49 protein-coding genes and 1 tRNA gene (2 of these 50 running past the window's edge) are annotated in these 57671 nt (G+C 64.9%); 28 read left to right on the top strand and 22 right to left on the bottom strand.

Annotated elements, in window-relative coordinates; translation table 11 throughout:
- Positions 1-386: the 5' portion of a lipoprotein-releasing ABC transporter permease subunit gene (locus ACI6S0_RS04590; RefSeq protein ID WP_287430018.1), read on the bottom strand. The gene continues 865 nt to the left of window position 1, outside the view; 386 of the gene's 1251 nt are visible here — the first part of the coding sequence; the start codon lies at positions 384-386; its stop codon lies off the left edge, out of view.
- A gap of 619 nt (positions 387-1005) precedes the next feature.
- Between ACI6S0_RS04590 and ACI6S0_RS04585 the strand changes: the two genes are divergently transcribed.
- Positions 1006-1473 (top strand): Hsp20 family protein, encoded by a 468-nt coding sequence (locus tag ACI6S0_RS04585; protein ID WP_010337347.1) that lies wholly within the window; start codon positions 1006-1008, stop codon positions 1471-1473.
- A 64-nt stretch (positions 1474-1537) separates the two neighbouring features.
- Here ACI6S0_RS04585 and ACI6S0_RS04580 read toward each other — a convergent pair whose 3' ends face one another.
- Positions 1538-1723, bottom strand: a complete 186-nt coding sequence (locus ACI6S0_RS04580) for a hypothetical protein (protein ID WP_026109318.1) — start codon at positions 1721-1723, stop codon at positions 1538-1540.
- A gap of 102 nt (positions 1724-1825) precedes the next feature.
- Here ACI6S0_RS04580 and rpiB point away from each other — a divergent pair, with 102 nt between their 5' ends.
- From rpiB to ACI6S0_RS04560, 4 genes are all read left to right on the top strand, one after another.
- Positions 1826-2263 (top strand): ribose 5-phosphate isomerase B, encoded by a 438-nt coding sequence (gene rpiB / locus ACI6S0_RS04575; protein WP_434405119.1) that lies wholly within the window; start codon positions 1826-1828, stop codon positions 2261-2263.
- 11 nt (positions 2264-2274) lie between these two features.
- On the top strand, positions 2275-3594 hold the full coding sequence (gene glyA / locus ACI6S0_RS04570; protein ID WP_099230358.1) for a serine hydroxymethyltransferase: 1320 nt from the start codon (positions 2275-2277) through the stop codon (positions 3592-3594).
- A gap of 6 nt (positions 3595-3600) precedes the next feature.
- On the top strand, positions 3601-4062 hold the full coding sequence (gene nrdR / locus ACI6S0_RS04565) for a transcriptional regulator NrdR (protein WP_010337343.1): 462 nt from the start codon (positions 3601-3603) through the stop codon (positions 4060-4062).
- Between the two features lie 99 nt (positions 4063-4161).
- Entirely contained in the window at positions 4162-5220 is a 1059-nt protein-coding gene (locus tag ACI6S0_RS04560) for a TrmJ/YjtD family RNA methyltransferase (RefSeq protein WP_434405117.1), read from the top strand.
- Here the strand turns inward: ACI6S0_RS04560 and ACI6S0_RS04555 are convergent.
- Positions 5217-5513: a chorismate mutase gene (locus ACI6S0_RS04555; RefSeq protein ID WP_037516695.1), complete on the bottom strand. Its 297-nt coding sequence runs from the start codon at positions 5511-5513 to the stop codon at positions 5217-5219. The two genes, ACI6S0_RS04560 and ACI6S0_RS04555, sit on opposite strands and share 4 nt — an antisense overlap.
- A 254-nt stretch (positions 5514-5767) precedes the next feature.
- On the opposite strand from ACI6S0_RS04555, the gene rpsD reads away from it, so the two are divergent.
- Entirely contained in the window at positions 5768-6382 is a 615-nt protein-coding gene (gene rpsD, locus ACI6S0_RS04550) for a 30S ribosomal protein S4 (RefSeq protein WP_004211980.1), read from the top strand.
- A gap of 138 nt (positions 6383-6520) precedes the next feature.
- Here the strand turns inward: rpsD and ACI6S0_RS04545 are convergent, their stop codons facing one another.
- Positions 6521-8500: an alpha/beta hydrolase family protein gene (locus ACI6S0_RS04545; RefSeq protein WP_434405116.1), complete on the bottom strand. Its 1980-nt coding sequence runs from the start codon at positions 8498-8500 to the stop codon at positions 6521-6523.
- Positions 8501-8634: 134 nt separating this feature from the next.
- Between ACI6S0_RS04545 and ACI6S0_RS04540 the strand changes: the two genes are divergently transcribed.
- The 4 genes from ACI6S0_RS04540 (at position 8635) to ACI6S0_RS04525 (ending at position 12302) form a co-directional block, all read left to right on the top strand.
- The gene (locus ACI6S0_RS04540; RefSeq protein ID WP_434405114.1) at positions 8635-10308 is read left to right on the top strand and encodes a M28 family peptidase; all 1674 of its coding nucleotides are present in this window, start codon (positions 8635-8637) and stop codon (positions 10306-10308) included.
- Positions 10309-10380: 72 nt separating this feature from the next.
- The gene (locus ACI6S0_RS04535; protein WP_434405113.1) at positions 10381-10725 is read left to right on the top strand and encodes a hypothetical protein; all 345 of its coding nucleotides are present in this window, start codon (positions 10381-10383) and stop codon (positions 10723-10725) included.
- On the top strand, positions 10725-11861 hold the full coding sequence (locus ACI6S0_RS04530; RefSeq protein ID WP_434405111.1) for a glutathionylspermidine synthase family protein: 1137 nt from the start codon (positions 10725-10727) through the stop codon (positions 11859-11861). The genes ACI6S0_RS04535 and ACI6S0_RS04530 overlap by 1 nt, the downstream gene beginning before the upstream one ends.
- 60 nt (positions 11862-11921) lie before the next feature.
- Positions 11922-12302 (top strand): hypothetical protein, encoded by a 381-nt coding sequence (locus ACI6S0_RS04525; RefSeq protein ID WP_434405110.1) that lies wholly within the window; start codon positions 11922-11924, stop codon positions 12300-12302.
- 208 nt (positions 12303-12510) lie between these two features.
- Here ACI6S0_RS04525 and ACI6S0_RS04520 read toward each other — a convergent pair whose 3' ends face one another.
- Entirely contained in the window at positions 12511-12963 is a 453-nt protein-coding gene (locus ACI6S0_RS04520) for a DUF6265 family protein (protein WP_434405109.1), read from the bottom strand.
- 101 nt (positions 12964-13064) lie between these two features.
- On the opposite strand from ACI6S0_RS04520, the gene ACI6S0_RS04515 reads away from it, so the two are divergent.
- The 4 genes from ACI6S0_RS04515 (at position 13065) to ACI6S0_RS04500 (ending at position 15754) form a co-directional block, all read left to right on the top strand.
- A complete protein-coding gene (locus ACI6S0_RS04515) occupies positions 13065-14057 on the top strand; it encodes an agmatine deiminase family protein (protein WP_434405107.1) in 993 nt (330 codons plus the stop codon).
- 89 nt (positions 14058-14146) lie between these two features.
- The gene (locus tag ACI6S0_RS04510; RefSeq protein ID WP_434405105.1) at positions 14147-14479 is read left to right on the top strand and encodes a DUF2501 domain-containing protein; all 333 of its coding nucleotides are present in this window, start codon (positions 14147-14149) and stop codon (positions 14477-14479) included.
- A gap of 68 nt (positions 14480-14547) precedes the next feature.
- The gene (gene aguB / locus ACI6S0_RS04505) at positions 14548-15396 is read left to right on the top strand and encodes an N-carbamoylputrescine amidase (protein ID WP_434405104.1); all 849 of its coding nucleotides are present in this window, start codon (positions 14548-14550) and stop codon (positions 15394-15396) included.
- A 31-nt stretch (positions 15397-15427) separates the two neighbouring features.
- A complete protein-coding gene (locus ACI6S0_RS04500; protein ID WP_037516667.1) occupies positions 15428-15754 on the top strand; it encodes a YnfA family protein in 327 nt (108 codons plus the stop codon).
- Positions 15755-15854: 100 nt separating this feature from the next.
- Here ACI6S0_RS04500 and ACI6S0_RS04495 read toward each other — a convergent pair whose 3' ends face one another.
- Positions 15855-16520 (bottom strand): uracil-DNA glycosylase, encoded by a 666-nt coding sequence (locus tag ACI6S0_RS04495; protein ID WP_434405103.1) that lies wholly within the window; start codon positions 16518-16520, stop codon positions 15855-15857.
- A gap of 23 nt (positions 16521-16543) precedes the next feature.
- Between ACI6S0_RS04495 and folK the strand changes: the two genes are divergently transcribed.
- Positions 16544-17053, top strand: coding sequence for a 2-amino-4-hydroxy-6-hydroxymethyldihydropteridine diphosphokinase (folK, locus tag ACI6S0_RS04490; RefSeq protein WP_434405101.1), 510 nt, complete (start codon positions 16544-16546; stop codon positions 17051-17053).
- 41 nt (positions 17054-17094) lie between these two features.
- Positions 17095-17170: transfer RNA gene (locus ACI6S0_RS04485), tRNA-Lys, on the top strand.
- A 307-nt stretch (positions 17171-17477) separates the two neighbouring features.
- Here ACI6S0_RS04485 and ACI6S0_RS04480 read toward each other — a convergent pair.
- The gene (locus tag ACI6S0_RS04480; protein WP_010335369.1) at positions 17478-20606 is read right to left on the bottom strand and encodes a TonB-dependent receptor; all 3129 of its coding nucleotides are present in this window, start codon (positions 20604-20606) and stop codon (positions 17478-17480) included.
- Between the two features lie 146 nt (positions 20607-20752).
- Here ACI6S0_RS04480 and ACI6S0_RS04475 point away from each other — a divergent pair, with 146 nt between their 5' ends.
- Together ACI6S0_RS04475 and ACI6S0_RS04470 are read left to right on the top strand one after the other, a co-directional pair.
- On the top strand, positions 20753-22672 hold the full coding sequence (locus ACI6S0_RS04475; RefSeq protein ID WP_434405100.1) for a rhamnogalacturonan lyase: 1920 nt from the start codon (positions 20753-20755) through the stop codon (positions 22670-22672).
- Positions 22673-22816: 144 nt separating this feature from the next.
- Positions 22817-25927, top strand: coding sequence for a DUF4982 domain-containing protein (locus tag ACI6S0_RS04470; RefSeq protein WP_434405099.1), 3111 nt, complete (start codon positions 22817-22819; stop codon positions 25925-25927).
- 338 nt (positions 25928-26265) lie between these two features.
- On the opposite strand, the gene ACI6S0_RS04465 is transcribed toward ACI6S0_RS04470, so the two are convergent.
- The 4 genes from ACI6S0_RS04465 to ACI6S0_RS04450 all read right to left on the bottom strand — a co-directional run bounded on the left by ACI6S0_RS04465 (position 26266) and on the right by ACI6S0_RS04450 (position 30281).
- On the bottom strand, positions 26266-27891 hold the full coding sequence (locus tag ACI6S0_RS04465; RefSeq protein ID WP_434405097.1) for an FAD-dependent oxidoreductase: 1626 nt from the start codon (positions 27889-27891) through the stop codon (positions 26266-26268).
- Complete coding sequence (locus ACI6S0_RS04460) at positions 27892-28656, bottom strand: anti-sigma factor family protein (RefSeq protein WP_434405095.1); 765 nt, start codon at positions 28654-28656, stop codon at positions 27892-27894.
- Positions 28657-28659: 3 nt separating this feature from the next.
- Positions 28660-29181 carry a sigma-70 family RNA polymerase sigma factor gene (locus ACI6S0_RS04455; RefSeq protein WP_434405093.1) on the bottom strand — a complete coding sequence of 174 codons (522 nt, stop codon included), beginning with the start codon at positions 29179-29181 and terminating at the stop codon, positions 28660-28662.
- Positions 29182-29255: 74 nt separating this feature from the next.
- Positions 29256-30281: an oxidoreductase gene (locus ACI6S0_RS04450; protein WP_434405092.1), complete on the bottom strand. Its 1026-nt coding sequence runs from the start codon at positions 30279-30281 to the stop codon at positions 29256-29258.
- 113 nt (positions 30282-30394) lie between these two features.
- Between ACI6S0_RS04450 and ACI6S0_RS04445 the strand changes: the two genes are divergently transcribed.
- A complete protein-coding gene (locus ACI6S0_RS04445; RefSeq protein ID WP_434405090.1) occupies positions 30395-30904 on the top strand; it encodes a hypothetical protein in 510 nt (169 codons plus the stop codon).
- 31 nt (positions 30905-30935) lie between these two features.
- Positions 30936-32000: a Gfo/Idh/MocA family protein gene (locus ACI6S0_RS04440; protein ID WP_434405088.1), complete on the top strand. Its 1065-nt coding sequence runs from the start codon at positions 30936-30938 to the stop codon at positions 31998-32000.
- A 121-nt stretch (positions 32001-32121) separates the two neighbouring features.
- On the opposite strand, the gene ACI6S0_RS04435 is transcribed toward ACI6S0_RS04440, so the two are convergent.
- The 7 genes from ACI6S0_RS04435 to ACI6S0_RS04405 form a co-directional block, all read right to left on the bottom strand.
- Positions 32122-32754, bottom strand: a complete 633-nt coding sequence (locus ACI6S0_RS04435) for a PaaI family thioesterase (protein ID WP_037507444.1) — start codon at positions 32752-32754, stop codon at positions 32122-32124.
- Positions 32755-32850: 96 nt separating this feature from the next.
- Positions 32851-34755, bottom strand: a complete 1905-nt coding sequence (glgX, locus tag ACI6S0_RS04430) for a glycogen debranching protein GlgX (protein ID WP_434405086.1) — start codon at positions 34753-34755, stop codon at positions 32851-32853.
- Entirely contained in the window at positions 34752-36203 is a 1452-nt protein-coding gene (glgA, locus tag ACI6S0_RS04425) for a glycogen synthase GlgA (RefSeq protein ID WP_434405085.1), read from the bottom strand. The genes glgX and glgA overlap by 4 nt, the downstream gene beginning before the upstream one ends.
- An 8-nt stretch (positions 36204-36211) precedes the next feature.
- Positions 36212-37471: a glucose-1-phosphate adenylyltransferase gene (gene glgC / locus ACI6S0_RS04420; RefSeq protein ID WP_374551795.1), complete on the bottom strand. Its 1260-nt coding sequence runs from the start codon at positions 37469-37471 to the stop codon at positions 36212-36214.
- A gap of 48 nt (positions 37472-37519) precedes the next feature.
- Complete coding sequence (glgB, locus tag ACI6S0_RS04415; protein WP_434405083.1) at positions 37520-39694, bottom strand: 1,4-alpha-glucan branching protein GlgB; 2175 nt, start codon at positions 39692-39694, stop codon at positions 37520-37522.
- 39 nt (positions 39695-39733) lie between these two features.
- Positions 39734-42199 (bottom strand): glycogen/starch/alpha-glucan phosphorylase, encoded by a 2466-nt coding sequence (locus ACI6S0_RS04410; RefSeq protein ID WP_434405081.1) that lies wholly within the window; start codon positions 42197-42199, stop codon positions 39734-39736.
- Between the two features lie 119 nt (positions 42200-42318).
- A complete protein-coding gene (locus ACI6S0_RS04405) occupies positions 42319-43524 on the bottom strand; it encodes a serine hydrolase domain-containing protein (protein ID WP_434405080.1) in 1206 nt (401 codons plus the stop codon).
- Positions 43525-43682: 158 nt separating this feature from the next.
- On the opposite strand from ACI6S0_RS04405, the gene ACI6S0_RS04400 reads away from it, so the two are divergent.
- The 4 genes from ACI6S0_RS04400 (at position 43683) to ACI6S0_RS04385 (ending at position 50926) form a co-directional block, all read left to right on the top strand.
- Positions 43683-44195 carry an RNA polymerase sigma factor gene (locus ACI6S0_RS04400; RefSeq protein WP_029547652.1) on the top strand — a complete coding sequence of 171 codons (513 nt, stop codon included), beginning with the start codon at positions 43683-43685 and terminating at the stop codon, positions 44193-44195.
- A 55-nt stretch (positions 44196-44250) separates the two neighbouring features.
- Complete coding sequence (locus ACI6S0_RS04395) at positions 44251-45180, top strand: FecR family protein (protein ID WP_037507458.1); 930 nt, start codon at positions 44251-44253, stop codon at positions 45178-45180.
- The gene (locus tag ACI6S0_RS04390; protein WP_434405079.1) at positions 45164-47608 is read left to right on the top strand and encodes a TonB-dependent receptor domain-containing protein; all 2445 of its coding nucleotides are present in this window, start codon (positions 45164-45166) and stop codon (positions 47606-47608) included. Before ACI6S0_RS04395 ends, ACI6S0_RS04390 begins: the two co-directional genes overlap by 17 nt.
- A gap of 102 nt (positions 47609-47710) precedes the next feature.
- A complete protein-coding gene (locus ACI6S0_RS04385; protein ID WP_434405077.1) occupies positions 47711-50926 on the top strand; it encodes an autotransporter domain-containing protein in 3216 nt (1071 codons plus the stop codon).
- A gap of 273 nt (positions 50927-51199) precedes the next feature.
- On the opposite strand, the gene gatB is transcribed toward ACI6S0_RS04385, so the two are convergent.
- The 3 genes from gatB to gatC form a co-directional block, all read right to left on the bottom strand.
- Positions 51200-52705: an Asp-tRNA(Asn)/Glu-tRNA(Gln) amidotransferase subunit GatB gene (gene gatB / locus ACI6S0_RS04380; protein ID WP_010337156.1), complete on the bottom strand. Its 1506-nt coding sequence runs from the start codon at positions 52703-52705 to the stop codon at positions 51200-51202.
- A gap of 228 nt (positions 52706-52933) precedes the next feature.
- Positions 52934-54418: an Asp-tRNA(Asn)/Glu-tRNA(Gln) amidotransferase subunit GatA gene (gene gatA, locus ACI6S0_RS04375; protein ID WP_434405075.1), complete on the bottom strand. Its 1485-nt coding sequence runs from the start codon at positions 54416-54418 to the stop codon at positions 52934-52936.
- Positions 54418-54705, bottom strand: a complete 288-nt coding sequence (gene gatC / locus ACI6S0_RS04370; protein ID WP_004211845.1) for an Asp-tRNA(Asn)/Glu-tRNA(Gln) amidotransferase subunit GatC — start codon at positions 54703-54705, stop codon at positions 54418-54420. The genes gatA and gatC overlap by 1 nt, the downstream gene beginning before the upstream one ends.
- A 156-nt stretch (positions 54706-54861) precedes the next feature.
- Here gatC and ACI6S0_RS04365 point away from each other — a divergent pair, with 156 nt between their 5' ends.
- The 3 genes from ACI6S0_RS04365 to ACI6S0_RS04355 all read left to right on the top strand — a co-directional run bounded on the left by ACI6S0_RS04365 (position 54862) and on the right by ACI6S0_RS04355 (position 56930).
- Positions 54862-55986: a DUF3089 domain-containing protein gene (locus ACI6S0_RS04365; protein ID WP_434405074.1), complete on the top strand. Its 1125-nt coding sequence runs from the start codon at positions 54862-54864 to the stop codon at positions 55984-55986.
- Positions 55987-55992: 6 nt separating this feature from the next.
- Positions 55993-56466, top strand: a complete 474-nt coding sequence (ruvX, locus tag ACI6S0_RS04360; RefSeq protein WP_161730360.1) for a Holliday junction resolvase RuvX — start codon at positions 55993-55995, stop codon at positions 56464-56466.
- A gap of 299 nt (positions 56467-56765) precedes the next feature.
- Complete coding sequence (locus ACI6S0_RS04355) at positions 56766-56930, top strand: hypothetical protein (RefSeq protein ID WP_004211842.1); 165 nt, start codon at positions 56766-56768, stop codon at positions 56928-56930.
- Here the strand turns inward: ACI6S0_RS04355 and ACI6S0_RS04350 are convergent.
- Entirely contained in the window at positions 56912-57319 is a 408-nt protein-coding gene (locus tag ACI6S0_RS04350; RefSeq protein ID WP_048937298.1) for a MerR family transcriptional regulator, read from the bottom strand. The two genes, ACI6S0_RS04355 and ACI6S0_RS04350, sit on opposite strands and share 19 nt — an antisense overlap.
- Before the next feature lie 78 nt (positions 57320-57397).
- Between ACI6S0_RS04350 and ACI6S0_RS04345 the strand changes: the two genes are divergently transcribed.
- On the top strand, positions 57398-57671 hold the beginning of the coding sequence (locus tag ACI6S0_RS04345) for a MauE/DoxX family redox-associated membrane protein (RefSeq protein ID WP_434405072.1). The gene runs 482 nt beyond the window's last position; only the first 274 of its 756 coding nucleotides appear in the window; its start codon is at positions 57398-57400; its stop codon lies off the right edge, out of view.

The raw sequence follows: 57671 nt of genomic DNA, 5'->3' as shown, positions 1-57671 counted from the left end.
GTCGTGTTGCTGCGAATGTCGGGCACGGTCATGCCACGCACCAGCACGCCCTCGACCCGCCCCTGATAAAGGCCAAGTAGGGGTTGCTCGATCAGCGGTGTCGCGCTGGTGACGCCCGGCGTCGCCTTCGCTTCCTTCAGCACATCGCGCCAGTCGGGCAGGCGCCCGCCATAGCCCTGCACCACGGCATGGCCGTTGAGGCCGACAATCTTGTCGAACAGCTCCGCGCGGAACCCGTTCATGACGCTCATGACGATGATGAGCGCGGCGACTCCGAGCATGACCGCAGCCAGGCTGATGCCGGCGACGAGGAAGATGAAGCCTTCCCCCTTGCCCGGCAGCAAATAGCGCTTGGCGATCATGCGTTCGTAGCGGGATAGAATCATGGTGGCGCGAATGGCCCTTCTGGTAGTGATGCGGCCGGTCTAGCAGGCTGAGCCTTAACGGCAAGGATTGCGGAATTGTTGCACGCGGGACACAGGCCGATACAGAAAATCACAGAGCCCGGATTTTGCCCGTGACAGCAGGCTGCGCCAGTCATAGCAAGGCTCCCGAGGCACAGGCAAAAGGCCGTGGTTCAGGGATACTGCTTCCCACTTCAAGCTTAGGGGGCTGAGAAGTCGGTAGAGGCAGGCCAAGGGGGAGACGAGCAATCGTCCATTAAGTGCCCGGATCGCGAAAGCGGCCCGGGCACTTTTTTGTTCAGCGACTCTTGAGCATCCTTCCCGCTTAACTTCGCACATTTCCCGCACATCTTGGCATTTTCGGATTCAAGACGGAAATTTTGTTACGCTTCCGTCCATTTTCCGCGCCCTCTTCTCGCCAGTCTAACGTCTGCGGGCGCTGTAGGACAGGCGGCGTAATGCTTCCCCCCCTGCCCCCTCTTGAACAACGCAAAGAGCCAACCATATCAATCCCGTCCGGCCGCCACATGGGGCTGGGCGCAAGCATAGGCCGGACGCCGAAGACCGGGTCCGGCAGGATCATTTTGCTCTGTTGGAGATTATGAGCATGCGTGGTTTCGACCTTACCCCCTATCGCCGCTCGACCGTCGGCTTCGATCGTCTGTTCGACCTGATCGAGAATAATGCCCGTCTGGCGCAGGGCGACAATTACCCGCCCTTCAACATCGAACGCCTGGCCGAGGACCGCTATCGCGTGACCCTGGCCGTCGCCGGCTTCCGTCCCGAGGAAATCGACATCACCGCTCAGCAGAACCTGCTCCAGGTGATCGGCCGCAAGGATGAGACCAATGCCGACCGTTCCAAGTTCCTGCATGTCGGCATCGCCAATCGCAGCTTCGAACGCCGCTTCGAACTGGCCGATTTCGTCCGCGTCGAAAAGGCGGACCTGGCCGACGGCCTGCTGGTGATCGAACTGGTGCGCGAAGTGCCCGAAGCGATGAAGCCCAAGAAGATCGCCGTGAATGGCGGCCATCTGGTCGACATCAACAAGGATCGCGACGCCGCCTGATCCGGCCATCCGAAACAAGCACAGGGCGCGACCGCAAGGTTGCGCCCTTCTTGCTGCCCGCCGTTCAGCGCGCCTGTTGCGGTGGCGGCATCGGGATGGCGCTGATCGCGACATTGCCGAACATCACCAGCCCCGCGACGATCATCAACACCCCGCGCTTGCGGTCGCCCCGCTTCACGATCGCGTAAATTCCCCCGCCGGTCAGCAGGATACCCGCCAGCATCAATATCGAAAGGATCATCCCCGCCATGGGTCAGTCCATAGGCGCCTAGCTGGACTGTGGCAATTGGCGGCCCATGCCCCTATGAGGCGCGCAGAAACGAATCACCCCAAGCCGCAGGGGAACGCACCCATGAAAATCGCCATCGCTTCCGATCATGCCGCCGTCGACCTGAAGGCCGAACTTGCGCTATGGTTGCGCGACGAGGGCCATGAGGTCGCCGACCTCGGCCCGGCCACCGCCGACCGCGTCGATTATCCCGATTTTGGTTACAAGCTCGCGACCGCCGTCGCATCGGGCGAAGCGGAGCGCGGCATCGCGCTCTGCGGTTCGGGCATCGGCATCTCGATCGCCGTCAATCGCAACCCGGCCTGCCGCTGCGCCCTGGTCGGCGAGCCGCTGTCGGCCGCGCTGTCGCGCGAGCATAATGACGCCAATATCCTGGCCATGGGTGCGCGCCTGACCGGCGTCGACATGGCCAAGGCCTGCGTCACCGCCTTCCTCACCACCGAGTTCGGCGGTGGCCGCCATGCCGGCCGCGTCGAGAAACTGTCCCAGCCCGCGCTCTGAAAGGACTTGAGATGAGCACCGAAACCCTCACCCAGCCCAACCTGTCCGACATTCGTTCGGAAGGCTATTTCACCGCAGGCCTGGCCGCTGCCGATCCGGCCGTGTTCGCCGGCGTTGCCCAGGAACTGAAGCGCGAGCAGACCCAGATCGAGCTGATCGCGTCGGAAAATATCGTGTCGCAGGCCGTGCTCGAAGCGCAGGGCAGCGTCTTCACGAACAAGTACGCCGAAGGTTATCCGGGCAAGCGCTATTATCAGGGCTGCGCCCCGTCGGACGTGGTGGAACAGCTCGCCATCGACCGCGCGAAGGAACTGTTCGGTTGCCAGTTCGCCAACGTCCAGCCCCATTCGGGCGCGCAGGCCAATGGCGGCGTGATGCTGGCGCTGGTCAAGCCGGGCGAAACCATCATGGGCCTGTCGCTCGACGCCGGTGGTCACCTGACCCACGGTTCCAAGCCCAGCATGTCGGGCAAGTGGTTCAACGCCGTGCAATATGGCGTGCGCGAAGACACCCATCTGATCGACTATGACGATGTCGAGCGTCAGGCGATCGAATGCCAGCCCAAGCTGATCATCGCCGGCGGGAGCGCCTATCCGCGTCAGATCGACTTCGCCCGCTTCCGCGCGATCGCGGACAAGGTCGGCGCGCTGTTCATGGTCGACATGGCCCATTTCGCCGGCCTGGTCGCCGGTGGCGCCCACCCCTCGCCCTTCGGCCACGCCCATGTCGTGACCACCACCACGCACAAGACGCTGCGCGGTCCGCGTGGCGGCATGATCATGACCGATGACGAGGCGATCGCGAAGAAGATCAACTCGGCGATCTTCCCCGGCCTCCAGGGCGGCCCGCTGATGCATGTCATCGCCGCCAAGGCGGTCGCCTTCGGCGAAGCGCTGCAGCCCGAATTCAAGACCTATGCCCAGGCGATCGTCACCAATGCGAAGGCGCTGGCCGGCAAGCTGGAGCAGCGCGGCCTGGCCGTGGTCTCGGGCGGCACCGACACCCACCTCGCCCTCATCGACCTGCGCCCCTATGGCATTTCGGGCAAGGATGCGGACGAGGCGCTGGAACGCAGCTTCATCACCTGCAACAAGAATGGCGTGCCGGGTGACCCGCTGCCGCCGACCAAGACCAGCGGCATCCGCGTCGGCTCGCCGGCCGGCACCACCCGCGGCTTCGGCGTCGCCGAGTTCGAGGATATCGGTGACATGATCGCCGACGTTCTGGAAGGTCTACGTGACAATGGCGAACATGGCGATGCCGCCGTCGAAGCCAGCGTCCGCGAACGTGTCGCCGCGCTCTGCGCCCGCTTCCCCATCTATCAGGGGTAAGCCCGCTTGCGCTGCCCTTTCTGCGCCCATGAGGACAGCCAGGTGAAGGACAGCCGGCCGACGGAGGATGGCAATGCCATTCGCCGTCGCCGGCAGTGCGAAGCCTGCGGCGCGCGCTTCACCACCTTCGAGCGCATCCAGTTGCGCGACATCTGGGTGGTGAAGAGCGAAGGCCGCAAGGAAGCGTTCGAGCGCGACAAGCTGGCCCGCTCCATCGGCATCGCCTGCCGCAAGCGGCCAATCGACCCGAGCCGGATCGAGAAGCTGATTTCGGGCATCCAGCGCCAGCTGGAAACCAGCGGCGAAAGCGAGATCCCGGCGCGATCGATCGGCGAGATGGTGATGGAAGGGCTCAAACGCCTCGACAGCGTCGCCTATATCCGCTTCGCCAGTGTCTACAAGGACTTCACCGACGCCCGCGACTTCGAGGATTTCGCGAGTACCGTGAAGGAGGTCGGGAGTGAGTGAGGGGCCATCCCCTCATTCGCCTTAGCCAGCCCTTTCCACATCCGTTCGTCCTGAGTAGCCATTGAGCGAAGTCGAAATGGCGTATCGAAGGACCGCGTGATGAGCTTTTATGCCTATATGCTGCGATGCGCGGACGGCAGCTACTATCTGGGCCATACCGATAATCTGGAATTGCGGTTGGGCCAGCATCATTCCGGTGAAGTCGCCGGCTACACCCAGCGCCGACGTCCCGTAACCCTGGTCTGGAGCGAGGCGTTCGGGACCAGGGACGAAGCCATTGCCGCAGAACAGCAGATCAAGGGCTGGTCGCGAAAGAAGAAGGAAGCGCTGGTCGCTGGTGATTGGGATGCCATCCGGTTGGCGGCGCGCAAATCCTTCGATACGGGGCTTCGACAGGCTCAGCCCCTACTCAGGACGAACGGTGATATGAATAACGAAATCTCCCCCCTCCCCCCCGTCATCGTCCTGGTCCGCCCGCAATTGGGCGAGAATATCGGCAAGGCGGCGCGGGCGATGCTGAATTTCGGGCTGACCGAGATGCGGCTTGTTTCCCCGCGCGACGGCTGGCCCAATCCCGACGCCGGCCCGGCGGCGGCCGGCGCGGACTTCATCCTGGACAAGGCGCAGGTCTATGAGACGCTCGCCGATGCGGTCGCCGACTGCGCCCATGTCTATGCCACCACCGTGCGCAAGCGCGGCGTCACCAAGCCGGTGGTCACGCCCGAGGAAGCGGCGCAGGAAATCCATGCCGCGCAGGGCCGCTGCGCCTATGTGTTCGGGCCGGAACGCTCGGGGCTGGAAACCGAGGATGTGGCGCTAGCCCGCAAGATCCTGACCGTGCCGATCAATCCGGAATTCGGCTCACTGAACCTCGCCCAGGCGGTGATCCTGTGCGCCTATGAATGGTCCAAGCAGGCCAATCTGGCCCAGCCGACCGTGACCGAGCTGGGCGAACCCGCGCCCCAGGAGGAGCTGGAAGGCATGATCCTGCAACTCAACACGCTGCTCGAAAAGGTCGGCTATTTCTTCCCGCCCGACCGCGCGCCAGCGACCAAGCTGACGCTGCGCAACCTGCTTACCAAGCCGGGCTGGAACCATCTGGAGGTGCGCACGCTCCGCGGCGTGCTGTCGCACCTCAACCGACCGCGCGAGCGTTAACCCCGCGTGCGATCATATTCGGCCATTTCATAGGCGATCGAGGCTTCGACCAGTTGCTCCCACAGCTCCGCGATGACGTCGCCGGGCGCGCCCAGCCGCTCGGCCTCGGCGCGGGCATTGTCGATCACCTGGCGCTTGCGCGCCTCGTCGCGGACGGCGCTACGATCCGGCTTGATCCGGGCGGCGGCGCGCATATGGGCAAAACGCTGGTCAAGCAGGGCGACGAGCTGGCGGTCGAGGGCGTCGACACCGGCGCGCACCTCGATCATGCTGGTATAGTCTTCGGGCTTCATGGCCGCCGGATTAGGCCGCGCTCCGCGACCTGTCGAGGCCCCAGTGGCGACAGATGTCTGCGCTTGACATAAGAACCGACCTTCTCCATAGGCGCGCCTTCGCGATTGGCCCCGCATCCCGGTGAAGCGGCGGCCCTGTCCCTGAAATATGGAAACAGGCGATGACCGGGAAGCCTTCGCCCTCCGCTCTGCGGACCTCGGTTCATCGGATCCGGAGGGCGGATAACGTAGTATGCAGTTGTAAGGAATTAGGTATGTCGAAGCGCTCTAGCGCCAAGTACAAGCTCGACCGTCGCATGGGCGAGAACATCTGGGGTCGCCCGAAGAGCCCGGTCAACAAGCGCGAATATGGCCCCGGTCAGCACGGCCAGCGCCGCAAGGGCAAGATGTCGGACTACGGCATCCAGCTGCGCGCCAAGCAGAAGCTGAAGGGCTATTACGGCGACATCACCGAGAAGCAGTTCAAGAAGAACTATTTCGAAGCCAGCCGCATGAAGGGCGACACCGGCCAGAACCTGATCGGTCTGCTGGAGCGCCGCCTGGACGCCGTCGTGTACCGCGCCAAGTTCGCGCCGACCATCTTCTCGGCGCGCCAGATCGTTTCGCACGGCCACATCTATGTGAACGGCGTCAAGTGCAACATCGCCTCGCGTCTGGTGAAGCCGGGCGATGAAATCACCCTGGGCAAGAAGGCGCAGGAAATGGCGCTGGTTCTCGAAGCGCAGAGCCTGCCCGAGCGTGACATCCCCGACTATGTCGCCCCCGACGGCGCCACCAAGGTCACCTATGTCCGCGTTCCGACGCTGGACGAAGTGCCCTACCCGGTGAAGATGGAACCGAATCTGGTCGTCGAATTCTATTCGCGCTAATCGCTCCTTCCGGACAGAAATTGGAGAAGGGCGGCCCCGCAAGGGACCGCCCTTTTTCTTTGGCCTATTTCCTTGGCCGTCGCCTCGCCTGGACGCAGGACAAAAAAAGGGAGGCCCGAAGCCTCCCCTTTCCTTTTCCTATTTCCCCGCCTGCAGCAGGAAATCCGCGCTCTGCTGGAGCATGTCGGCCCGTGCGTCGCTGTCGTCCAGGTCATGCGCCAGCCCATCATAGATCACCAACCGGCTGCGCTTGCCTGCCCCCTCCAGCTTGGACTGCATGATCCTTGCCTGGGTGATATCGACATTATTGTCGTCCGTGCCATGGAACATCAGCACTGGCGCCTGAAACTCCGCTGCATGATTGGCCGGCGACGCATTGGCCGCCTCGGGGCCCGTGCCCAGCATCTTGCGATCTTCCAGATAGGTTGCCGAATACCGGCTGCGCCGCAGCATGTCGCTGATGTCGGTGACCGGCGCGATAGCCACCACCGCCCTGAACAGCCTGGGGTCGATCGCCTGCGCCTGCAGGGCCGCATAGCCTCCATAGGACCAGCCCAGAATGGTCAGCCGGGCAGGGTCGGCTATACCCTGCTGGACCAGCCAGCGCCCCGCATCGGCCACGTCGCCGACAGCGGCCTTCCAGGAGCGGAAGGCATTGCCCATCAGCCAATTCTCACCAAACCCGAAAGAGCCCCGAAATTGCGGCTGGATCACGGCGAAGCCACGCGCCGCATAATATTGCACCAGCCAGTCGAAACCCCATTCGTCGCGCGATTCTGGTCCTCCATGGGGCATGACAATCGCCGGCAGCCCCTTGGCGTCCTCCTTGCCCGGCGGCAGGGTCAGATAGGCGGGAATGACGGTTCCGTCCTGCGCCTTATACTGGATCGGCTTCATCGCCGCGAGCGCGTGTCCGGCCAGTTCCGGTCGATCGGGCATGATAGGCGACAATTTACGCGCAGCCTTATCATACAGATAATATTGCCCCGGATCGACGTCGCTGCCGGCCCAAATCAGCGCCCTCTGCCCGTCTGCACTCAGATCGCCGATGTGGACGGACTTGCCGCCCAGCGCCTTGCCGAGCGATTTTACCATCGCCAGCACCGCTGGATCGAGATAGTCCGTATGGCGATAATCGTCGACATAGCTGACACCGACAACACGCTGGTCGCGCCCGGTCTTGACCAGACCAGCGACATCGACGTTCGGATTGGCGTAAACCAGCGTCTTTTCCAGGCCGGGATCCAGTTGGACAGCCATCAGCGCAAAACGCCCGTCCTTGCGCTCGAAGCCATAGGCAATATTCTTGGCGGGATCGACCGCAACGGGCTTGAAGCCTGTTTCCGACTGCCAGTCATAAGTGGAAAGCTGGCGCCAACCGCCCCCATCGGCACCACGGTACAGATATTTGAACTGGCTGGTGACATAACCGGTGTCCTTACGGTCCCACAGTCCCATGACGCGCACATGGCCGAGCCCATCGGTAATGAAGTCGAAGGCATTCTTCTCAGGCGCCTCGACCCGCCGTGACGTGCCGGTGCGACTATCGATCCGGTCGACTCCCAGTCCTTCGGCCTTCTTCTCGATCAGGCTGCCGGCCTTGGCTTCAGGCACATAGGAACGCGTCATCAGGATCGCGCCGTCCTCGCCGGGCAGATAATCGAGCACCTCGCCGCCGCGCAGGTCATAGCCCAGGGCATTCTCGCCCCGCTTCTGGCTCAGCCCCTTGATATTGCCGCCTTCCGCATCAACCGCCACGACATTGCTGGATGTGTAGACATTGTCGCCATAGCGTTGGGTGCTGAAAATGTTGCAGCTCAGGCGCGCCGCACCGATCCAGTCGCAACTGGTCAGATATTCTGGCTTACCGCTGCCTGAAAGAACTATCTTGGGTTCCGCCCCCTCTTGCGCGTTCAGCACATGGACGCGCGTCATACGACCTGGGCCGGCAGCGACCAGCGCGATCTTCTCGCCATCAGCGGACAGGCTGGCCGAAATCACCGTTTCCCGCGCACCAAAGGCCTTCGCTAGCGCATCAGGCTCGGCATGGGCCATCGCGGCCAGCGACGACATGCCCAGCAGCACGCCCATGCGCGCTGCGTTCAACATCTTATTCATGCAGGAAAAACACTCCCCCCAAATTCCCCGGCCCGATTGCTAACCAACTACGACAATTGTGACAATCGGCATTTCTTGCCCTCGGCCCATCGCGGTGGCATCAGGCGCATTCCATAAAGACAAGGGTTCCTTCCATGCGCAGCTCCGTCGCGGCGATCGCCGCCGTTCTCGCCCTTTCCGCTCCTGCCCTGACGCCCGCCGTCGCGCTGGCCGCCCCGGCCGCCAAGAGCGACGCCGCCCCCTCGATCGACACGATGAAGCGGCTGGTGAAGGAGCTTTCGTCCGACGCCTATGAGGGCCGCGCGCCCGGTACCGTGGGCGAGGAAAAGACGCTGGCGCTGCTTACCGCTGAGTTCGAGAGACTGGGCCTCAAGCCCGGCAACAAGGGCAGCTGGTTCCAGGACGTACCGCTGGTCGAGATCACCGCCAAGAATGTCTCGCCCTTGAGCTTCACCGGCGGCAAGGCCCCGGTCACCGCCGCCTATGGCCCAGAGATGGTGATCGGCACCTATCGCACCACCCAGCCCCGGATCGAGGTCAAGGACAGCCCGGTCGTGTTCGTCGGCTATGGCATCAACGCCCCGGAAAAGGGCTGGAACGACTATGCCGGCCTGGACGTGAAGGGCAAGACGGTGCTGATCCTGGTCAATGACCCGGATTATCAGACGCCGGGCCTGACCGGCCCGTTCAACGGCCGTGCCATGACCTATTATGGCCGCTGGACCTACAAGTTCGAGGAAGCCGCGCGCCAGGGCGCCGCCGCCGCGATCATCATCCACGACACCGAACCGGCCGCCTATGGCTGGAACGTCGTCCAATCGAGCTGGACCGGGTCGCAGCATGTCGCCGACAATCCGGGCGGCAATGCCGACCAGTCGGCCGCGATCGGCTGGATCCAGAAGGACAAGGCCGCCGCCCTGTTCGCCGACGCCGGCCTCAACCTCAACCAGCAGATGGCCGCCGCCAAGCAGAAGGGCTTCAAGGCCGTGCCGCTGGGCGCGATCAAGGCCAATGTCTCGTTCGACAATGACCTGCGCAAACATGCGTCGAAGAATGTCGTCGCCCTACTGCCCGGCAAGACCCGCCCCGACGAATATGTGCTCTACAGCGCCCATTGGGATCATCTGGGCCATTGCCAGGCGGCGCCCGACGGCGACGATATCTGCAACGGCGCGGTCGACAATGCCACCGGCACCGCCGCGCTGGTCGCCCTCGCCCAGGCCAATGTGAAGGCCGGCCCGTCCGACCGCAGCCAGGTGTTCCTGGCCGTCACCGGCGAGGAATCGGGCCTGCTGGGTTCGGCCTATTATGGCGACAACCCGGTCTTCCCGTTCAGCAAGACCGTCGGCGGCGTCAACATGGATGCGCTCAGCGTCGCGGGCCTCGCCAAGAATGTCGTCGTCATCGGCAAGGGCAAGTCGCAGCTCGACGCCTATCTCGACCGCGCGCTGGGTGCGCAGGGCCGCGTCGCGACGCTCGAACCGACCCCGGAAAAGGGCTATTATTACCGTTCCGACCATTTCAGCTTCGCCAAGCACGGCCTGCCGATGCTCTATTTCGAGGGCGGCGAGGATCTGGTGAAGGGCGGCACCGCCGCCGGCATGGCCGCGGCCGAGGATTATACCGAGCATCGCTATCACGGTCCCAAGGACGAATATGATCCCAATTGGGACTGGACCGGCGTCGCCGCCGACCTGAAGCTCTATTATGATGTCGGCCGCGCGCTCGCGAACACGACCGACTGGCCCAACTGGGTCGATGGCGACGAATTCCGCGCCATCCGCGACAAGGACAGCACGGGCAAATAAGCATCGTCAAGGCCGGCGACAGCATGGGGACGCTGTCGCCGGCCTTTCATCTTCGGGGCTATAAGGGGGATCATGACCCAGAAATTCGACCGGCGCGTGTTGCCGATCACATCGGCCATGGCGGCGGCCCTGCTCGCCACCGGCTGCTCGCGCAGTCCTGACACGGCCGACCGCGACGTGCGTGTGTGCCGCGATGCGCAGGGACGCCGGGTCGAGGACCGCAATTGCAGCTGGGGCGGCAGCGGCGGCGGCCATGGCTGGTATTATCTGGGCCGGGGCAGCGCAGTCGCGCGCGTGGGCGAACGGGTCGGTGGCGGGTCGATCGCCCCCTCCTATGGCCATAGCTACAGCCCGGCATCCTCGGCCAATGTGACGCGCGGCGGCCTTGGCCTGTCGGGGCGCAGCGGCCACAGCTGATGGAACGGATCGCCTGCACGCCGCGCCCGCACTGGCAGGCCCGCGTCGAGCATCTGGGCCTGGTCTGGCATGGCGCCGATGCCCAGCCCTATTGGGATGAAAGCGCCTGCTATCGCTTCAGCCCGGACGAGATCGCGGAGATCGAGCAGGCTACCGCCGAACTCTATCGCCTGTTCCTCGCCGCCGGCCAGCATGTGCTGGATCAGGATCTGCTCGGCAGCTTCGGCATTCCCGATTTCTGTCATCAGGCGATCCGCGAGGCGTGGGACGGAGAGCCGGCCGCGCTCAACTATGGCCGCTTCGACCTCGGCTATGACGGCGCCGGCCCGCCCAAATTGTTCGAGTTCAACTGCGACACGCCGACCAGCCTGCTGGAAGCATCGGTGATCCAGTGGGACTGGAAGGAGGCTGTCTTTCCCGCCGCCGACCAGTTTAACAGCCTGCACGAGCGGCTGGTCGACCGCTGGCGCGCCATCGCCCCGCCGCGTGGCACGTCGATGCTGCATCTCACCTATGTCGACGGCAATATGGGCGAGGATGCGGTGACCGTCGCCTATATGGCCGACACGGCGCGCGAAGCGGGCATCGACACCCAGTTGATCCAGACCCAGCAACTGGGCTGGGACCACGCCCGCCGCCGCTTCGTCGATCTCGACAATCGGCCGATCGATGCCCTCTTCCACCTCTATCCCTGGGAATGGATCGTCCACGAACCCTTTGGCCGGGAAGTGGTGGAAAGCCTGTCCTCCACCCTGTGGATCGAGCCGATCTGGAAGATGATCTGGAGCAACAAGGCGATCCTGCCGATCCTGTGGGACCTGTTCCCCGGCCACCCCAATTTGCTGGAGGCCAGCCGCGTCGCCATGACGGGCGATCATGTGGTGAAACCGCTGCTGTCGCGCGAGGGCGCCAATATCCGCTTCGTCCAAGATGGCGAAACGGTCGCCCAGAGCGGCGGCGACTATGGAGAGGAAGGCTTCATCTACCAGCGGCTCTATACCCTGCCCGGCGCGGGCGACCGGCGGCCGGTGCTGGGCAGCTGGGTGGTGGATGGCGACCCGGCCGGCATGGGCATTCGCGAGGATGGGCCGATCACCGGCAATGCCGCGCGCTTCGTGCCGCACATCATCGGCTGAAGGTTCAGCGCGGGTTCAGCGCTTGGGGCTGACCTTGCCCCGTCCTGTAGGAGCAACGCCATGCGCATATCCCTTGCCCTGCCCAGCCTGTTTCTGACCGCCTTCGCGCTGCCGGCCGCGCTGCCCGCGCAAATCGCGCCCAAGACAGAGCCGACCGCACCGCCCGGCCCGGTCAATGTCCGGGTCGAGCCTCGCCCCTCGGGCGACTATGAACTGGATCGCGCGCGTCAGGACATACGCGACGGGCGCAAGAGCGGCACGCTCAGCAGGAAACAGGCGCGCGCGCTCCGCCGAGAGGCCGACCGCGCCGACGCGCAGGCCGATCGCAGCGCCCGCGATGGCCTCAGCTATTCAGAGCAGCGCGAAATCGACATGCAAGGCCGCGCCCTGCAGAGCCTGACCGAAGCCCAGCGCAGCCAGCCGGGCGGAAAACGGCCTTAAAGTCTGAGGTGGGCGCATAGGCGCCAACCCGCCTTTCATCCCGTCATCCCAGCGAAGGCTGGGCTCTCTCTTTTCTTTCAAACCCATCGTTAAAAGAAGTGAGATGCCAGCCTCCGCTGGCATGACGGACCTGGGTGGGAGCAAGACATAGCCCCTCCCTGGAAGGGAGGGGAGTAGGAAACTTCCGCTTCTGGTCGCAACTTCCCCCTCACTGCCCCGCCGGGGCATAGGTCCAGTTCTGGGCGTTGCTGCCGTCCATCATCGCGGTTTCGGCCATCAGCAGGCGGCCTTCGCGCCAGTAGCGGATGCGCTGGGGATAATCATGGTCGGGATTGGCGAAGCTGATGTCGCGCACGCCCTGTTCCAGCACGGGGAAGATCGTCTCCTTGCCGCCCTCCGGCGCGGCATGCAGCGTCAGCGTTCCGTCCGCCGCCCGCACGATGCGCATCACCTCCCAGCTTTGCAGGCTTTCGCCCCGCCCGCTGCGGCCCAGGCCGATCATCACCCCGCCGCGCGGCAGCGACCACAGCTCCTCGGTCCAGCGGTCGCCCCGTTCCTGTTGCCATTCGCCGGTCAGCCATTCGGGCAGGTCCGCCGCCTGCGCCAGCGGCGCCCCGCCCAGCAGCAGCGCCGCCAGCATGATCGATACGCTCTTCTTCACCCGCTACACCCTCTGTCCAGACCCGCGACCCTGCGCTATGGAGCGCGCAACATCTCTCCCGCTATCTCGGACCGGCCAGCGCGCCGGGCAAGGACAAATCTATGACTTTTCGCATGCCTGCCGAATGGGCGCCGCACGACTGGACCTGGATCGGCTTCCCGACCAACCCGGAAGAATGGCCCGGCGCCTTTGACGGTGCCCGCCGCCAGATCGCCGATTTCGCCAGCGCGCTCCACGCCGATGGCAAGGGCGAAGAGGTGCGCCTGGTCGTCGCCAATGAGGCGGATGCCGACGCTGCGCGTGCGCTGGTTGCGCCGGGTGTCACCATCGCCGTCCACAATCTGGGCGACGTATGGCTGCGCGACACCGCGCCGATCGCCGTGCTGAACGGCGTGACCGGGGAGCGCGCGCTGGTCGATTTCGGCTTCAACGGCTGGGGCGGCAAATATCAGATGCCCGGTGACGAGGATATCGGCGCGCGCCTGGCCGCAACCACCGGCATGGCGACCTCGACCCAGAATTGGGTGTTCGAGGGTGGCGCGATCGATACCGACGGCACCGGCCTGTTCGTGACCACCGAACAATGCCTGCTCAACCCCAATCGCAACCCGAACCTTGATCGCGGCAAGATCGAGACGCTGCTGGCCGGCGCGCTCGGCCTGTCCGACATGCTGTGGCTGGGCGATGGCCTGCTCAACGACCATACGGACGGCCATGTCGACAATCTCGCCCGCTTCGTCGCGCCGGGCAAGCTGGCGCTGCCGATCGCGACCACGCCTGACGATCCCAACACGGCCATCTATGCCGACGCCCGTGCCCGCGCCAGGGCGCACGGGGTCGAGGTGGTCGACATCCCCTCGCCCGGCCTGGTGCTGGTCGATGGCGAGGCGATCCCGGCCAGCTACATGAATTTCTATGTCGGCAATGCCGCCATCATCGTCCCCATCTATGGCCAGCCCAATGACCAGGCGGCGCTCGACGCCTTCGCCCCCTTCTTTCCTGGGCGTCAGATTGTCGGCTTGCGCAGCGACGCGATCCTGTCGGGCGGCGGCAGCTTCCATTGCTGCAGCCAGCAGATGCCCTCGCTGATCTAGGGGTTAGTCCCCCGTTGCGGGGATGCTCATGCGGGCGCAATTTCCGGGCCGGGCGACGCAGCATCGCCCGGCTTCAGGAGCATTGCCCCATGTTTCGTCCGATCCTTGCCACTTTACTGATCCTGCTTGGCGCCAGCGCCGGCACCGCCCAATTGCCCGCCATCGTCGGCATGGGCGCTGAAAACGCCGCCGGCGTGCTGGGCTATTGCGTCAAGAACCGGCTCGTCGATGCGACCAGCGCCAATGCCGTGCTGGACAAGCTGAACAAGAAGCCGGGCGTGAAGGGCTCGGGCGCCTTCAAGTCCGGCGAGACCGGCATCATCCATGCCGGCAAGAAGGACATTTCGCTCGACAGCCTGAAGGGCGATGCCAAGGGCAAGATGTGCTCCATGGTGCTCAAGCAATCGGCTTCCCTGCTATAGGCGCTTCCCGGTAGCGCGGCGGCGCCATAGCCCCTATATCGCGCGGCGAACCCATCATGGAGTGATGAATGACCCGCGTGACCGTCGCCGCCCTGCAGCTCGCCTTTTCGGACGACATGGCCGACAATATCGCCATGGTCGCCGATCATGTGACCAAGGCCGCCGCCCGCGGCGCGAAGATCATCCTGCCGCCCGAACTGTTCGAGGGCCATTATTTCTGCAGGCAAGAGGACGAAGCCCTGTTCGACCGCGCCCAGCCGACCGACCAGCACCCGGCCGTGCAGGAAATGCGCAAGCTGGCCAAGGATCTGGGCGTCTATATCCCGACCAGCTATTTCGAGCGGGACGGCCATCATTATTACAACTCGCTCGCCATGATCGATGATGAGGGCGAGATCATGGGCGTCTATCGCAAGAGCCACATTCCCGACGGTCCGGGCTATGAGGAAAAATATTATTTCCGCCCCGGCAACACCGGCTTCAAGGTGTGGCCGACCAAATATGGCACCGTGGGCGTCGGCATCTGCTGGGACCAATGGTATCCCGAAACCGCCCGCTGCATGGCGCTGATGGGCGCGGAAATGCTGTTCTACCCGACCGCGATCGGCTCCGAACCCTATGATGCGGAACTGGACACCAGCCGCATGTGGCGCCGCGCGATGATCGGCCATGCGGTCAGCAACTGCATGCCGGTGATCGCCGCCAACCGCATCGGCGAGGAAGAGGGCCAGAAATTCTACGGCCACAGCTTCATCAGCGACGAATGGGGCGATTTCCTCGCAGAGTCCGATGCCAGGGACAATGGCGCGCTGGTCGCCACACTGAACCTTGCCAAGGCGAAGATCCACCGCGCCGGCATGGGCTTCTTCCGTGATCGCCGCCCTGAGCTTTACGGCCGCATCGCGCAGGATATCTGATGGGACGCTGCAATCCGGTCAGGGTCGGCTGATGCAGTCGATCCTGGTCTATATCGCCGCCGCCCTGGCCGAGATCGCCGGCTGCTTCGCCTTCTGGGCGTGGCTGCGGATGGACAAGTCGATGCTGTGGCTGATCCCCGGCACGGGGTCGCTGCTGCTCTTCGCCTGGCTGCTGACCCTGGTCGATGCGGCGGCGGCTGGCCGTGCCTATGCGGCCTATGGCGGCGTCTATATCAGCTCGGCGCTGCTCTGGCTCTGGCTGGTGGAGGGCGTGCGGCCGGACCGCTGGGACATGGCCGGCGTGGCGCTCAGCCTGGTCGGCGCCGGCATCATCCTGTTCGGCCCGCACCGCGCCTAGAGCATGATCCGTTCATACTGAATCGGATCATGCTCTGTTTGCCTTTTTGTTTTCCGCATTTTCCGAGCCAGCAGATGATGCCATCTGCTTCGAAAATGCTCTAATTGGCGGACGTCAGCCCCGCCAGTTCCACCGCCCGCGCGAACACCGCCTCGAACATCTCCGCCGTCAGCCGGTTGGTATTCTGATTGTAGCGCGAACAATGATAGCTATCGATCAGCATCCGCCCGTCGGGCATGCGATGCTCCGCCCCATGGGCAAAGCGCGCCTTGGGCAACTTGCCACCAAGCACCTTCACCGCCGACTGATGGGCAATCTCGCCCAGCGCGACGAAGGTCCGCGCGCGCAGCAGTTGCGCCACGCCATCGGCCAGGAAGGGGCGACAGGCATGGACTTCGGTCGGCACCGGCTTGTTCTGCGGCGGCAGGCAGCGAACCGAATTGATGATGATCGCGTCGCGCAGTTCCAGCCCGTCATCGACCCGCGCCTCATAATTGCCCTGCGCCAGACCGAACTTCTTGAGCGTCGCAAAGAACAGTTCGCCCGCGACATCGCCGGTGAAGGGGCGCCCGGTGCGGTTCGCGCCCTGCTTGCCCGGCGCCAGGCCGATGATGCCGATCCGCGCCATCGGGTCGCCAAAGGCGGGCACCGGCGCGTTCCACCAGTTGGGATGTTCCGCCCGGCATTCCACGCGCAGCGCGACAAGGCGCGGGCAGAGCGGACAGTCGCGGGGCGGTTCACTTGATAGGGGGCTTTGCAGGATCATGGCGCTCAGATAGGCGCTGCACCATGCCGGACACAAGCCGCCACCTTTATGCCCTCTCGATCGGGTCGAACCGGCCGCTCTCCGCCCGGCTGACGCCGCCGCGCCTGCTGGCCGAAGCGGTGCGCCGGATCGGCGCGCTCGGCGATGTGGTCGCCCTGTCGCCGACGATCGAGACGCCGCCGCTCGGCCCCTCGCGCCGCCGCTTCGCCAATGCCGCGCTGCTGGTCGACAGCGCCCTGCCCCCGCCCGTCCTGCTGGCCGCGCTGCAGGGCATCGAGTCCGGGCTTGGCCGCCGCCGCTTCCAGCGTTGGGGCGCGCGCCGGCTCGACATCGACATCATCCTCTGGTCGGGCGGGCATTGGCGCAGCCGCGATCTTCTGATCCCCCACCCCGCCTTTGCCCAGCGCGACTTCGTCCTGCGCCCGCTCGGCGCCATCGCACCCGACTGGAAATGCCCGCCTTCCGGGCAGAGCGTGCGGCATCTGCACGCGCTTTTGCGAAAAGCGACATATCATCGTGCCACAAGAGGTTGACCAGCCGCCCGTGCGCCACTAGTGCGAGCGGTCTCGACAGGGGGTCCATAGCTCAGTCGGTAGAGCAACTGACTTTTAATCAGTAGGTCGCTGGTTCGAACCCAGCTGGACTCACCACCCCAGACATCGCGATAGAAACCGATCCCGGCTCACCCTTGCCGATCGAGCGCGCGCATCCACGCCATTTCTGCACATGGCGCACAACTGTCGTGCCGACAAACGGCAGGACAGGACGGGTCCGGATGTTATCGAGCGGGCGACGCGCCCGCTGCCAAGATTCGGGGCGCACACCGCGGTTTTCAAAAGCGGGCGCGTCACCTTTCCCATGCCCTGACCATCCCTCAATGCGCCCACCCGCAAAAAGAAAACGCGGCCCCGGGACAAGCCCGGAACCGCGTCTTTGCCCTTCCCCAAGGGAATAGGATCAGAACTTGCCCTGGATACCGACGAAGAAGCGCTGACCGGGATAGGCCATCTCCACCGGCATATCGCTATTGATATAGAGTTTGGTGGATTCCTTGGTCAGGTTCTGCGCTTCCAGGAAGACACTGAAATGATATTGCGGGAAGCGCAGCGTGATCTTTCCGTCCAGATAGCCTTCACCCCTGCGATAGAGCGGGTTATTGCCGTTATTGGCATCAATCACCGTCTGCATCCACTTGGAGCGATAATTGTAGCTCAGGCGGAAATTGAGCCAATCCTTGTCGTAGAAGAAGCTGGCATTATAAGTATATTTCGACATGCCGGGATATTCTTTGAGTTCCGCCCCGGTCGCACTGTTGGTGAGGTTGGTCCGCAACGCCCGCGAATAGCTGAAATTCGCGCTAGCCCCGAAACCATCGAACGGCTTGGGCAGGAAGGTGAAGGCAGTCTGCGCATTCGCCTCGATGCCGTCGAGCAGCGCACCAAAGCCATTGACAGGCTGGCGCACCGTATAGCTGGAGCCGTCGTTGAACAGGTCCACGCCGCTGCGGGTCACATTGGGAATGACGAAGCTGGATTCATATTTCTTCCAATAGCCCAGGCTCAGCATCGTGTCGGCGTTGGGATACCAGGCCAGGTTCACTTCCCACTGGTCGGCCCGATAGGGCTTGAGCGCCGGATTACCCGCTGTGCAGGTATCGTCCGTGCCCGTGATGGTGATGTCATCCAAGCAATTGATGTTCGGCACCAGGTCGGTGGGACGCGGTCGCGCCAAATTCTTGGCCCAGTTGGCCCGCAGGAACAGGTCGCGCGCCAGTTCCAGATTGGCGTTGAAGGCCGGCATGATGTCCGTGTAACTGTTGCTGATCGTCACCGATTGCGCCGCCAGCACGACCGTTTCCGTGCCGCCGGTCGGGGTGAAGCGGGTCACGCGGCTGACATTGGTGCCGGTCCCTTCATCCTTGGTATGCATCCAGCGCACGCCGGCATTGCCGGTCAGGCGCATGCCGAAAATCTGGGTATCGATATCCGCCATGACATAACCCGCCAGCACGGTTTCGTCGATCTTGGCGCTGGGCACCTGCGGGAAACCATCGGCGAAGCGGACCAGATCATGATCGAAGCCCGAAAGATCGTAGAATTTCCCCAGTTCCTCGGCATCGAAATTGGGGAAGGCGAGCCCCGTGGGCAGGCCAGCCGGCGCGCCCTTCAGGCCGGAAAAGAGCGGCGCGCCACCCGTGGTGCCGCCAATCGCGCCGATCAGCGCGGTATATTGGGCGGGCGTCATATACCAGGTATTGCCGTTGCGCGTCTGGGTCGGATTGGCGACGATATTGGTGGTGTAGGAGACATTCGCCGACGACTGATAGGTCATGCTCGTGGGATCGAGCAGTACCGAACCACCCCCCTGATAGTTCAGGAATTTCTGTTTGCGCCCCTGGGCACCAAATTCGATCTTGCTGACGATCGGATGATCGATTTCCCAATCGACGTCGATCTTGAACTGATCTTCGGTATTGTTGAACTCACCCGGACGATATTGCAGGCCGGGGCCATAGACCGGCAGCACCTGGCCATTGGCGCCGGTGCGGGTGAAGTCGGCATAGACCGCCGGATCGGCCGGGTCGAAATTGGATGGGAAGCTGAAGACCGGCAGCCCCTGGTCATTGTTGCGGTCGATGGTGATGCCCGACACGCTGGTGCCCAGCGAAATGAGGTTGGTCTGCTGATCGGTATGGGCGGTCGCATGCGATCCCATCACGTCGATCTTCAACCGGCTATTGGGTTCCCAGGTAAAGCCGCCCGAGAAATATTTGCTGTCCTGGTCATAATCGAAGTCGCGGCGCTGCACGCCGATGATGTTCGCCGCACCATTCCAGTTGGGGTTGGTTGCGGTGCCGATGTTGACGGCGTCAAGCGCGGTGGTGAGGCCGGTGACGACATGGTTCCCGTTGACCGTCGAAGTGCCCAGTTGGACCCGGCGACGCGACGTGCCGCCGCCCGCGCCGGCTGCCAGCTGCGGATCGAGGTTGAAGCGCTCGATGCGGCCCAAATCCACCGAATAGTTGGTATCCTGCAGCTTCTGGTTGCGCAGATTGACCTGGCCGTTGACATAGGCGCGGAAATTGGGCGCCACCTGATATTGCAATGTGACATCGGCCGAGATGCGCTTGTCATTACGCACCAATTGGCGATAGCGCGGCACGGTCGGCGCCCAGTCGAAGAACTGGGTTTCGCACGCCAGCCGGTTGGCGGTGGCGGCCCCGGTGGTCGCACCACCGACGCCAGCGCAGCTCTCATATGTATTATAGTTGCTGTAGAGCGGGTTAGCGACCGTCTTCTCGGTCGAATGATCGAAATCGGCCAGCCGCTGCCAGTTGGTGTTGCTGATATAATCCTGGCGCGTATCGACGTCGCTATAGGTGGCGTTGACCAGAATGCCCAGGCCATCGATCAGGAATTTGGGCGCACCGGCAAAGAAGGTCAGGCGCGGCTTCCAGCTTTCCGTAAGATCCAGATGCTGGCCCGACGCGACCATCGAGATCAGTGGATCCTTCAGTTCCAGCGGCTTGCGCGTTTCGACGCGCACCGTGCCGCCAATGCCACCTTCGGTCAGGTCGACGGCATAACCCTTGTAGACGTCGATCGACTTGACCAGTTCGGCCGCGATTTCGCGGAAGTCGCCGGCGCGCGAACCAAGCGCGCTGACCTGGCTGACACCGTTGATCTCGACGCGGTTGAGGTCGGGTTCGACGCCACGGATCGAGATCTGGTTGCCCTCGCCAAATTCGCGGCTCAGCTGGACGCCGGTGATGCGCGCGAGCGAGTCACCGATATTCTTGTCGGGGAAGCTGGCGATATCATCGGCAACGATCGAGTCGACGACGGTGTTCGCTTCCTTCTTGCGGTTGATCGCCGATTGCAGCGAGGCGCGAGTGCCGACGACGACGATATCGGCAGCCGAAACGGCACCTTCCTTCTTTTCGCCTTCGTCATTTGTCTGAGCAATGGCCGAAGCCGACACCAGCATGACGCCGGCCATGGCGAGGGCGGAAGCGCCCTTCAGCGTCCGGCGAACCATCGCGATGTTGGAAAAATGTTGCACGCTTTCAGTGGTATGCTCGCGCATAGCCGATCCCCTCTCTCCCAGAACACCCCATGACCGACTCCGTTTCCCCACGGTCGTCGAATCAGTTTCTAGACGGAGAGTTACTGAACCTATATGTGGGATGCAATTCTAATATTTGGATCAGTAGTGATCCGGAGGGGAGATTGATGCAAATGCGCACCACTATTCGGGCCTTTACCCTGATGCTCGGGCTGGCGACTTCGACCACGGCATTGGCAACTGGCCTCACCGCCCGAATAGCGGCCGAACGACTTGATCGCGGCGCGGTAGCGCTACCAGCACAGGGCGGCGGCATGCTCATTACATGGCGTCTACTGGCCGATGATCCCGCCACCATCCGTTTCCGCCTGCTGCGCGACGGCAAGCCGATCCATGACAGCCGCGTCGGCGAAGCCACCGCCTTCGTAGACAGGAAGGGCAGCGCCACCAGCCGCTATGCGGTGCAGCGGATCGGCGACAAGAGCGCCCCCTCCCCCGCCATGATGTGGGACAAATCCTATCTCTCCATCCCCCTCACGCCCCCCGCCGACGGCGTCACCCCCGCCGGCGAGTCGTTCAGCTACACCGCCAATGATGCGAGCGCGGCCGATCTCGACGGTGACGGCCGTTACGAGATCATCCTGAAATGGGATCCGACCAACAGCCATGACAATAGCCAAGCCGGCTATAGCGGGCCGGTGCTGCTCGACGCCTATCGGCTCGACGGCACGCGGCTTTGGCGCATCGATCTGGGTCGCAACATTCGCGCAGGCGCCCATTATACCCAGTTCCTCGCCTTCGACTTCGACGGCGACGGCCGCGCCGAAGTGGCGATGAAGACCGCTGACGGCACGGTCGACGGCACCGGCACGGTGATCGGCGACGCCAGGGCCGACTGGCGCGGCCATGATGGCGAAGTGCCTCAGCGCGACCGCACCGGCGCCAAGGTGCTGCCCGATGGCACCAAGGTCGCGCCGATGCAGGGCCGCATCGTCAAGGGGCCGGAATATCTGACCGTCTTCGACGGCCTCACCGGCAAGGCGCTGGCCACCGCCCCCTATGATCCGCCGCGCTATCCCGGCGGCAATCCCACGACCGAGCAGTTGGCCGAAAGCTGGGGCGATGGCTATGCCAACCGATCCGACCGGTTCCTGGCCGGTGTCGCCTATCTCGACGGGCATTTGCCCTCCATGGTCTTTGGCCGCGGCTATTATGCCCGCACCGCGATCGCCGCCTGGGACTGGCGCGACGGCAAGCTGACCCAGCGCTGGCTGTTCGACAGCAGCCAGCCGGGCAATGGAGACTATGCCGGACGCGGCAATCACCAGCTTTCGATCGCCGATGTTGATGGCGACGGCCGCGACGAGGTGATCTACGGATCGATGGCGGTCGATGACGATGGCAAGGGGCTGTGGACCCAGCCGCTCTTCCACGGCGACACCATGCATGTCAGCGATCTCGACCCCGCCCGCCCCGGCCTGGAGAAATTCGGCGTATTCGAGGATGTGAAGAGCAACGGCCAGCTCGGCTCTGCCCTGCTTGACGCGCGCACCGGCCAGATGCTCTGGTCCACCCCCGCCCAGCAGGATACCGGTCGCGGCGTCGCCGCCGATATCGATCCGCGCCACTGGGGCGCCGAGTTCTGGAATTCCAGCTCCGCCGAACTGTTCGACGTCGCCGGCAAGCCGATCGGCCCGCGCCCGCGCCAGATGAACTTCGCGATCTGGTGGGACGGCGACCTGCTGCGCGAGCTGCTCGACAAGACGACCATTTCCAAATGGGATTGGGAAAATGGCAGGGAAATCCCCCTGCTCTCGCCCGAAGGCCTGTCGTCCAACAACGGCACCAAAGCGACCCCGGCGCTTCAGGCGGACCTGATCGGCGACTGGCGCGAGGAAGTGGTGTGGCGCAGCGCGGACAATCGCGAGCTGCGCATCTACACCACGCCCTATCCGACCACGCACCGCTTCGTCACGCTGATGCAGGATCCGGTCTATCGCCTCGGCGTCGCCTGGCAGAACACCGCCTATAACCAGCCGCCGCACACCAGCTTCTATCTGGGCGCTGGCAAGCAGGGCGAACGCTGACCCTTGATCGAGTGGGTGGCGCCCCGTGCGCCGCCCACCGGACTGACCAATATATGGATCACATATCCATTTTTAGGGATATCTATTGACCCCTCGCCTGGCATCGCCCAAAGTGGCCTGACCAATATCGGAGAGGGCAAGGGCATGAAGCAGAAATCGGCTGTCGGCGCGCGGGTGCGTCATTTGCGGGGTAGCCTGGCCCTGCTGGCGCTGGCGCCGCTGCTGCCCGCGCTCCCCGCCGCTGCCCATGACGCCTCCACCGTCACCGCCTCGCCGCGCCAGACCTATAATCTCAACCCCGGCTGGCGGATGACCATCGGCGATCAGGCCGGCGCGCAGCAGCCCGGCTTTGACGACAAGGGCTGGCAGAGCGTCACCCTGCCCAACGCCTTCAACGAGACCCAGGCTTTCGCCCGCGATATCAAGGCGCTGTCCACCGACATCATCTGGTATCGCAAGCACATCACCCTCCCGGCCGATGCGACACGCGGCAGGGCCTTCCTGGAATTTGAGGGCGTGCGCCAGGCCGCCGAAATCTGGGTCAATGGCCGTTCGGTCGCGCTGTCCGAACATGGCGTCATGGCCTTCGGCGCCGACATTACCGCCGCACTCAAGCCCGGTGACAATGTCATCGCCGTGCGCGTCGACAATGACTGGAAATATAAGGAACGCGCCACCGGCAGCGGCTTCCAGTGGAACAATGACAATTTCAACGTCAATTATGGCGGCATTACCAAGAATGTCCGGCTCCACCTGACGGGCCAAGTCTATCAGACGCTGCCGCTCTATTCGACGCTCGGCACCACCGGCCAATATGTCTGGGCCGACGGCTTCGACATCGCCGGCCGCCGTGCGACCATCCATGCAGAAAGCCAGGTCCGCAACGACAGCGCCGCCGCGCGCGCCTTGTCGCTCCGCGTCGAAATCCGCGATCCCGCCGGCCGCCGCATCGCCCGGTTCGACAGCGCCGCCACCTCGATCGCACCCGGCCAGGCCGCCACCCTCGCCGCCGCCGCGCCGGTCGCCGACCTCCATTATTGGAGCTGGGGCTATGGCTATCTCTACACCGTGACGACCAGCCTGATCGACAAGGGGCCAAAAAATGCTGGCAAGGTCATCGACAGCGTCGACACCAGGACCGGCTTCCGCCAGACCCGCTTCGGCAATGGCAAGGTCGACCTCAATGGCCGCACCATCATGGTCCATGGCTATGCCCAGCGCACCTCCAATGAATGGCCCGCCGTCGGCACCTCCATCCCGCCCTGGATCAGCGACTTTTCCAACGCGCTGATGGTGGAGAGCGGCGGCAATCTGGTCCGCTGGATGCACGTCACCCCGTCAAAGCAGGACATCGAATCCGCCGACCGCGTCGGCCTGATGCAGGCGATGCCGGCGGGCGACGCGGAAAGCGACGTGACCGGCCGCCGCTGGGACCAGCGCAAGGAGGTGATGCGCGACGCGATCATCTATAATCGCAACAATCCCTCGATCCTCTTCTATGAAAGCGGGAACGAGAATATCAGCGAAGCGCATATGGCGGAGATGAAGGCGATCCGCGATCAATATGATCCCCATGGCGGCCGCGCCATCGGATCGCGCGAGATGCTGGACAGCAAAGTCGCCGAATATGGCGGCGAGATGCTCTATATCAACAAGAGCGCGAAGCATCCGATGTGGTCGATGGAATATAGCCGCGACGAAGCCGCCCGCGCCTATCAGGACAATTTCACCCCGCCCTTCCACAAGGATGCGCCCGACTATAATCGCAACCAGGACAGCCATGCCATCGAGGATGTGAAGCGCTGGAACGACTATTATGTCATGCGACCGGGCACCGGCACCCGCGTCAGTTCGGGCGGGGTCAACATCATCTGGTCGGACAGCAACACCCATTATCGCGGCGACAATAATTACCGCCGCTCGGGCGAGGTCGATGCCGTGCGCATCCCCAAGCAGGGCTTTTTCGCGCATCAGGTGATGTGGAACGACTGGGTCGACAGCGTCACCCCCGCCACCCACATCATCGGCCACTGGAACTACGCCCCCGGCACGGTCAAGGACATGAGCGTCGTGTCCAATGGGGATAGCGTCGAGCTGTTCCTCAACGGCCGCTCGCTCGGCAAGGGCCAGCGCAGCGACAGCTTCCTCTTCAGCTGGAAGGCTATCGCCTTCGCCCCCGGCACACTGCGCGCGGTCGCCACCCACGCCGATGGCAAGACGTCGGAATATAGCCTGACCACCACCGGCCCGGCGGTGGCGCTGAAACTCACCCCCCATGTCTCGCCGCGCGGCTTCGTCATGGACGGCGCCGACATCGCACTGGTCGATGTCGAAGCGGTCGATGCGCAGGGCCGCCGCGTGCCGGTCGACGCCAGCAAGGTCCATTTCGACCTCAAGGGGCCGGCGCTCTGGCGCGGCGGCATCGCTCAGGGCGACAGCCAGGGCAAGGTCCGCGCCGGCCAGACCGAAGGCGAAGCGGTGGTGACCAAGGCGCATGGGGCGGACGGCACCACCTCCTATGCCGGCACCGCGCGGGAGGAGGATAATTATATCCTCTCGCCCGACCTGCCGCTGGAGGGCGGCGTCAACCGCGTCCTGATCCGCGCGGGAACGAAGGCGGGCACCGTATCCCTCACCGCAACCGCGCCGGGCCTCAAAGCCGCCAGCCTGTCGATCGCGACTAAGCTGCCCGCCGCCGCCAAGGGCGGCCTGTCCACCGACTTCGCCGACGCCTTCCAGCCCGGCAGCCTGGTGCGCGGCCCGACGCCCGCCACCCCCAGCTTCACCCCGCACCGCACCACTTTCCTCGCGCAGGATATTCGCGCCGGGTCGGGGCAGGCCGATGCCGGCGCCACCGTCGACGACAATGAACTCACCCGCTGGGCGAGCGACGGCAAGCCGGACAATGGCTGGATCGAATATCGCTTCGCCACGCCGGTGCGCTTAAGCGAAATCGACCTGAAGCTGGTCGGCTGGCGCTCGCGTGCCTATCCGCTCGAACTGACGATCGACGGCGAGAGCGTCTGGCGCGGCGAGACCGAGCGACAGCTTGGCTATACCACGCTCCGCTTCCCCGCCACGACAGGTCAGACGCTGCGCATCCGCCAGACCGGCCCGGTGCAGGACAAGGACGCCTTCGGCAAGGTGGTGGAACTGGCCAGCGCCCGCCAGGCCGGCGACACCGGCGCCGACGCCGTCCCGCCCGGCTGGCACCTGGGCATCGTCGAAGCCGAATTCCACGGCCCGGTGGATTGAGGCCCCCAGCCTGCACGCTCCCACGTCCGTTCGTTTCGAGCTGTCGAGAAACGAGAGAGCCGCGCCGGCTGTTTCTCGACCCAGTTCCTCCTGAGCGCCTGCCTCAGGTCATGCGGACAAATTCGGACGGTCTGAAAGCGACCAGAAGCGGACATTCCTCCCCGGAACGGGGAGGTGGCAGCGCGAAGCGCTGACGGAGGGGCAGGTGCCTCTTGGCGCTGCGCTATCCGGCCTGTGCCCCTCCACCACTCGCTGCGCGAGCGGTCCCCCTCCCCGTGCCGGGGAGGAATGTCTTGTTCCCACCCATCGCCACCGCTCGGCGAACCTCAAAGCAAGCACTACGACGCCTTCGCCAGCCCCGGCACCCGCACCGGCTGCGCCACCGGCCGATTGAGCGCGACCGACAGCCGATCGGCTGTGCGCAGCGCCAGCGCGGCGATGGTCAGCGTCGGATTGGCCCAGCTCGACGTCGGGAAGGTCGAAGAGCCCACGACATAGAGATTGGCCTGGCCATGCACGCGCCCATCGGCATCGACCACGCCCTGGCGCGGATCGGTCGCCATGCGGGTCGTGCCCATATGATGATAGCCGCCGATCGCGTGGGAGGAAATGAGCGGATCGTTGCGCCACAATTCGCCCGGTTCGTCCAGCCAATCGGCACGCTCGACCCGGCCCATGCCCAGCCGCTTGAGTTCGCGGCCCAGGCCATCGACCAGTCCAGTGACACTATGCTTGTCGATCGCCGACAGCCGCCAGTCCAGCGCCACGCGCGGCACGCCCAGCGCGTCGCGCTCCTTCGTCAGCAGCACCCGGCTATCGGGATTGGGCGCCTGTTCGGCCCGCACCAACAGCGCGATCTCCAGCTTGCCCGCCTTGTGCAGCAGCCAGGGGCGCAGCGGATCGACATGGCGCTGGGCCCAGGTCGCCGCCTTCTTGGTCATCATCCACATCCGCCGGCCACTGCGCGTCGGCGACATGTCATGCTTGAGCGAACCATAGGCCCGCATGCCCCAGAATTGCGACGCCCGCGCCGGCTGTCGCCCGACGATGGTGAGCGAACTGTTGAGCAGCCCCTCGCGCCGCTGCAGATCAGCCGAGGGAGTGATCAGCGCCGCCATGTCATGGCCGCCGATCCGGTGGCGCCGGCCGAACGCCTTGAGCAGCGGCCAGGCTTTCGCATCGACGATCCGCCCGCCGCGCGCATGGGGATGCTCCATGAAGTTGCGGCCGACCTGATCCCGCTCATTACCGATGTTCGACGCCAGCAGCAGCCGGGCATTCTCGATCCCGCCCGCCGCCAGCACGAAGGCGCGCGCCTCGACATGCAGATGCGCGCCGGCCAGCGCCTTCGCCTCGATCCGGCTGATCGCGCCATCCCTGGTCACGATCCGCGTGACGCTGGCATGGGTGATGATCTCGCAGCGCGGATGATCGCGCAAATCCTGGCACGCGTCGAAGGTGAAGCGGTTGAAGCGCGGATCGAAATTCCACACCGGCATGTGCAGTTCCGACCGGTCGAAGCCGGGCAGCGGCACGCCATGGGCGCTCAGCGCCTCGGCGCTCGCCGGCTCGTCGCCAATCTCGAAAATGCCGCGCGCCTGCCCATAATAATCCTGCAGTTCGTCCCAGGACAGCGGCCAGCCTGACCCCGCCACCCAGTCGCGGCGCTGCAGGTCGATCGGGTCCAGCGTGGCGCAGCGCCCGCCCCAGATCGCCGTCGTGCCGCCAAAGAAGCGCAGCCGCGCATCGTCCAGATCATAATAGGTCTGGCCGACATTCCTGCCGGCATTGAGGTCGGCGGTTTCCCGCTCATAGTCCAGCCCGCCGCTTTCCAGCAGCAACACCTGATGCCCGGCCGCCAGCAGCCGGCGCGCGGTGGTGATGCCGGCCGCGCCCGCGCCGATGACGCAGACATCTGCCCGCCGGCGCAGCGCGCCGGTCTGTTGCGAGAGATCAATGCTCATTCATGCGTCCTGATTATTGGCCAGATCGGCCGCGTGCTTCTGCAGGAAATCCTGGGATTCCACGCCGGTCAGCACATAGACGGTGCCCTTGCGGGCCCAGTAGGCGATGGTCTCGCCGTCGACGACCTGGGTGCGCGGCGTTTCCGGCAGGCCGGTGACAGCCCGCGCCGCGAACAGCGATACCGGCGCCTTTTCGCCCGCATCGATCACCAGTTGCAGGCTCGGCCCATAGTCCGACGGGAACAGCTGCACATCCAGCACCCGCCAGCCCGCCGGCAGCACCGGCACGTTGATATGGGTGGCCGACCGGACATCGGCCGGGTCGAAATGCGGGATTTCGGGCTGCGACTTCATATGCGACCGCACCAGCGCGGTCTTGTGCGACATCAACGCCTCCTCGATGAACACCGGCATCGCCTGCGCCGTCGGCGCCACGCCCATGTTCAGCTTGCCGACGCCCAGCGCCACCGCGGCAACGATGCCCGCCGCCATCGCCAGCCCGCCGCTCAACCGGCGAAACAGGCGGCTGCGGTGCAGCGCGCCCTCCACCTTGCGAGCGCTGTCGTGCAGGCATTGCGGCGCCGGCTTCTCGTCGCGCTCGGCCAGTGCCCGCATCGCGTCCCGCACCGACAGATCGGCCAGCACACGTGCGGCGACATCGGGATTGCGCACCAGATAATCGGCCACTTCCAGCCGCCCCATGGCGTCGAGCTGATCGTCGACATAGGCGTGCAGTTCGCATTCGGTGATGGTGAGTTCCGCCATGGCTCAATCCCTCACGACGCGCAGATGGCCGGGGCGCACGGCGGGTGCCCCCTCCTCCAGCGCGCGCAGCTTCGCGCGGGCACGGGACAGCCGCGAAATCAGCGTGCCGATGGGAATGCCGATCGCGTCGGCCGCATCCTGATAGGAAAGCCCCTCGACCGCGACGAGATGCAGCACCGTCTGCTGCTCCTCCGGCAAGGCGCTCAGCGCCGCCTCGATCTGGTGCAGCCGCACCATCTGCTCCTGTGCCGGTGCCGCCACCGGCTCGGCCTGCGCCACGGCGTCGGCGCGGAACCGTTCGCGCACGGCCGCCCGGCGCGTGCCGCTGACGAACACATTGTGCAGAATGGAAAACAGCCAGACGCGCAGTGGCCGGCCGCGCTGATAGCTGTCGGCATTGGCATAGGCGCGCACCAGCGCATCCTGTACCAGATCCTCGGCATCGCTTTCATTTCCGGTCAGTCGACGGGCATAGCGCATCAGCGCGGGCAACAGGTCGACAACCTTGGGCGGCGTGGGTTTCATACGTCACTTACGCCTCAGTGATCGCTTTAATCCCCCTTCGCCCAAATATTTCTGAATTATGTATCTTCAACCCGTCAGGGCCGGATTTCGCGCCTTTCCGCGCTGCTGCGCAGGCCTGCCTCCAATATCTCCATCACCGCGATCGCTTCGTCCGCCGGCACCGGATTGGCGGCCTCGCCCCGGATCGCATCGGCCAGCGCCTGCCAGAACAGCCGGTAATCGCCACGTTCATTCATAACCATATGGCTATCCCCCGCCGCATCGATCAGATGGCCCGGCTGCGGATCGATGCCCCAGTCCGCACCCTCGGGCCGCTGCCCCGCGACCGTCGCTGCCTCCTGCCCGTCGGTCCCATGCTTGATCCAGCTGCCGCCCGTGCCATGGACGACGAAGCGCAACCCATGCGCCGCCGCCTGCTTGGTCGCATGCAGCAGCACGCGATGGCGCGGATAGCGCAGCGTCACATGGAAATAATCGGGCGACGCTGCCCCTTGCCGCAAAGCCGCAATGTCCGCGCTTACGCCTTCGGGCTTGCCGAACAGGCACAGCGCCTGGTCGACCAGATGCGGCCCCAGATCCTGCCAGATGCCTGCCGCCCGCGCGTCCTTCCAGGTCGTCGCCGGGGTCGGTCGCCAGCGGTCGAAATGGCTTTCGAACTGGATGATCTCGCCCAGCCGCCCCTCGGCGATCAGCCGGCGCAAGGTGCGGAAATCGGCGTCCCAGCGCCGGTTCTGGAAGATCGCCAGCAACCTGCCCGCGGCTTCCGCCTCGGCCGCCACCCGGCGTGCATCGGCCAGGGTCGTGGCAAAGGGCTTGTCCACCAGCACATGCTTGCCCGCCCGCAGCGCCGCGATCGCATGATCGGCATGCAGTTCATCGGGGCTGCACACGATCACCAGATCGACCCCCGGCAACGCCAACAGCGCATCGACATCGGGCACCACCTGCATGCCCGGCAGGCCGGCATGGACCTTGGCCGGGTCGCGCGACACCACCGCACGCAGCGCCATGCCCGGCGTCGCCAGCACATAGGGCGCGTGGAACGCCCGCCCGCCAAGCCCATAGCCGATCAGACCCACGCCGATTTCCTGCATCATCATCGTCCCATATCGCCGGGGCGGATCAGGGCGCACGCGCCTTGCCCCATAAAGATAGCATATACTATCTTCATGCCGAATCCCGCGAACGGGATCATGCCGAGAGGATAGCGCCCATGTTGTTGCGCCGACCATCGCCGCTTGTCGACCCGGCATCGGGTGTGCTGCGCGCCGACCATTTCCAGATCGCCTATGCGACCAACGATATCGACCGGGCGCAGGCGATCCTGGCCGATCGCTATGGCATTGGCGCCTTTCGCCGGCTCGAAGGACCGCTGGCGGCCGGCGGCCAGATCCGCGTCGAACTGGCCTGGGTCGGTCCGGTCATGTACGAACTGCTGACCGCCTCCGGGCCGGGATCGGCCATCTACATGAACCGCCTCGCCCCCGGCGATGCTTTCCAGATGCGCCATCATCATCTGGGCTATCTGATCCACGACGCCGCGCAGTGGCAAGCCCTGCTCGCCCGCGCGCAAGCCGACGGCCTGCCCGTCCCCCATGTCAGCCATAATGAAGGCTTCATGGACAGCTGCTTCGTCGATGCGCCGGAGCTTGGCCATTATCTCGAATATATTTTCCCGACCCAGGCCGGGATCGACTTCTTCGCCGCCGTGCCAGCCACCTAGCCTCCACCTGACCCGCCCGAAAGGACCAATCATGCCCCCTGCCCCTCGCGCGATCGTCGTCGGCACCGGCTTTGGCTGTCGCATCCATGTCCCCGCACTGCGCGCTGCCGGGTTCGAGGTGGCAGGGCTTGTCGGCACCGATCCCGACCGCACCCGCCGCCGCGCCGATGCTGTCAACATCGCCGACATCTTCACGGATCTGGGCGAAGCGATCGACCGGACCGGCGCGGTCGCGGTGACGATCGCCACGCCGCCCGCCAGCCATGCCGCGCTTGCCCTGACCGCGATCGAACGGGGCTGGCACATCCTCTGCGAAAAGCCGATGGCCGCCGACCCGGCCGAAGCCCGCGCGATGCTGGCGGCGGCGGAACAGGCGGGCATCACGCACCTGATCGGCAACGAGTTTCGCTGGGCGCCCGATCGCGCCATGATCGGCCGCGCCATCGCCAACGGGCTGATCGGCGATCCGCGCTATGTCACCCTGTCCAGCGTCCTGCCGATCGTCGCCGATCCTGCCGCCCGCATGCCGCGCTGGTGGTTCGATGCCGGCGCGGGCGGCGGCTGGCTCGGCGCCCATGGCTCGCATCTGGTCGACCAGTTGCGCGTCTGGCTGGGCGAGGTCGACAGCCTCAGCGCCACCCTGCCCACCGTGTCGGACCGCCCGGCCAACGCGGCGGAGGACAGCTATATCGTCCGCTTCCGCATGAAAAATGGCGCACAGGGCATTCTCCAGCACAGCGCCGGCGTCTGGGGTCCATCCGAAAATATCAGCCGCGTCGCCGGCACCCATGGCACGCTCTGGGTCGACAAGGGGGTGGTCAGGATCGCCGACCGCGATGGCGTGCGCGACCTGCCCGTCGATGCCGACCTCCACCTGCCGCCGATCGAAGCCGACGACCCACGCAAGGCGGCGATGCTGTTTGAACTCGCCCCCTTCATCCGCCTGTGCGAAGCCCTGCGCGCCGGCGTCGAAGGCCGGCCGATGCCCGATGGCGTCCCGGTCCCGACCTTCCATGACGGCGTCGCGGCGATGGCGCTACTCGACGCGATCCGCCAGTCCGCCGCGCAGGATGGCGCGCTCGTCAATATGGCCTGAAAAGAGAGAAGGCCCGTCGACGGGGGGATGTCGACGGGCCCGATCTGCGAGACCGCCCGAGCGGGGGGAAGTGCGGCGGCCTCATGCAACAGAACGGGCCAGTGCAGCGATGGTTCCCGCCTTATTGCTGATGCGGCAGCAATTCGATGAACAGCCCTTCGGCATCGGCGCACAACAGGTCGCCATCGCGCAACTCACCCCGCACGAAACGCTTGCGCCCCTCGACCTTCGTGACCCAGGCGCTGACCTGCAATTCCTTGTCGATCGGCGTGATCGCGCGATAATTGACGTGCAGATAGGCGGTGCGCGCCATGCGCTGCGCGCTCATGTTCGCCGGCAGCCCCAATATCTCGTCGAACAGCAAAGCCACCGCCCCGCCATGAGCGGCATAATTGGCGCCCAGATGGAAGGCGCCAAAGGTGACGCGGGCATGGAGCGAATCATCGCCCATCTGATCGGGGATGAAGGCCGGCGCGAACACCTGGCCATGACCCGGCGCATCGCGCACCCGGCCGAACATGCGATGCGCCTCGTCCGCCACCATCGGCGTCAGCCGCTGCGTCCAGGCGGCCAGGTCCGCGTCCAGCGCCTGCGCCGTAGCGTCGTCCAGCTTGGCCGCCGCGACATGATCCAGGAAATCGCGCAGCCGGTCGATCATCGCGCCATAGGGCGTATCGCCCGTCAGCCAGCGCCCGCCCAGCAGATCCCGTTCCTCGTCCGCTCCCGGTCCTGCCGCCGATCCTGCTTCCGTCATCTGTCGTCCTGCTCCCTTTGCCCCTGCTTAGCCATGCTTTGGCGGGCGAAGGAAGCCCCCGATCGGCGGGCAGGATGACGGCTGGATTGCCGCGCATCAATCGGCCGCGGCCACGCCTTCCGGGATAACGCTACGGCGTTGCAGCATCACGCTGCGCCCCGGCACCATCAGGGGACCGTCGGGCAACTCGAAAAGAAAATCGCCCTCCGCGCCATTGATGCACAGGCTTAGGCCCGACGCCCGGAAATGCAGCACCAGCCGCCGCCGCGCGGGATCTTCCCATTGAGCGACGCTCAGCGGCTGACCGCCCTCGTCCAGCCAGACGACATCGTCCTCGCCCAGCAGCGCCACATCGGTCAGATCGGCACAACGCCGCCGCCATTGCCCCAGCGCAAAGGCATGGGCCTCGATCTCCCGGTCGCGCGCGTCCCACTCGATCCAGCTGATGCCATTATCCTGCGCATAGGCATTATTATTGCCCATCTGGCTGCGCCCGAACTCGTCGCCCGCCGTCAGCATGATCGTCCCGCGCGAGCAGAAGAGGGTGGAGAGCAGCGCCTTGATGTCGCGCCGCCGCGCCGCGATGACCGTCGGATCGTCGCTCGCTCCCTCCACGCCGTTGTTCCAGCTGAAATTCTCGCCATGGCCATCGCGATTGTCCTCGCCATTGGCTAGGTTATGCTTGTCCGCATAAGCGGTGCAGTCGGCCAAAGTGAAGCCGTCATGGGCGGCGAGGAAATTGACGCTGCGGGTCGTCCCCTCGAAAATATCCGACGATCCCGCCAGTCGCGTGGCGAAGGCACCGATCGTGCCAGCGTCGCCCCGCCAGAAACGCCGCATATCGTCGCGATAGCGGTCATTCCATTCCAGCCAGGGCGGCCCGAACCGGCCCAGTTGATAGCCCCCCGGCCCGATATCCCATGGCTCGGCAATCAGGATGCGGTCGCCCAGCACCGGATCGGCGCGCATCTCCGTTAGCAGCGGCGCATCACGGTCGAACCCGTCCGGCAACCGCCCCAGCGCCGGCGCCAGATCGAAACGGAAACCGTCGATCCCCGCCTGCACCACGAAATGGCGCAGCGATTCCAGGATCATCCGGCGCACCATCGGCTGGTTGCAATCCACGCTGTTGCCGGTGCCGGTATCGTTGATCAGCCGCCCGTCCGCCTCGTGCCGGAAATAGGCGCGGGCATTGAGGCCGCGCAGCGACAAGGTCGGCCCCAGCCTGTCGCTTTCGCCGTCATGATTATAGACCATGTCCATGATCACGCCGATCCCGGCGTCATGCAGCGCCGCCACCGTATCGCGCAGTTCGGCAAGCCCGCCGGGCGCCAGCCGCGGATCGAGGGCGAAATAGCTGACCGGATTATAGCCCCAGGCATTGCGCAGGCCGAGCGGCGGCAAATGTCGCTCATCGATCCACGCGTTGATCGGCATCAGTTCGACCGCGCCGACGCCCAGCTTCTGCAGATGGTCGATCACCACCGGATGCGCGAGCGCGGCGATCGTGCCGCGCTGCGCCTCGGGAATGTCCGGATGCAGCAGCGAGAAGCTGCGCACCTGCAATTCGTAGATGAGCCCACCCGGCTGGAAGCGCGGCGCCGCCGAAGCGACGGCCGGCAACGGCGCGGCGACCACCCCTTTGGGCATCAGCGGCGCGGTATCTTCCCCCTGCCCGCGCGGTGCGGCCAGCATCGGATCATGGACGAAGGCCCGGTCGATCGCCGGCGCATAGGGATCGAGCAGCAGCTTGTCGGGGTCGAACCACAGGCCGCTATCGGGATCATATGGGCCATCGGCGCGCAGGCCATAGCGGGCCCCGGCACCGACGCCCGGCGCATGAACCTGCCAGACGCCCTCCTCTCCCCGCGCCATCGACAGGCGGGTTTCCCGGTCGTCCTGATCGAACAGGCAGAGCCAGAGCTGCGTCGCCTCCGGCGCCCAGACGGCAAAGCGGGTTCCGCCGGCATCGATCACCGGCCCGAACCCGCCCGCGCTCATGCGGCTTCGCGCCCCAGCAGGCTGCGATAGAGGGCCGCATAGCGCGCCGCGCTGTGGGTCCAGCTGAAATCGGCGCGCATCCCCGCGCGCTGCATCGCCTGCCAGGCCTCCGGCTCGCCATGCAGGCGCACCGACCGCGCGATCGCGCCGTGCAGCGCCAGCGGATCATCGCCAGCGAACAGGATGCCGGTCGCCACGCCCGCGCTCACCGCCGCCTCATTGGCGTCGATCACCGTATCGGCCAGACCGCCGACCCGCGCCACCACCGGCACGCAGCCATAGCGCAGGCCATAAAGCTGGGTCAGGCCGCAGGGTTCGAACCGCGACGGGATCAGGATCGCGTCGCCGCCCGCCTGCAACAGGTGCGACAGCGGTTCGTCATAGCCGATCTGCACGCCCACCCGGCCGCGATGCCGGTCCGCCGCCGCCAGGAAGCCGCCCTCCAGCGCGTGATCGCCCGATCCCAGCACCGCCAGCTTCGCGCCCAGCCCGACCAGATGGTCGATCGCCCCCATCATCAGGTCCATGCCCTTCTGCCAGGTCAGGCGGCTGATGATGACGAAGATCGGCGCATCGTCGCGCTGCAGGCCGAAGCGCTTTTCCAGCGCCCGCCGGTTGGCACTGCGTCCACTCAGGGCGCGCGCGCTGTAGCGCCGCGCGATCAGTTCATCCTCGGCCGGGTTCCAGATGTCGGTATCCACGCCGTTCAATATGCCATGCAGCTTGTCACTGCGCCCGTTGATCAGCCCGTCCAGCCCCATGCCATGGACCGGCGAGCGAATTTCCTCGGCATAGGTCGGGCTGACCGTGGTGATCGCATCGGCCGACACCAGCCCCGCCTTCAGGAAGCCGGTGCCGCCATAATATTCGACGCCATCCATGCCCCAGGCATCGGCCGGCAGGCCCAGCTGGGCAAATATCTCCGGCCCGAACCGCCCCTGAAAGGCCAGGTTATGGATGGTGACGACGCGCGGCACGGCATGGGCCGGGCCAAAGCGCATATAGGCTGCCGTCATCGCCGCCTGCCAGTCATGGACATGGACGATATCGGGCACCCAGCCCTTCACGCCCTCCGCCGCAATGTCCGCGCCGACCCGCGCCAGCGCGGCAAAGCGCCGCCAATTGTCGCCCCAGTCATTGCCGCCATGGTCGCCATAGGGCCCGCCTTCGCGCGCGAAGAAATCGGGCGCATCCAGCACCAGCAGGTCGAGGTCGCCGACCTTGCCCGCCAGCACCGTCGCCGAGGCGCCGAACAGCGCCTCATAACGGCGCACCGCCTTGGCCTTGCCCAGCTTCGACAGGACCGACGGATAGCCCGGCACCAGCGTCCGGGTCTCGACATCATGGCCGGCCAGCGCGCCGGGCAGCGCGCCGACGACATCGGCCAGCCCCCCGGTCTTGATCAGCGGATAGATTTCGGACGCAACCGACAGAAGCTTCATCATCATCCTTCGTTTCAGGCCACCAGCCGATCGATCATCGGCTGCGTCACCAGGCATATGCCGCTGTCGGTGCGGCGAAAATGCTGCGCGTCAAAGGCCGGGTCTTCGCCGATGATCAGGCCCGGCGGGATGCTGATCCCCGAATCCACCACGCATTTGTGCAGCCGCGCGCCGCGCCCGATCTCGCAATTGGGCATGATGATGCTCTCGGTAATGGAAGAGAAGCTGTGCGTGCGCACCTCGGAAAAGAGCAGGCTGCGATGCAGCGACGAACCCGACACGATGCAACCGCCCGCCACCAGCGAACTGGTCGCCGATCCGCGCCGTCCTTCCTCATTATGGACGAACTTGGCCGGCGGCGTGACCTCCGAATAGGTCCAGAGCGGCCAGCTGCGGTCGTAGAGGTCCAGGCTGGGCACCACGTCGGTCAGGTCGATATTGGCCTGCCAATAGGCGTCGATCGTGCCGACATCGCGCCAATAGGGCACCAGCTCGCTTTCCGCCCGCACACAGCTGCTGGAGAAGCGATGCGCCACCGCCTTGCCGTGCTTGACGATATAGGGGATGATGTCACCGCCGAAATCGCGCTTGCTGTTCTTGTCGTCGGCGTCCCGCCACAATTGCTCGATCAGGAAGCGGGTGCGGAAGACATAAATGCCCATCGATGCCAGCGCCATGTCGGGCTGGCCGGGAATGGCGGGCGGATCCTTGGGCTTTTCGACAAAGGCGGTGATCACGTCCGCCTCGTCGACATGCATCACGCCAAAGCCGACCGCCTCCTGACGCGGCACCTCCAGACAGCCGACCGTGACGTCCGCGCCACTGTCGACATGCTGCTGCAGCATCAGCTCATAGTCCATCTTGTAGACATGGTCGCCGGCCAGGATGACCATATATTCCGGCGCATAGCTTTCGATGATGTCGATATTCTGGAACACCGCGTCGGCCGTGCCCTCATACCATTGGCTTTCGGAAATACGCTGGCTGGCGGGCAATATGTCGAAGCTCTCGTTGCGCTCGGGCCGCAGGAAGTTCCAGCCGCGCTGCAAATGACGGATCAGCGAGTGGGCCTTATACTGGGTCGCCACGCCGATCCGGCGGATACCGCTGTTGAGCGCATTGGACAGCGCAAAGTCGATGATCCGCGCCTTGCCGCCGAAATGCACCGCCGGCTTGGCCCGCCGGTCGGTCAGCTCGGCAAGGCGACTGCCGCGTCCGCCGGCCAGCACATAGGCCATGGCGTCGCGCGCGATCGGCTGATTGCGTTGTTGCATTAGGGCTCCTCTCTCATGCCCGCGACCGCCTGCACGCGTTCCTCGGTATCAATAGTCCAGTTCCAGCATCAAGGTTCCGAAGGGCGGGATGGTTATGTTCGCCCATCCGCTCTCATCGGCCTCGACCACGCCCATATTGCCGGCGCCGCTGCCGCCATATTCGCACGCATCGCTATTGAGTATCTCGCGCCAGCGACCGCCCACGGGCAGCCGCATGCGATAGCCATGGCGCAGCACCGGCGTGAAATGGCTGATGACGACGATCGGCTTGTGGCCGGGCGCCCGCCGTTGCCAGGCAAAGACGCTGTCCGCCGCACCATCGACCAGCACCCATTCAAACCCTTCCGCCTCGCAATCGCGCGCATGCAGCGCCGGCCGCGAACGATAGAGATGGTTGAGATCGCCGACCAGCAACTGCACCCCATGATGGGGCGCATGGTCGACCAGGTTCCAGTCGAGCGCCCGCTGCTCGCTCCACTCGGCGCGCTGGGCGAATTCCTGGCCCATGAACAGCAGCTTCTTGCCGGGATAGCCCCACATGAAGGCATAATAAGCCCGCAGCGTCGCGAATTTCTGCCAGTCGTCGCCCGCCATCTTGTGCAGCAGCGACGATTTGCCATGCACCACCTCGTCATGGCTCAGCGCCAGCACGAAATTCTCGCTGAAGGCATAGAGCAGGCCGAAGGTGATGTCGTCATGATGATGCTGCCGATGCACCGGCTCGCGCGCCAGATAGCGCAGCGTGTCGTGCATGAAGCCCATATTCCATTTGAAGCCGAAGCCAAGGCCACCCTGATGCACCGGCGCCGACACCTGCGGCCAGCTGGTCGATTCCTCGGCGATCGTCATCACGCCGGGAGAATCCGCATAGAGCGCCTTGTTCATCCCCTGGAGGAAGGCGACCGCCTCCACATTCTCCCGCCCGCCATGGTCGTTGGGGATCCATTCGCCGGGCTTGCGCGAATAATCGAGGTAGAGCATCGAGGCGACCGCATCGACCCGCAGCCCGTCGACATGATAGCGCTCGGCCCAGAAGAGCGCATTGTTGGTCAGATATTCCGCCACCTCGCGCCGGCCGAAATTGTAGATCGCCGTGTTCCAGTCCGGCTGGAAGCCCTTGCGCGGATCGGCATGTTCATAAAGCGCGGTGCCGTCGAACCGGGCCAGGCCATGCTCGTCGGTCGGAAAATGCGCCGGCACCCAATCGAGAAGGACGCCGATCCCCGCCCGGTGCGCACCATCGACGAAGCGGGCAAAGCCCGCCGGATCGCCAAAGCGCGCGGTCGGCGCATAAAGGCCCAGCGTCTGGTAGCCCCAGCTCGGATCATAGGGAAATTCGCTGATCGGCAGGAACTCGATATGGGTGAAGCCCATGCCCACGACATAGGGGATCAGCCGCTCGGCCAGCGCATCCCAATGCAGAAAATCGCCATTCTCGTCGCGCTGCCATGATCCGGCATGCACTTCGTAGATGGAGATGGGCTGGCGCCGCGCATCGGCCTTCTGCCAATGGTCGCGGTGATCCGCATCGCCCCATATATGCGCGGGTGGACCGTTGACGATCGACGCGGTCGACGGGCGCAGTTCCGAGCGGAATGCGAAGGGATCGGCCTTGAGCGGCAGCACCAAGCCATCCGGCCCGACAATCTCGAACTTGTAGGGCTGGCCGATGCCGACTTCGGGCAGGAAGATTTCCCACACGCCCGCATCCTGCCGGTGCCGCATCGCCGCGCGCCGCCCGTCCCAGCGGTTGAAGTCGCCGACCACCGACACGCGCCGGGCATTGGGGGCCCAGACCGCGAAATGGGTGCCGGCAATCCCTTCATGCTCCATCGGATGCGCGCCCAGCTTCTCGAACAGCCGCTTGTGCGATCCTTCGGCGAAATAATAATCGTCCATCGGCCCCAGCACCGGGCCAAAGCCATAGGGATCGATCGTCGCATAGCGGCCGCCATCGCCATAATGCGCTTCATAGCGCAGCGGCTGGCGCTTGCGGATCTTGACCTTGCCTTCGAACAGGCCAGCCGGGTGGATCAGCGCCAGTTCACCGACCGGCTTGCCATCCAGCGTCTGCGCACTGACGCTGACGGCATCGGGCAGCAGCACGCAGGCGGTAAAGCCGGTCTTGCCGCTGTCAGGATCGGCCGGGTGCACGCCAAGCGTCGCGAAGGGATCGGCATCCCGCCCTTCGACCAGCCGGTCGATCTGCTCCGGCGTCAGCACGCTCCTATCTCCCGTCTCCGCCGATAGCGGCCATTCTTATCACCCCATCTTCCAGATGTCGGCGGCATATTCGCGGATCGTCCGGTCGGACGAGAACCAGCCCATGCGCGCGACATTGTGGATCGCCTTCTTCGCCCACAATGCCTGATCCTGCCAGATGCCATCGACCCGGCGCTGGGCGGCGGCATAGCTGTCGAAATCGGCCGCCACCATGAACCAGTCATGGTCGTAGATACCCTGGATCAGATCCTTGTAGCGATTGGGGTCGTCGGGCGAGAAGACGCCGCTGGCAATGGCATTGAGCGCCTGCCCCAGTTCCCGGCTCTGTTCGATCACCGCGCGCGGATTATACCCCTCGGCCCGGCGCTGGTTCACCTCGGCCGCGGTCAGGCCGAAGATCACGATATTATCCTCGCCAACATGATCGCGCATCTCGACATTGGCGCCGTCCAGCGTGCCGATGGTCAGCGCGCCGTTGACCGCGAACTTCATGTTGCCGGTGCCCGACGCCTCCATGCCCGCGGTCGAAATCTGTTCGCTCAGGTCCGCCGCCGGGATCATCATCTCCGCCATGGAGACATTGTAATTGGGCACGAACTGCACCTTCAGCAGTCCCTGCACCGACGGGTCATGATTGATCGCGCGGGCCACGTCGCCCGCCAGCTTTATGATCAGCTTGGCATTATGATAGCTCGGCGCCGCCTTGCCACCGAACAGCTTGACCCGCGGCACCCAGTCCTTTTCGGGATGCGAGCGGATCTGGTCATAGAGCGCCACCGCCTCGATGATGTTGAGCAGTTGCCGCTTATATTCGTGGATGCGCTTGATCTGGATGTCGAACAGCGCGTCGGCGTCGATCCGCGCGTTGATCCGCTTCCGCAGCAGGTCGGCCAGCGCCACCTTGTTGAAGCGCTTCACTGCCAGGAATCGCTCCTGGAAGGCGGTGTCGTCGGCGAAATTGTCAAGCTCGCGCAGCGCCTCGGCATCGTCCATGAAGCGGTCGCCAATCGCCTCGCGGATCAGTTCGAACAGGCCATGGTTGCACTGCATCAGCCAGCGGCGGAAAGTGACGCCGTTGGTCTTGTTGTTGATCCGCGCGGGATAAAGCTTGTGCAGGTCGGCGAAGACCGTGACCTTCATCAGGTCGGTATGCAGCGCCGACACGCCATTGACGCTGTGCGATCCGGCAAAGGCGAGATTGCCCATCCGCACCCGCCGCTCGCCGCCCTCGTCGATCAGCGAGATGGTGCCGATCGCATGATCGTCGAACTGGCCGGACTTGCGCGCCTCGCCCAGCAAGCGGCTGTTGATGGCATAGACGATCTGCATGTGCCGGGGCAGCAGCCGCTCGAACAAGGGCACCGGCCAGCTTTCCAGCGCCTCGGGCAGCAATGTGTGGTTGGTATAGCCGAAGGTGCGGCGGACAATGTCCCAACCCTCGTCGAAATCCAGCCCATGCTCGTCGACCAGGATGCGCATCAGCTCCGCCACCGACACCGCCGGATGGGTATCGTTGAGCTGGATCGCCGCCTTGTCCGGCAGGGTACGGACATCGCCGAAATATTGGATATGCCGCCGGACAATGTCCTGCAGCGAGGCGGAGGAGAAGAAATATTCCTGCCGCAGCCGCAATTCCTGCCCCGCCGGCGAACTGTCGGCAGGATAGAGGACGCGGGTCAGCGCCTCGGCCCGGTTGCTTTCGGACAGCGCGCCCAGATGGTCGCCGGCATTGAACTTGTCGAGCAGGATCGGGTCGATCGGCTGTGCCTCCCACAGGCGCAGCGTATTGACCCGCTTGCCCCGCCAGCCCGCGATCGGCGTGTCATAGGGGGTGGCGATCACCCGTTCGGCCGGGCGCCAGCTCATCTGATAGGGGCCGCAATCCTCGCACTCGGCCGGATCGACACGCCCGCCGAACCCGACCTCGTAACTCGCCTCGCGCCGCTCGAACTCCCAGGGATTGCCGTGCGCCAGCCAGTTTTCCGGCAGTTCCACCTGCCAGCCGTCGCTGATCTCCTGCCGGAACATGCCGTTCACATAACGGATGCCATAGCCATAAGCGGGGATGTCGACCGTCGCCATGCTCTCCATGAAGCAGGCGGCGAGGCGCCCCAGGCCGCCATTGCCCAGCGCCGCATCCGGCTCCAGCGCGGCGATCAGGTCCAGGTCGACGCCCAGCGAGTCGAGCGCGGCCTGCAAATCGTCCAGCATCTCCATATTGGATGCCGCATCGCGCATCAGCCGGCCGATCAGGAATTCCAGGCTCAGATAATAGACCCTGCGCCCCTGTTCCTCATAGGTCTTGTGGGTCGACTCGATCCAGGCGTCGATCACCCGGTCGCGGATCGAGAGGATGACGGCATGCAGCCAGTCGTGCGGCTTGGCTGCCTTGGCATCCTTGCCGATGCGATAGGTCAATCGCTCGACAATCTCATGGGCCAGAATCTGCGGATCAACCTGCCGGGGTGCCGGCTTGGGAAGCTGCGTCTCGCCCTTGAGATTCATGGCCGGGATCTCCCTCTATGAGTCACCGGGATGATGGCACAGCGCGCTTCGCCATGCCAATCCATTTTTTGCAGCGCAGCATGGACTTTTCCCGCTTCTTTCTGCGGGCTTGGCCTGCCTCAGCCCCGACCGCGTCGCGTGACGATGGCCGCCCCGATCCCGGCCCGCAATTCCGCCCGCACCGGATAGGTGCTGGACGGCAGATGCTGGGTCATGAACAGGCCGATCAGCCGTTCGACCGGATCGATGAAGAAATAGGTCGAGAATACCCCGCCCCAGTAGAATTGCTGGTTCGCCAGCGTCATCGCAAAGCCCAGGCCGAAACCGACCCCGGCATAATCCGCCTCGCTGAACATCGCCTGTGACATGCTGGCGAGGTCGCCGCCGCCGGGCAGATGATTGGTCCGCATCTGCGCCACCGTTTCGGGCTGCAACAGTCGTGCCCCATCCAGCTCGCCACCGCGCAGCAGCATCCGTGCGAAACGGTGATAATCGGCGGTCGAAGAGATCAGCCCGCCCCCGCCTGATCGGAAACGCAGCTTGCGCCGCCAACTGCTGGCCGCGCCCCGGTCACGCAGCCGCAACCCGTCCTCGCCCAGCCCCCAAGCATCGGTCAGTCGGTCGGTCCGGTCCTCAGGCAAGGTGAAGAAACTGTCCTTCATGCCCAGCGGATCGAAGATATTCTGACGAAAATGCGTCTCCAGATCCTGTCCCGACAGCCGCTCGACGATCACGCCCAGCACATCGGTCGACACGCCGTAATTCCAGCGCTCACCCGGTGAAAATTCCAGCGGCAGGCTGGCCAGCGCGGCGATGAACTCGTCCGACGACCGCTTCTGCTGGAACTCGTCCAGCCCCAGTTCCCGATAGCATGCGTCGATCGGCGTCTGCCGTTGCAGCCCATAGGTCAGGCCGGATGTGTGGCGCAGCAGGTCGATCATCCGCATCGGCCGCGTCATCCTTCCGCGCCCGTCCGCCCCGACGCGAAGGTCGGCAAATGCGGGCAGCACGTCCGTCACTGGATCGTCCAGCGCCACCTTGCCCTGCTCGACCAGCCGCATGAAGGCAACGCTGGTGACCGGCTTGGTCATCGACGCGATACGGAACAGCGCATCGGCCTGCAACGGCTCGCCGGTCGCGCGCGCCTGCCCCCGGCTGACCGACAGCAACGGCACCTCGTCGCGCGACACCAGCATCTGCATATGCGGCAATTTGCCGCTCTGCACATAGGTCCGGTCCAGATGATCCACCAACGCGTCCAGCCGGTCGGGGTCCATCCCCGCCGCCCTCGCCGCTGCTGCATCCGTCACTTTCGCTGTCGCCATGTCCGCTCCTGCCATATCCGAAACGGGCTAGAGCAAGCCGCGCACTAGGTAAATGATTTCAGGCCATGACCGGTCGATCCGCGCCTTGCCATTGCCAAGACCCCACCCCTGCCTCTATGGCAACCCGCCTGATCGCCAATACCGGACGCACCACAGGCATGGCCACGGGCCTTTCTGCTATCTTCTTCCAGAATCGCGCTGCCCTGCTGCGCTTCCTGCGCGCGCGCGGTGCGGGCGAGGATGCGGAAGATTTGCTGCAGGACATGTGGATGAAGCTGGAGGCCAAGGATCTGGGGCCGGTCGCCGATCCCCTGCCCTATCTCTATCGCATGGCCAACAACCTGATGCTCGATCGCTATCGCTCCGCCACCCGGCGCGAGCGGCGCGAGCAGGACTGGGCCGAAGGCGCCGGAGGCGTGATGGCCGACCCGAATGACGATCTGGCGGTCGACGAACGCATGATCCTCAATCAGCGGCTGGAACAGGCGCGCGGCATATTGGCCGATCTTGGCCCCCGCGTCGAACTGGTGTTCCGCCGTTTCCGCATAGAGGGGGTCGGCCAGCGGCTGATCGCGGAGGAATTGGGGGTCAGCCTGACCACGGTCGAGAAGGATCTGCAAAAGGCCTATCGGGCGATGCTTGCGCTCAAGCAAAGTCTGGATACGGAATGAGCGGATCGGCGGCGTCTGGCTCTTCAAGGGGCAAGAAATGAACAGGGCACAGGCCATGATGAACGAGGAGGCGCTCGGGTGGGTGATCCGCACGCGCGATCCCGAATTTGACGACTGGGACGCCTTCACCATCTGGCTGGAGGGCGATCCCGCCCGCGCGACCGCCTATGATGCGCTGATGGCGGCCGACGCGGATCTGGCGGACATGGTTCCGGCGGAACCCGTCGTCATGCCTGTTGCTGCCAATGATGCCGGCGAACGTCACCGCCGCCCGCTGCGCTGGATCGGCGGCGGCGCGATCGCCGCCGCGCTGGTCGCCGCCGTCTCGGTCGGCCTGCTCAACCGCAGCGACATCTACAGCATCACCACCCGTCCCGGCGAAACCCGCAGCATCGCGCTGGACGACGGCACCCGGATCGAACTGAACGGCGGCACCACCCTGCGCCTCGACCGCAAGAATGCGCGCTTTGCCGCGCTCGACGCGGGCGAAGCGGCCTTCACCGTGCGCCATGACGCTGCCGATCCGTTCCGCGTGACCGTCGGCGACGCCGTGTTCGAGGATGCGGGCACCGTCTTCAACATCGTCCATAGCGGCAACGCCACCCGCATCGGCGTGTCCGAGGGCAAGGTCATCTACAATCCGCAGGCCGAAGCCATCTCGCTGCCCGCCGGCCGCGCGCTGAGCGATGGCGCCGAAGGGCTGCGCGTGATGGACGTCGCGCCCCAGGCCGTCGCCAGCTGGCGCCAGGGCCAGCTCATCTATGCCAATGCACCGGTCGGCGACGTGACCCAGGATATCGCCCGTTCGCTGGGCGTGACGCTGGCCGCGACACCCGGCGCGCAGGCCATGCGCTTTACCGGCACGATCCGGCTGGAACGGGATCCGTCCCGCTTCTTCGCCGCTGCCGCGCCCCTGATGGGGCTGTCCGCCATCCGACAGGGGAATGGATGGCTGCTGAAGGAAGGGGATGGGTCGCAAAACTGACGTCCTTTTCGTCACCGCCTTCGCCATAGCGGCCGCATCGCCCGCGCGAGCGGCGGACAGACAGTCGATCGACCTCGCTCCGGGACGCCTGGGCGAGGCGGTGGTGGCGCTCGGCCGTCAAACCGGCGCCAGTATCGGCATGTCGGACCAGTCGCTGGCCGGCATCGCCACCCCTGCGATCCGGGGCCGGATGTCGACCGCGGGCGCCCTTTCCCAGTTGCTGCGCGGCAGCGGCGCCAAGGCCAAACAGATCGACGCCACCACCTGGCGCATCGTCCGTGCCCGCAAGAGCGCTCCGCCGCCATCGCCGACGCCAGTCGCAGCCATGCAACTCGCGCCGGTTGCGCAGGAACCGCCGGCCGACATCATCGTCACTGCGTCCAAGCGCGACATTCCCCTGCCCCGCTATGCCGGCATGGTCGAAACCGTGACCGGTGGCCTGTTCGAGACCGCCGACGCGGCGCAGGGCACGGCCGCGCTGCTCTCGCGCGTCGCAAGTCTGAGTTCCACCCATGCCGGCGCCGGCCGCAACAAGCTGTTCATCCGCGCCATCGCCGATTCCGGCGTTGCCGGGCCGACCCAGGCGACGACCGGCCAATATCTGGGCGACATGCGCCTCAACTATGCCGCGCCTGATCCGGACCTGCGCCTCTATGACGTCGGCGGGGTCGAGGTGCTGGAAGGGCCACAGGGCACGCTCTATGGCGCCGGATCGCTCGGCGGCATCATCCGCATCATCCCCAACGCCCCCAATCTCGCGCAGTTCGGCGGCCAGATCTCGACCGGCGTGTCGGCGACCCAGCATGGCGATCCGGGCGGCGACCTGTCGGCCATCCTCAACCTGCCGATCGTGGCCGAGAAGGTGGCGCTGCGCGTCGTCGGTTATGGCGTGCAGGAGGGCGGCTATATCGACGATGTCCTGCGCGACAAGAACGACGTCAACCGCACCCGCACCTATGGCGGCCGCGCTACGCTGCGGATCGCACCGGCCGACGACTGGACCATCGATCTCAGCACCGCCTACCAGCATATCGAAGGTGACGACGCCCAATATGCCAGCCGCGAGGTCGGCCGGCTGGAACGCGCCTCCAGCGTCGCCCAGCCCTATCATTCCGACTATATCCTGGCCAATGCGCGGATCGAGCATCAGTGGGACGATCTGCGCCTCGTCTCCTCGACCGGCTATGTCCGCAATGTCCTGGCCGAAAGCTATGACGCGACCCAGCCGGGCGGCGCGCCGGCCCTGTTCCGCCAGCGCAACAAGGTCGAACTTTTCTCGACCGAAAACCGGCTGGTGCGCGACCTCGACAATGGCCTGGGGTGGTTGCTGGGCGTTTCCTATCTGGAAAGCACCTCGACCATCCAGCGGTCGCTGACCGGCTATGGCCCGCTGAGCGCACCGGCGATCGAGATTTTGCCGGGCGTCCCGGTCTATGGTCGCGGACGTCCTGCCACGGCCACCGGCGTGCGCAACCGGATCACGGAAGCGACCCTGTTCGGCGAAGCCTCGTTCGAACCGCTCCAGGGGCTGGTCGCCACCGTGGGCGGACGCCTCACCAACAGCCGCCTCAGCGGCGAGGCGATCGATCCGGTGGCGATGCTCTCGGCGGTCGCCGACCTTGCCCGTGTCGAGGCGCAGGCCGATCGTTCCGAAACCATCTTCCTCCCCTCCTTCTCGCTACTCAGCGATGCAGTGAAGGGACTTACCCTCTATGCCCGGTTCGAACAGGGCTTCCGTCCCGGTGGCCTGGCGGTCGACGATCAGCGCGCGCGCAGCTTCCGCAATGATCGCATCTCGACCATGGAACTGGGCTTCCGCAAGGGCGTGCCGGGCCGGGACACGGTCGCGCTCAGCGGCAATGTCGCCTATACCGACTGGCGCGACATCCAGGCTGACGTCACCGACCGCATCGGCCTGCCGACCACCGCCAATATCGGCGATGGACGCATCTATACGGTGGAAGGCCGGATCGTGATCCGTCCGATCCCGCCGCTGACGCTGGACGGCTCGATCATCTATAATGACAGCCGCCTGACCCAGCCGGCCCAGTTCGTGCGCGCTCTTTCCTATGAAGGGCGCTCGCTGACCCTGCCCAATGTCGCCAATCTGGGTGGCCGCGTCGCTGCCGATTATCGTGCGCCATTGGGCGACGACATGCGCCTGCACCTGTCGGCCTCGGCCCGCTATGTCGGCAAGTCGCGCCTGGGCGTCGGGCCGATATTGGGCCGCGAACAGGGCGATTATGTCGATACGGCCCTGTCCGCGGCCGTCACGCGCGGCCCGGTCGAACTCTCGCTTTCGCTCACCAACCTGTTCGACAGCGACGGCAATCGTTTCTCGCTCGGCACGCCGTTCGACCTGAGCACCGACTATTATACGCCGCTGCGCCCCCGCACCGTGCGCATCGGCCTGGATTTCGCCTTCTAAAATCACGCCGGACGGCATTTTTCCTGACGGAACCCGCCCGGCGGCGACGTCCCTCCCGCATGTACGCGCCCATCAAACGGCGCGGCATTCAGAGGAGATATCATGCGACATTTGCTGGCCTGCACGGCCATCGCCCCGGTTCTGGTTGCGATGACCGCAACCAATGCCGCGGCGGAAACCACGATCGGTTCATCCACCACCACCGCCGTCAAAACCTCCACCGTCGCCTCGGGCGCGGCGGATGCGATCACGGTCAGCTCGGCTGGCAGCATCACGCTGACCAGCGGCACCGCGATCACGATGGACAGCAACAACAATGTCAGCAACGCCGGTTCGCTGACCATCAATGATGCCGACAATGCGACCGGCATCCTGGTCAAGGCCGGCACCACCGGCAACATCACCAACAGCGGCACGATCACGCTGACGGAAGATTATACCGCGACCGACACGGACAGTGACGGCGACATTGACGGCACGTTCGCCAAAGGGACGAACCGCAATGGCATCCTGGTCGAATCCGGTGCGGCCCACACCGGCAATATCGACACCACCGGCACGATCTCGATCGAAGGCAACAACAGCGCCGGCATCCGCGTCAACTCGACGCTGATCGGCAATCTGTCGACCTATGGCACCATCGCCGTCGTCGGCGACAACAGCTATGGCGTGGTTGCCAACGATATCGACGGCAACGCCACGATCCGCGGTTCGATCAGCACCAAGGGCGCGAACAGCACCGCCGTCGCCCTGCTCGGCGATGTCGATGGCGCAGTGAAGATCCAGGGCACGATCGTCAGCACCGGCTATCGCTCCACCACCCGCCCGAGCGACGTCACCAAGCTCGATGCCGACGACCTGCTGCAGGGCGGCCCCGCCCTCGTCATCGCCGGCAATGTCAGCGGCGGCATCGTGTTCGACGTCGCGCCGACCGCCAGCGATGATGACGACGAAGATGACACCGACATCGATGATGACGGCCTGCTCGACAGCACCGAAACCACTGCCACGGTCATCAACTATGGCTCGGCGGCTGCAGTGCAGATCGGCTCGGCCAGCGCCGACACCAGCATCGGCGTGGTCCAGGGCGACAGTTCGGGCTATGGCGTGGTCGTGCGCGGCGCGATCGCGGGCTATGGCATCTATGACGGTGTCGATGCCAATGCGATGGTGATCGGCGGTCTGGGCGGCGATGTCGACATATCCAAGGGCGTTCTGGTCGCCGGATCGATCACCGCCATTTCTTATGACAGCAACGCCACCGCGCTGCGCCTGGGTTCGGGCGCGACCAGCGACGCGATCGAGATTTCGGGCACCGTCGCCGCTTCGGGCGCCGCGCTCGCCAACACCAGCGCGCGCGGTCTGGTGATCGATGCCGGCGCACAGGTCAATTCGATCAAGGTCAGCGGCACGGTCGCGGCGGTTGCCGCCGATGATGAAAAGGGCCGCGCGATCGCGATCCTCGATTCCTCGGGCACCGTTTCCAGCCTCAGCAATACCGGCACCATCTCGGCGACCGGCGGCCTCACCAACACCGCCATCGACCTCAGCGCCAACAGCAGCGGCGTGACGCTGACCCAGGCGCTCGCCTCCTCGACCGCGACCGCGCCCAGCATCATCGGCGACGTGAAGCTCGGCTCGGGCGATGACGTCATGACGGTATCGGCCGGCCGGATCGTCGGCGATGTCAGCCTGGGCGCGGGCAATAACAGCCTGTCGCTCTCGGGCAGTTCGACCCTGACCGGCGATCTCAGCTATGCCGGCACCGGCGCCACCCTGACCCTGGCCGATACCGCCAGCGTCACCGGCGCGCTCGACTTTGGCGGCGCCAGCGGCACGATGACGCTGAACGGCACCTCCAGCTATACCGGCGCGATCAGCAACAGCGGCAACATGGCGCTGGTGCTGAACGGCGGCACGCTGGCGGCCAGCAACACCGGTTCGATCGCGCTTGCCTCGCTCAGCGCCTCCTCCGGCTCGGCGCTGGGCGTCACCATCAACGGCGCCGATGGCACCAACACGGTCTATGACGTCGCCGGCGCCGCCAGCTTCGCCAGCGGTTCCAAGGTGAAGGTGGCGCTGACCCAGGTCGGCGGATCGGAAGGCGACTATGTCATCGTCCGCGCCGCATCGCTGTCGGGCACCCCGGCGCTCGATAGCGCGACCCTGCTGCCCTACATGTTCAAGGGCAGCGTCAGCAGCGACACGACGACCGGTGACGTGACCCTGTCGATCGCCGCAAAGACGACGTCGGAACTGGGCCTGACCGGTTCGCTTTCAAGGGCCTATTCGGCGATCTTCAACGCGCTCGACAATGACAGCTCGATGGCGTCGGCCTATCTGGACGTGACCGACGGCCAGACGCTGAACGGTGCGCTGCGCCAGATGCTGCCCGAACATTCCGGCAGCACCTTCGAAGCCGTCACCGCCGGCTCGCGGGCGACCGCGCGCATCCTGTCCGATCCCAACGGCATCTACCGCACCAAGGACGGCAAGCTGGGCTTCTGGCTGCAACAGGTGGCGTTCGGCAGCTCCAAGAGCATCGGCGACACCGCCTCCTACGACATTAATGGCTGGGGCGCAGGCGGCGGCGTCGAATATCTGACCGATCTTGGCGCCTTCGGTGGTTCCTTCGCCTATATCCATGGCCGGGACACCAGCGACAGCTCCAACAGCTCGGCGGATTCCGACCAGTTCGAACTGGCGGCGCACTGGCGCGGCAGCTGGGGGCCACTCCAGGCCTTCGCGCGCGTGTCGGCGGCGCATATCGACTTTGACGGCACCCGCAACTTCACCCTCGACGATGTCGTGCGCAAGGCGACCGGCGACTGGTCGGGCAAGCTCTATTCGGCCACGGCCGGGGCTTCCTATCAGCTCCAGTTCAACCGCTTCAGCCTGCGTCCGGGCGTGGGCATCGACTATTATCGCCTGAAGGAAGGCGGCTATAGCGAAAGCGGCGGCGGCGACGCGTTCAACCTGACGGTCGACGGCCGCACCAGCGACGAAATGACCGCCAACGGCACGATCGCCGCCGGCTATGATTTCGGCAGCCTCAATCGCGAGGATGGCTGGGCGCGGTTCGAACTGGAAGGCGGTCGCCGCCAGCTGATCGGCGGGTCGCTCGGCGACACCGTCGCCCATTTCAAGGATGGCGATGACTTCGTCCTGGTCGCCGACAAGCGCACCAGCGGCTGGACCGGCCGGGCCCGCCTCTATGGCGGCACCGACACGTTCCGCGTTGGCGGCGAATTCGGTGCGGAAGAACAACAAAATCACGTCGCAATCTCATTCCGGGCGACGGTTAACTTCGTCCTGTGACGTCTGAATAAGGAATTGGCGGGCCACACCCCACAGACCCTCCCGGTCCGCCAGTTGCGCCACGGCATGATGTTCCTCCCCAAGGGACGCCAAGGCAAAAAAGAGGGGCGTCGCATGGGTTTCACCCGAGCGGCGCCCCTTTTTCATGGGCTAGTTCCGTGCCGCCCTCGCAGTCGCTTGGTGCAGCAACGTCCAAGCATGTGGCTACGACTAAAAAAAGGGGCGATGGCATCGCCATCACCCCTTCCTTGCCTATCAATTGACGTCCTGCTGTCAGCCGGCGAGCGCCTTCTTGACCAGTTCGTTGACGACCTGGGGGTTGGCCTTGCCCTGCATCGCCTTCATCGTCTGGCCGACGAAGAAGCCGAACAAAGCTTCCTTGCCGCCGCGATACTGCTCGACCTTGTCGCCATTCTTGGCGAGGACATCGGCCACCGCCGCCTCGATCGCGCCGGTGTCTGAGGTCTGCTTCAGGCCCTTTTCCTCGACGATCTTGCCGGGCTTGTCGCCGGTTTCCAGCATGATCTCGAACACCTGCTTGGCGATCGTGCCGCTGATCGTACCGTCGGCCACCAGCGCAAGCAATTCGGCGCCTTCCTCGGGGCTTACCGGGCTTTCTTCAAGGCTTTTGCCAATGCGGTTGAGCGCGCCATACAGTTCCGACAGCAGCCAGTTGGCCGATGCCTTGGCGACCTCGCCCTCGCTCTTCTTCTGAATACGCGCGCCTTCCGCCAGCAGCGCCTCGAACCAGCGGGCGGTGTCGGCGTCGGCGGTCAGGGTCGCGGCATTATAGGCGGACAGGCCCAGATCCTGCGCGTAGCGGCGCAGCTTCGCGTCCGGCAGTTCGGGCAGCGACTGGCGGCATTCCTCCAGGAAGGCATCGTCCAGTTCCAGCGGCAACAGGTCGGGATCGGGGAAGTAGCGATAGTCGTGCGCATCTTCCTTCGACCGCATCGAACGGGTTTCGTTGCGATCCGGGTCATAGAGGCGCGTTTCCTGCACGATCTTGCCGCCGGCCTCCAGCACGTCGACCTGGCGGTTCGCCTCATGCTCGACCACGGCCATGACGAAGCGGACCGAGTTCACATTCTTGGTCTCGGTGCGGGTGCCGAACTCTTCACCGGGACGACGCACGGAGACGTTGACGTCGGCGCGCATCGACCCCTGGTCCATATTGCCGTCGCACGACCCGACATAGCGAAGAATGGTTCGCAGCTTCGAGAGATATGCCCCTGCTTCGGCAGGCGAACGCATGTCCGGCTTCGACACGATTTCCATCAGCGCCACGCCCGACCGGTTGAGGTCGACATAGGAGCTGGTGGGATGCTGGTCGTGCATCAGCTTGCCGGCATCCTGCTCGACATGGATGCGCTCGACGCCGATCACCTTGGTGCTGGCCTCGGGGTTCTTCTCGTCGAGGACGATCTCGATCTGCCCCTCGCCCACGATCGGGTGATAGAGCTGGCTGATCTGATAGCCCTGCGGCAGATCCGCATAGAAATAATTCTTGCGGTCGAAGCGCGACCATTTGTTGATCTGCGCGTCGATCGCCATGCCGGTGCGCACCGCCTGGCGGATGCACTCGCGGTTGGGCACGGGCAACATGCCGGGCATGGCCGCATCGATCAGGCTGACCTGCGTATTGGGCTCTGCGCCGAACGCCGTCGCGGCACCGGAAAAGAGCTTCGCGTTCGACGTCACCTGCGCATGGACTTCCAGGCCGATCACGACCTCCCACTCGCCGGTTGCGCCCTGGATGCGATAGGTTGATTCAGTCATTTCGCTTCTTGCCCATCAATTTCTGTCGGAGCGATCCGACCTCTGCTTCGGCGACCCTTGCCCCACAGACTGGTCTTGGGGCGATCCGATGTCGCTTCCGCGGTAGCAATGACGATCTTCCGACGCTTGGCTGGTCGATCATCCTTACGCTGATATCGCTGTTTCCCAGAAACAGTGAAGGAACTGAGCAAATCGACAAGTTCCCCCACCAGTTCTAGGAAGGTCATCTTACCACCACTTGTCCGGCCGCGCGGTGAACCCAGCCCGTTCCTCGATGGCGAGGCTGGCGTTCAGCACGGTTTGCTCGTCCAGCGCCTTGCCGATCACCTGCAGGCCGATCGGCAGGCCAGCCGAATCCAGCCCGCCCGGAATCGCCATCGCCGGCAACCCGGCCAGCGAGGCCGGCACGGTGAAGACGTCGTTCAGATACATGGCCAACGGATCGGCCTGCTTCTCGCCCAGCGCGAAGGAGGCGCTCGGCGCGGTCGGCGTCAGCAGCAGGTCGCACTTTTCAAACGCCAGCTCGAAATCGCGCGCGATCAGCGCCCGCACCTTCTGCGCCTGGGTATAATAGGCGTCATAGAAGCCGGCCGACAGCACATAGGTGCCGATCATGATGCGGCGCTTCACTTCCGGACCGAAGCCGGCAGCGCGGGTCGCGGCATACATGTCCTGCAGCCCCGCCCCATCGGGCAGGTCGCGCTGGCCATAACGCACGCCGTCATAGCGGGCGAGGTTCGACGAGGCTTCGGCCGGCGCGATGATATAATAGGTCGGCAGCGCATATTTGGTATGCGGCAGCGACACTTCGACCACTTCGGCGCCGGCGTCCTTGAGCCATTCGATGCCGCGATCCCACATGGCGGAGATTTCGGCGTTCAGGCCATCGGGGCGATATTCCTTGGGAATACCGACCTTCTTGCCCTTGAGATCGCTCGACAAATTGGCTTCCCACTGCGGCACCGCCAGATTGAGGCTGGTCGAATCCTTGGGATCGAAGCCCGACATGACTTCCAGCAGGATCGCATTGTCACGCACGGTGCGCGCCATCGGCCCGGCCTGGTCGAGCGAACTGGCGAAGGCGACGATGCCGAAGCGCGAGCAGCGGCCATAGGTCGGCTTGATGCCCGAAATGCCGGTGAAGGCGGCGGGCTGGCGGATCGAGCCACCAGTGTCGGTGCCGGTCGCCGCCGGGCAGAGCCGCGCGGAAATGGCCGAGGAGGAACCGCCCGACGAACCGCCGGGTGCCAGTGCGGCATTATCACCGCCGCCCCGCCGCCAGGGCGAGATCACATTGCCATAGTAGCTGGTCTCGTTGGACGAACCCATGGCGAACTGGTCGAGGTTGAGCTTGCCCAGCATGCCGGCGCCCGCCGCCCACAGCTTGCCCGACACGGTCGATTCATAGGTCGGCACGAAGCCTTCCAGCATGTGGCTCGCGGCAGTCGTCTGCGTGCCTTCGGTGCAGAACAGATCCTTCATGCCGATCGGCACGCCGGAGAGCGCACCCAGCGTCTCGCCGGCGGCCTTGGCCTTGTCGGCGGCGTCGGCCGCTGCCAGCGCCTTTTCGGGCGTCTCGACGATGAAGGCGTTCAGCGCCTTGGCAGCGGCGACATTGGCGTTGAAACCCTCGGCCACTTCACGTGCCGAAAAATCGCCCGCGCGGAAGCCGTCGCGGATTTCCGCAACGGTCAGATCAGTCAGATTGGTCATTATTCGATCACCTTGGGCACCGCGAAGAAGCCATGTTCGGCCTGCGGCGCATTGGCCAGCACCTTGTCACGCACATTGCCGTCAGTGACGACATCGTCGCGCAGGCGTTGATGGTTGGGGATGACGGCCGTCATCGGCTGCACGCCGGTCACGTCCACCTCGCCCAGCTGCTCCACCCAGCCAAGGATATTGTTGAGTTCGGGCACCATGGCTTCCGCTTCGGCGTCGGTCACCGAAATGCGCGAAAGGCTGGCGATCTTTTTCACGGTCTGAAGGTCTATCGACATGGGCCAAGCCGCTAGCACCCGCACCAGTCCGCTTCAAGTGTCCTGCTGCACCATCTGCCATCTTGCATCCGCCCATCTTGCATGACTGCCGCGCATGGGCCAGACAGGCCGCACGAAGGCGGGGCGATCCCCGCACAGGGATGGAGACGAGAGCAAGTGGCCCGCAAATTCCTTTATATCGTCGCCGGCCTGGTCGTGCTGGTGCTGACGATGCTGCTCGCCTATCGCATCTGGGGGATGCAGATCATGCGGGCGGTGATGGTCCCGCGCGAAGCGTTCCAGCCGCTCCAGCCCCTGCCCGCCAACGCCTATGACGATCCGAAAATGTGGATCGCCCGCCCCGACCAGACCAAGGACAATCCCGCGCTCTGGACGCCGCAGGGCGCAGCCAAGCTTGCGCCGCCCGCGCAGAAGGCCGCCGTCTTCTTCATCCATCCGACCAGCTATGTGACGCCGCTTGGCAATGCCCATTGGAACGCGCCGCTGGACGATGCGGAAAGCAATGCGACCGCACGCCGCTTCGTGCTGAGCCAGGCCAGCGCCTTCAGCGCCGCCGGCAATGTCTGGGCACCGCGCTATCGCCAGGCCAATTATGGCGCCTTCCTCACCACCGGAGCGGAGGGCGACCAGGCGCTCGCCGCCGCCTATCGCGACGTGACCCAGGCCTTCGCCGCCTTCCTCAAGGCCAATCCCACCGGCCCGCTGATCCTTGCCGGCCACAGCCAGGGGTCACGCCACCTGCTGCAACTGGTGCGCGAACAGGTGGCGGGCAAGCCGGTCGCCGACCGGATCGCCGCCATCTATGCCGTGGGCTGGCCGATCTCGGTCGAGGCGGACCTGCCTGCATTGGGCTTCCCCGCCTGCGCCAAGCGGGATCAATCACACTGCATCGTCAGCTGGCAAAGCTATGCCGAACCGGCCGATCCGTCCGCCGTGGTCGAAAGCTTCGAGCGCAAGCAGGGCCTCAATGGCCAGCCGCGCAAGGGCACGCACATGCTCTGCACCAATCCGATCACCGGCACCTTCAACGGCAATGCGCCCGCCAGCGCCAATATCGGCACGCTCGACGCCCGCACCGCCGACAAGCCAGCTCATCTGGTCGCCGGCATCGTGCCTGCCCGCTGCGACACCAGCGGCGTGCTGATGATCGGCGAGCCGGTCGACATGGGCCCCTACACGCTGCCCGGCAATAATTATCACGTCTATGATTATAGCCTGTTCTGGGGCAATGTGCGCGACGACGCCCGCCAGCGACTGGCGGCCTTTACCAAGACACACTGAGACGTAATGAAACTTGTCACGACTGACCGCGCACAATTTCGCGCAGCCCTGCCCGAGGGTGGCCGCCTGATCGGCATGGATGTGGGCACCAAGACGATCGGCCTGGCCCTGTGCGACGCCCAATGGTCGATCGCCAGCCCCGCCTACACCGTCAATCGCGGCAAGTTCAGCAAGGACAAGCCGGCGCTCGAAGCCTTCATGGCGCAGCAGCAGGTCAAGGGCATCGTCATCGGCCTGCCGCTCAACCTCGACGGCACCAACAGCCCGCGCAGCCAGGCGAGCCGCGCCTTCGCCCATAATGTCGCGGATATCGGCCTGCCCGTGCTGCTCTGGGACGAGCGCTGGTCGACCCAGGCCGTCACCCGCACCCTGCTGGAGGCCGACGCCAGCCGCGCCCGCCGCGACGAACTGGTCGACAAGCTCGCCGCCAGCTACATCCTCCAGGGCGCGATCGACGGCCTCGTCGCCGGGCTGGAATAGGCACGCCTGTCCTACAACGTGCCGCCCCGCTACATTCCCGGCGGCTCTTTCCCATCGCGATCCCCCGCCACTTTCCGATAGGATCAGCGGAACGTAACATAATGTCAGAATGTACGGGAAATATGCGAAGTTAAGCGCGCGATTTCCAACATTCATCCCGCCCAGCGCGCGCTGCCGGAGTTGCATATATCTGAAGTAACAGCGTTAAAGCGCTGTTTACGTGATCGCGCTCACGGATTGATCGTTGCGAAAGCGATATTCCCTACCCTGCAGTCGAACGGAAAAGGGCGGACGGATCAATGACCGAAGGCAAGAGTCCGGAAGATATCTGGCACATCATCAGCGAACAGCGGCGCATGATGCGCGACCATTTTCGCCGTGATCCCACCAGCTACTCGGTGCGTCGGGAAATGTCGCGCCGGCAGATGGCACAGAAGCAGGACGATCAGACGCAGGACGTCTGAGCGCCGTCCTCGAACGCCGCGATGATCGGGCACGGCCCTTCATCGGAGGCATGGCATTGCCGGGCCAGCCGCGTCAGCGCCGCCCGTGCCGCCTCCAGTTCCGCGATCTTCACATCCAGCGCCGCGATCCGATCGGCCGCCAGCTCGCGCGCCCGCTTGCGGTCCTGCCCGGCATCGAGCTGCAGCAGTTCGCCAATCTGTTCCAGCGTGAAGCCCGCCGCCTGCGCCGACCGGATGAAGCGCAACCGCCGCACGTCGCTCTCGCCATAGCGGCGCACGCTGCCCTCCGGCCGATCGGGCGCATCCAGCAGTCCGCGCCGCTGGTAGAAGCGCACCGTCTCCACCCCGACATCGCCCGCACGGGCCAGTGCGGAAATTGTCATGCTCATGCCTTGACTCCGTACCATGGTACAGACCCTATATGAGGCGCATCGCACTCGATACAAGCCTGACACAAGGACGATGCAATGCCCCAAGGACCGGAACAGGTCGCTCAACTCTACCGTATGGTGATGCCCGGCCATGTCTGCCCCTATGGCCTGAAAGCGCGCTGGCTGCTGCGCCGCCATGGCTATCGGGTCGAGGATCACGCCCTTACCAGCCGGGCCGAGACCGACGCCTTCAAGGCGCAGCATGATGTGAAGACCACACCGCAAATCTTCATCGATGGCCGGCGGATCGGCGGCCATGACGATCTGCGCCGCTTCCTGGGCCTCAAGGTGCCGGTGCCCGGCGCGACCA

This window comes from Sphingobium sp. DN12, assembly GCF_051058005.1.
Lineage (GTDB): Bacteria > Pseudomonadota > Alphaproteobacteria > Sphingomonadales > Sphingomonadaceae > Sphingobium > Sphingobium yanoikuyae.
The sequence above is the reverse complement of the archived record's forward strand: the minus strand, read 5'-3'. Positions and strand labels throughout refer to the sequence as shown.

Bases quoted from the DNA above. Each gene is read 5' to 3' on its own strand.
- ACI6S0_RS04585 (WP_010337347.1), top strand. From the start codon at position 1,006: ATGAGCATGCGTGGTTTCGACCTTACCCCCTATCGCCGCTCGACCGTC.
- ACI6S0_RS04580 (WP_026109318.1), bottom strand. From the start codon at position 1,723: ATGGCGGGGATGATCCTTTCGATATTGATGCTGGCGGGTATCCTGCTG.
- rpiB (WP_434405119.1), top strand. From the start codon at position 1,826: ATGAAAATCGCCATCGCTTCCGATCATGCCGCCGTCGACCTGAAGGCC.
- glyA (WP_099230358.1), top strand. From the start codon at position 2,275: ATGAGCACCGAAACCCTCACCCAGCCCAACCTGTCCGACATTCGTTCG.
- ACI6S0_RS04560 (WP_434405117.1), top strand. From the start codon at position 4,162: ATGAGCTTTTATGCCTATATGCTGCGATGCGCGGACGGCAGCTACTAT.
- ACI6S0_RS04555 (WP_037516695.1), bottom strand. From the start codon at position 5,513: ATGAAGCCCGAAGACTATACCAGCATGATCGAGGTGCGCGCCGGTGTC.
- rpsD (WP_004211980.1), top strand. From the start codon at position 5,768: ATGTCGAAGCGCTCTAGCGCCAAGTACAAGCTCGACCGTCGCATGGGC.
- ACI6S0_RS04545 (WP_434405116.1), bottom strand. From the start codon at position 8,500: ATGAATAAGATGTTGAACGCAGCGCGCATGGGCGTGCTGCTGGGCATG.
- ACI6S0_RS04540 (WP_434405114.1), top strand. From the start codon at position 8,635: ATGCGCAGCTCCGTCGCGGCGATCGCCGCCGTTCTCGCCCTTTCCGCT.
- ACI6S0_RS04535 (WP_434405113.1), top strand. From the start codon at position 10,381: ATGACCCAGAAATTCGACCGGCGCGTGTTGCCGATCACATCGGCCATG.
- ACI6S0_RS04530 (WP_434405111.1), top strand. From the start codon at position 10,725: ATGGAACGGATCGCCTGCACGCCGCGCCCGCACTGGCAGGCCCGCGTC.
- ACI6S0_RS04525 (WP_434405110.1), top strand. From the start codon at position 11,922: ATGCGCATATCCCTTGCCCTGCCCAGCCTGTTTCTGACCGCCTTCGCG.
- ACI6S0_RS04515 (WP_434405107.1), top strand. From the start codon at position 13,065: ATGACTTTTCGCATGCCTGCCGAATGGGCGCCGCACGACTGGACCTGG.
- ACI6S0_RS04510 (WP_434405105.1), top strand. From the start codon at position 14,147: ATGTTTCGTCCGATCCTTGCCACTTTACTGATCCTGCTTGGCGCCAGC.
- aguB (WP_434405104.1), top strand. From the start codon at position 14,548: ATGACCCGCGTGACCGTCGCCGCCCTGCAGCTCGCCTTTTCGGACGAC.
- ACI6S0_RS04500 (WP_037516667.1), top strand. From the start codon at position 15,428: ATGCAGTCGATCCTGGTCTATATCGCCGCCGCCCTGGCCGAGATCGCC.
- ACI6S0_RS04495 (WP_434405103.1), bottom strand. From the start codon at position 16,520: ATGATCCTGCAAAGCCCCCTATCAAGTGAACCGCCCCGCGACTGTCCG.
- folK (WP_434405101.1), top strand. From the start codon at position 16,544: ATGCCGGACACAAGCCGCCACCTTTATGCCCTCTCGATCGGGTCGAAC.
- ACI6S0_RS04480 (WP_010335369.1), bottom strand. From the start codon at position 20,606: ATGCGCGAGCATACCACTGAAAGCGTGCAACATTTTTCCAACATCGCG.
- ACI6S0_RS04475 (WP_434405100.1), top strand. From the start codon at position 20,753: ATGCAAATGCGCACCACTATTCGGGCCTTTACCCTGATGCTCGGGCTG.
- ACI6S0_RS04470 (WP_434405099.1), top strand. From the start codon at position 22,817: ATGAAGCAGAAATCGGCTGTCGGCGCGCGGGTGCGTCATTTGCGGGGT.
- ACI6S0_RS04465 (WP_434405097.1), bottom strand. From the start codon at position 27,891: ATGAGCATTGATCTCTCGCAACAGACCGGCGCGCTGCGCCGGCGGGCA.
- ACI6S0_RS04460 (WP_434405095.1), bottom strand. From the start codon at position 28,656: ATGGCGGAACTCACCATCACCGAATGCGAACTGCACGCCTATGTCGAC.
- ACI6S0_RS04455 (WP_434405093.1), bottom strand. From the start codon at position 29,181: ATGAAACCCACGCCGCCCAAGGTTGTCGACCTGTTGCCCGCGCTGATG.
- ACI6S0_RS04450 (WP_434405092.1), bottom strand. From the start codon at position 30,281: ATGATGATGCAGGAAATCGGCGTGGGTCTGATCGGCTATGGGCTTGGC.
- ACI6S0_RS04445 (WP_434405090.1), top strand. From the start codon at position 30,395: ATGTTGTTGCGCCGACCATCGCCGCTTGTCGACCCGGCATCGGGTGTG.
- ACI6S0_RS04440 (WP_434405088.1), top strand. From the start codon at position 30,936: ATGCCCCCTGCCCCTCGCGCGATCGTCGTCGGCACCGGCTTTGGCTGT.
- ACI6S0_RS04435 (WP_037507444.1), bottom strand. From the start codon at position 32,754: ATGACGGAAGCAGGATCGGCGGCAGGACCGGGAGCGGACGAGGAACGG.
- glgX (WP_434405086.1), bottom strand. From the start codon at position 34,755: ATGAGCGCGGGCGGGTTCGGGCCGGTGATCGATGCCGGCGGAACCCGC.
- glgA (WP_434405085.1), bottom strand. From the start codon at position 36,203: ATGATGATGAAGCTTCTGTCGGTTGCGTCCGAAATCTATCCGCTGATC.
- glgC (WP_374551795.1), bottom strand. From the start codon at position 37,471: ATGCAACAACGCAATCAGCCGATCGCGCGCGACGCCATGGCCTATGTG.
- ACI6S0_RS04410 (WP_434405081.1), bottom strand. From the start codon at position 42,199: ATGAATCTCAAGGGCGAGACGCAGCTTCCCAAGCCGGCACCCCGGCAG.
- ACI6S0_RS04405 (WP_434405080.1), bottom strand. From the start codon at position 43,524: ATGGCGACAGCGAAAGTGACGGATGCAGCAGCGGCGAGGGCGGCGGGG.
- ACI6S0_RS04400 (WP_029547652.1), top strand. From the start codon at position 43,683: ATGGCCACGGGCCTTTCTGCTATCTTCTTCCAGAATCGCGCTGCCCTG.
- ACI6S0_RS04395 (WP_037507458.1), top strand. From the start codon at position 44,251: ATGATGAACGAGGAGGCGCTCGGGTGGGTGATCCGCACGCGCGATCCC.
- ACI6S0_RS04390 (WP_434405079.1), top strand. From the start codon at position 45,164: ATGGGTCGCAAAACTGACGTCCTTTTCGTCACCGCCTTCGCCATAGCG.
- ACI6S0_RS04385 (WP_434405077.1), top strand. From the start codon at position 47,711: ATGCGACATTTGCTGGCCTGCACGGCCATCGCCCCGGTTCTGGTTGCG.
- gatB (WP_010337156.1), bottom strand. From the start codon at position 52,705: ATGACTGAATCAACCTATCGCATCCAGGGCGCAACCGGCGAGTGGGAG.
- gatA (WP_434405075.1), bottom strand. From the start codon at position 54,418: ATGACCAATCTGACTGATCTGACCGTTGCGGAAATCCGCGACGGCTTC.
- gatC (WP_004211845.1), bottom strand. From the start codon at position 54,705: ATGTCGATAGACCTTCAGACCGTGAAAAAGATCGCCAGCCTTTCGCGC.
- ruvX (WP_161730360.1), top strand. From the start codon at position 55,993: ATGAAACTTGTCACGACTGACCGCGCACAATTTCGCGCAGCCCTGCCC.
- ACI6S0_RS04355 (WP_004211842.1), top strand. From the start codon at position 56,766: ATGACCGAAGGCAAGAGTCCGGAAGATATCTGGCACATCATCAGCGAA.
- ACI6S0_RS04350 (WP_048937298.1), bottom strand. From the start codon at position 57,319: ATGAGCATGACAATTTCCGCACTGGCCCGTGCGGGCGATGTCGGGGTG.